50 protein-coding genes, 2 pseudogenes and 1 riboswitch (2 of these 53 only partly in view) are annotated in these 56,122 nt (G+C 70.2%); of the genes and pseudogenes, 30 read left to right on the top strand and 22 right to left on the bottom strand.

The window, feature by feature from the left end:
* Together AC6CHX_RS13340 and paaZ are read left to right on the top strand one after the other, a co-directional pair.
* Nucleotides 1-791, top strand: the 3' portion of a protein-coding gene (locus AC6CHX_RS13340; protein ID WP_498273197.1) for a 3-hydroxyacyl-CoA dehydrogenase family protein. It extends 79 nt beyond the left edge of the window; only the last 791 of its 870 coding nucleotides appear in the window; its start codon lies off the left edge, out of view; its stop codon occupies nt 789-791.
* Nucleotides 792-802: 11 nt separating this feature from the next.
* Entirely contained in the window at nt 803-2,893 is a 2,091-nt protein-coding gene (gene paaZ / locus AC6CHX_RS13335) for a phenylacetic acid degradation bifunctional protein PaaZ (RefSeq protein ID WP_498273196.1), read from the top strand.
* An 85-nt stretch (nt 2,894-2,978) separates the two neighbouring features.
* Here paaZ and AC6CHX_RS13330 read toward each other — a convergent pair whose 3' ends face one another.
* The 6 genes and pseudogenes from AC6CHX_RS13330 to dhaK form a co-directional block, all read right to left on the bottom strand.
* Nucleotides 2,979-3,593 (bottom strand): TetR/AcrR family transcriptional regulator, encoded by a 615-nt coding sequence (locus tag AC6CHX_RS13330; protein WP_498273195.1) that lies wholly within the window; start codon nt 3,591-3,593, stop codon nt 2,979-2,981.
* Nucleotides 3,594-3,645: 52 nt separating this feature from the next.
* Complete coding sequence (gene paaI / locus AC6CHX_RS13325; protein ID WP_498273194.1) at nt 3,646-4,074, bottom strand: hydroxyphenylacetyl-CoA thioesterase PaaI; 429 nt, start codon at nt 4,072-4,074, stop codon at nt 3,646-3,648.
* A gap of 164 nt (nt 4,075-4,238) precedes the next feature.
* On the bottom strand, nt 4,239-5,909 hold the full coding sequence (gene ptsP, locus AC6CHX_RS13320; protein ID WP_498273210.1) for a phosphoenolpyruvate--protein phosphotransferase: 1,671 nt from the start codon (nt 5,907-5,909) through the stop codon (nt 4,239-4,241).
* Between the two features lie 123 nt (nt 5,910-6,032).
* A pseudogene (locus tag AC6CHX_RS13315) lies at nt 6,033-6,734 on the bottom strand (HPr family phosphocarrier protein); the annotation flags it as partial.
* Nucleotides 6,731-7,375, bottom strand: coding sequence for a dihydroxyacetone kinase subunit DhaL (gene dhaL, locus AC6CHX_RS13310; protein ID WP_498273193.1), 645 nt, complete (start codon nt 7,373-7,375; stop codon nt 6,731-6,733). The pseudogene AC6CHX_RS13315 and the gene dhaL, both read right to left, overlap by 4 nt.
* Nucleotides 7,375-8,367: a dihydroxyacetone kinase subunit DhaK gene (gene dhaK, locus AC6CHX_RS13305; protein WP_498273192.1), complete on the bottom strand. Its 993-nt coding sequence runs from the start codon at nt 8,365-8,367 to the stop codon at nt 7,375-7,377. Before dhaK ends, dhaL begins: the two co-directional genes overlap by 1 nt.
* A gap of 158 nt (nt 8,368-8,525) precedes the next feature.
* Here dhaK and AC6CHX_RS13300 point away from each other — a divergent pair, with 158 nt between their 5' ends.
* Nucleotides 8,526-9,293, top strand: a complete 768-nt coding sequence (locus AC6CHX_RS13300; RefSeq protein WP_498273191.1) for an IclR family transcriptional regulator — start codon at nt 8,526-8,528, stop codon at nt 9,291-9,293.
* Nucleotides 9,294-9,317: 24 nt separating this feature from the next.
* Here the strand turns inward: AC6CHX_RS13300 and AC6CHX_RS13295 are convergent, their stop codons facing one another.
* Nucleotides 9,318-11,438, bottom strand: coding sequence for a RecQ family ATP-dependent DNA helicase (locus tag AC6CHX_RS13295; RefSeq protein ID WP_498273190.1), 2,121 nt, complete (start codon nt 11,436-11,438; stop codon nt 9,318-9,320).
* Nucleotides 11,439-11,530: 92 nt separating this feature from the next.
* On the opposite strand from AC6CHX_RS13295, the gene AC6CHX_RS13290 reads away from it, so the two are divergent.
* The 8 genes from AC6CHX_RS13290 to AC6CHX_RS13255 all read left to right on the top strand — a co-directional run bounded on the left by AC6CHX_RS13290 (nt 11,531) and on the right by AC6CHX_RS13255 (nt 18,329).
* Complete coding sequence (locus tag AC6CHX_RS13290; RefSeq protein WP_136042338.1) at nt 11,531-11,950, top strand: pilus assembly protein CpaE; 420 nt, start codon at nt 11,531-11,533, stop codon at nt 11,948-11,950.
* A gap of 96 nt (nt 11,951-12,046) precedes the next feature.
* Nucleotides 12,047-13,021 carry a 1,2-phenylacetyl-CoA epoxidase subunit PaaA gene (gene paaA, locus AC6CHX_RS13285; protein WP_452325924.1) on the top strand — a complete coding sequence of 325 codons (975 nt, stop codon included), beginning with the start codon at nt 12,047-12,049 and terminating at the stop codon, nt 13,019-13,021.
* On the top strand, nt 13,021-13,350 hold the full coding sequence (gene paaB, locus AC6CHX_RS13280; protein WP_136042342.1) for a 1,2-phenylacetyl-CoA epoxidase subunit PaaB: 330 nt from the start codon (nt 13,021-13,023) through the stop codon (nt 13,348-13,350). Before paaA ends, paaB begins: the two co-directional genes overlap by 1 nt.
* On the top strand, nt 13,347-14,210 hold the full coding sequence (gene paaC, locus AC6CHX_RS13275; protein ID WP_498273189.1) for a 1,2-phenylacetyl-CoA epoxidase subunit PaaC: 864 nt from the start codon (nt 13,347-13,349) through the stop codon (nt 14,208-14,210). Before paaB ends, paaC begins: the two co-directional genes overlap by 4 nt.
* Nucleotides 14,204-14,698, top strand: coding sequence for a 1,2-phenylacetyl-CoA epoxidase subunit PaaD (gene paaD / locus AC6CHX_RS13270; RefSeq protein ID WP_498273188.1), 495 nt, complete (start codon nt 14,204-14,206; stop codon nt 14,696-14,698). Before paaC ends, paaD begins: the two co-directional genes overlap by 7 nt.
* 1 nt (nt 14,699) lies before the next feature.
* A complete protein-coding gene (gene paaE, locus AC6CHX_RS13265; protein WP_498273187.1) occupies nt 14,700-15,863 on the top strand; it encodes a 1,2-phenylacetyl-CoA epoxidase subunit PaaE in 1,164 nt (387 codons plus the stop codon).
* Between the two features lie 12 nt (nt 15,864-15,875).
* Complete coding sequence (locus AC6CHX_RS13260) at nt 15,876-16,646, top strand: enoyl-CoA hydratase/isomerase family protein (RefSeq protein WP_498273186.1); 771 nt, start codon at nt 15,876-15,878, stop codon at nt 16,644-16,646.
* A gap of 159 nt (nt 16,647-16,805) precedes the next feature.
* Nucleotides 16,806-18,329 carry an ATP-dependent DNA ligase gene (locus tag AC6CHX_RS13255; protein ID WP_498273185.1) on the top strand — a complete coding sequence of 508 codons (1,524 nt, stop codon included), beginning with the start codon at nt 16,806-16,808 and terminating at the stop codon, nt 18,327-18,329.
* A 36-nt stretch (nt 18,330-18,365) separates the two neighbouring features.
* On the opposite strand, the pseudogene AC6CHX_RS13250 reads toward AC6CHX_RS13255, so the two are convergent.
* Nucleotides 18,366-18,857 (bottom strand): annotated as a pseudogene (locus tag AC6CHX_RS13250) (phosphoribosyltransferase); the annotation flags it as partial.
* A gap of 163 nt (nt 18,858-19,020) precedes the next feature.
* Between AC6CHX_RS13250 and AC6CHX_RS13245 the strand changes: the two are divergent.
* Complete coding sequence (locus tag AC6CHX_RS13245; protein WP_498273184.1) at nt 19,021-20,838, top strand: thiamine pyrophosphate-binding protein; 1,818 nt, start codon at nt 19,021-19,023, stop codon at nt 20,836-20,838.
* Between the two features lie 21 nt (nt 20,839-20,859).
* Nucleotides 20,860-21,279 carry a VOC family protein gene (locus tag AC6CHX_RS13240; protein ID WP_498273183.1) on the top strand — a complete coding sequence of 140 codons (420 nt, stop codon included), beginning with the start codon at nt 20,860-20,862 and terminating at the stop codon, nt 21,277-21,279.
* On the opposite strand, the gene AC6CHX_RS13235 is transcribed toward AC6CHX_RS13240, so the two are convergent.
* The 6 genes from AC6CHX_RS13235 to AC6CHX_RS13210 form a co-directional block, all read right to left on the bottom strand.
* A complete protein-coding gene (locus AC6CHX_RS13235) occupies nt 21,276-21,656 on the bottom strand; it encodes a VOC family protein (RefSeq protein WP_136042354.1) in 381 nt (126 codons plus the stop codon). The genes AC6CHX_RS13240 and AC6CHX_RS13235 overlap by 4 nt on opposite strands.
* A gap of 142 nt (nt 21,657-21,798) precedes the next feature.
* The gene (locus tag AC6CHX_RS13230) at nt 21,799-22,428 is read right to left on the bottom strand and encodes a response regulator (RefSeq protein ID WP_498273182.1); all 630 of its coding nucleotides are present in this window, start codon (nt 22,426-22,428) and stop codon (nt 21,799-21,801) included.
* On the bottom strand, nt 22,425-23,639 hold the full coding sequence (locus tag AC6CHX_RS13225; protein ID WP_498273181.1) for a sensor histidine kinase: 1,215 nt from the start codon (nt 23,637-23,639) through the stop codon (nt 22,425-22,427). The genes AC6CHX_RS13230 and AC6CHX_RS13225 overlap by 4 nt, the downstream gene beginning before the upstream one ends.
* Before the next feature lie 40 nt (nt 23,640-23,679).
* Nucleotides 23,680-24,435 carry an ABC transporter permease gene (locus AC6CHX_RS13220; protein WP_498273180.1) on the bottom strand — a complete coding sequence of 252 codons (756 nt, stop codon included), beginning with the start codon at nt 24,433-24,435 and terminating at the stop codon, nt 23,680-23,682.
* Nucleotide 24,436: 1 nt separating this feature from the next.
* Nucleotides 24,437-25,438: an ABC transporter ATP-binding protein gene (locus AC6CHX_RS13215; protein ID WP_498273179.1), complete on the bottom strand. Its 1,002-nt coding sequence runs from the start codon at nt 25,436-25,438 to the stop codon at nt 24,437-24,439.
* A gap of 83 nt (nt 25,439-25,521) precedes the next feature.
* Complete coding sequence (locus AC6CHX_RS13210; RefSeq protein WP_498273178.1) at nt 25,522-27,393, bottom strand: FAD-dependent monooxygenase; 1,872 nt, start codon at nt 27,391-27,393, stop codon at nt 25,522-25,524.
* 147 nt (nt 27,394-27,540) lie between these two features.
* Here AC6CHX_RS13210 and AC6CHX_RS13205 point away from each other — a divergent pair, with 147 nt between their 5' ends.
* Complete coding sequence (locus AC6CHX_RS13205) at nt 27,541-28,251, top strand: IclR family transcriptional regulator (RefSeq protein WP_498273177.1); 711 nt, start codon at nt 27,541-27,543, stop codon at nt 28,249-28,251.
* A gap of 126 nt (nt 28,252-28,377) precedes the next feature.
* On the opposite strand, the gene AC6CHX_RS13200 is transcribed toward AC6CHX_RS13205, so the two are convergent.
* A complete protein-coding gene (locus tag AC6CHX_RS13200; protein WP_136040509.1) occupies nt 28,378-29,757 on the bottom strand; it encodes an MFS transporter in 1,380 nt (459 codons plus the stop codon).
* 154 nt (nt 29,758-29,911) lie between these two features.
* Here AC6CHX_RS13200 and AC6CHX_RS13195 point away from each other — a divergent pair, with 154 nt between their 5' ends.
* The 8 genes from AC6CHX_RS13195 to AC6CHX_RS13160 all read left to right on the top strand — a co-directional run bounded on the left by AC6CHX_RS13195 (nt 29,912) and on the right by AC6CHX_RS13160 (nt 37,954).
* Nucleotides 29,912-31,432 carry a fumarylacetoacetate hydrolase family protein gene (locus tag AC6CHX_RS13195; RefSeq protein ID WP_498273176.1) on the top strand — a complete coding sequence of 507 codons (1,521 nt, stop codon included), beginning with the start codon at nt 29,912-29,914 and terminating at the stop codon, nt 31,430-31,432.
* Nucleotides 31,429-32,154, top strand: coding sequence for a GntR family transcriptional regulator (locus tag AC6CHX_RS13190; RefSeq protein ID WP_498273175.1), 726 nt, complete (start codon nt 31,429-31,431; stop codon nt 32,152-32,154). The genes AC6CHX_RS13195 and AC6CHX_RS13190 overlap by 4 nt, the downstream gene beginning before the upstream one ends.
* Nucleotides 32,151-33,647, top strand: coding sequence for a 5-carboxymethyl-2-hydroxymuconate semialdehyde dehydrogenase (gene hpaE, locus AC6CHX_RS13185; protein ID WP_136040512.1), 1,497 nt, complete (start codon nt 32,151-32,153; stop codon nt 33,645-33,647). Before AC6CHX_RS13190 ends, hpaE begins: the two co-directional genes overlap by 4 nt.
* A gap of 92 nt (nt 33,648-33,739) precedes the next feature.
* A complete protein-coding gene (gene hpaD, locus AC6CHX_RS13180) occupies nt 33,740-34,903 on the top strand; it encodes a 3,4-dihydroxyphenylacetate 2,3-dioxygenase (RefSeq protein WP_498273174.1) in 1,164 nt (387 codons plus the stop codon).
* 9 nt (nt 34,904-34,912) lie between these two features.
* On the top strand, nt 34,913-35,698 hold the full coding sequence (locus tag AC6CHX_RS13175) for a 2-keto-4-pentenoate hydratase (protein WP_136040514.1): 786 nt from the start codon (nt 34,913-34,915) through the stop codon (nt 35,696-35,698).
* On the top strand, nt 35,683-36,483 hold the full coding sequence (locus AC6CHX_RS13170; protein WP_498273173.1) for an HpcH/HpaI aldolase family protein: 801 nt from the start codon (nt 35,683-35,685) through the stop codon (nt 36,481-36,483). Before AC6CHX_RS13175 ends, AC6CHX_RS13170 begins: the two co-directional genes overlap by 16 nt.
* 121 nt (nt 36,484-36,604) lie before the next feature.
* Nucleotides 36,605-37,324: a DUF6882 domain-containing protein gene (locus AC6CHX_RS13165; protein ID WP_498273172.1), complete on the top strand. Its 720-nt coding sequence runs from the start codon at nt 36,605-36,607 to the stop codon at nt 37,322-37,324.
* A 60-nt stretch (nt 37,325-37,384) separates the two neighbouring features.
* Nucleotides 37,385-37,954, top strand: coding sequence for a hypothetical protein (locus AC6CHX_RS13160; RefSeq protein WP_498273171.1), 570 nt, complete (start codon nt 37,385-37,387; stop codon nt 37,952-37,954).
* A gap of 88 nt (nt 37,955-38,042) precedes the next feature.
* Here AC6CHX_RS13160 and AC6CHX_RS13155 read toward each other — a convergent pair whose 3' ends face one another.
* Both AC6CHX_RS13155 and glyA read right to left on the bottom strand, forming a co-directional pair.
* Nucleotides 38,043-38,921, bottom strand: coding sequence for a bifunctional methylenetetrahydrofolate dehydrogenase/methenyltetrahydrofolate cyclohydrolase (locus AC6CHX_RS13155; RefSeq protein WP_498273170.1), 879 nt, complete (start codon nt 38,919-38,921; stop codon nt 38,043-38,045).
* Nucleotides 38,918-40,192, bottom strand: a complete 1,275-nt coding sequence (gene glyA, locus AC6CHX_RS13150; protein WP_498273169.1) for a serine hydroxymethyltransferase — start codon at nt 40,190-40,192, stop codon at nt 38,918-38,920. The genes AC6CHX_RS13155 and glyA overlap by 4 nt, the downstream gene beginning before the upstream one ends.
* A 40-nt stretch (nt 40,193-40,232) precedes the next feature.
* Nucleotides 40,233-40,317, bottom strand: a riboswitch (ZMP/ZTP riboswitch).
* A gap of 109 nt (nt 40,318-40,426) precedes the next feature.
* On the opposite strand from glyA, the gene AC6CHX_RS13145 reads away from it, so the two are divergent.
* From AC6CHX_RS13145 to AC6CHX_RS13120, 6 genes are all read left to right on the top strand, one after another.
* The gene (locus AC6CHX_RS13145) at nt 40,427-41,938 is read left to right on the top strand and encodes a beta-N-acetylhexosaminidase (RefSeq protein WP_498273168.1); all 1,512 of its coding nucleotides are present in this window, start codon (nt 40,427-40,429) and stop codon (nt 41,936-41,938) included.
* A complete protein-coding gene (locus AC6CHX_RS13140; RefSeq protein ID WP_498273167.1) occupies nt 41,935-43,107 on the top strand; it encodes an N-acetylglucosamine-6-phosphate deacetylase in 1,173 nt (390 codons plus the stop codon). The genes AC6CHX_RS13145 and AC6CHX_RS13140 overlap by 4 nt, the downstream gene beginning before the upstream one ends.
* A 690-nt stretch (nt 43,108-43,797) precedes the next feature.
* Complete coding sequence (locus tag AC6CHX_RS13135) at nt 43,798-45,837, top strand: sigma-70 family RNA polymerase sigma factor (RefSeq protein WP_498273166.1); 2,040 nt, start codon at nt 43,798-43,800, stop codon at nt 45,835-45,837.
* Between the two features lie 9 nt (nt 45,838-45,846).
* Complete coding sequence (locus tag AC6CHX_RS13130; RefSeq protein WP_498273165.1) at nt 45,847-46,218, top strand: YrdB family protein; 372 nt, start codon at nt 45,847-45,849, stop codon at nt 46,216-46,218.
* A 24-nt stretch (nt 46,219-46,242) separates the two neighbouring features.
* A complete protein-coding gene (locus AC6CHX_RS13125) occupies nt 46,243-47,607 on the top strand; it encodes an FAD-binding oxidoreductase (protein ID WP_498273164.1) in 1,365 nt (454 codons plus the stop codon).
* Complete coding sequence (locus tag AC6CHX_RS13120) at nt 47,600-48,007, top strand: NUDIX hydrolase (RefSeq protein ID WP_376104041.1); 408 nt, start codon at nt 47,600-47,602, stop codon at nt 48,005-48,007. Before AC6CHX_RS13125 ends, AC6CHX_RS13120 begins: the two co-directional genes overlap by 8 nt.
* A gap of 16 nt (nt 48,008-48,023) precedes the next feature.
* On the opposite strand, the gene nagB is transcribed toward AC6CHX_RS13120, so the two are convergent.
* From nagB to AC6CHX_RS13095, 5 genes are all read right to left on the bottom strand, one after another.
* A complete protein-coding gene (gene nagB, locus AC6CHX_RS13115; RefSeq protein WP_498273163.1) occupies nt 48,024-48,803 on the bottom strand; it encodes a glucosamine-6-phosphate deaminase in 780 nt (259 codons plus the stop codon).
* The gene (locus AC6CHX_RS13110; RefSeq protein ID WP_498273162.1) at nt 48,796-49,761 is read right to left on the bottom strand and encodes an ROK family protein; all 966 of its coding nucleotides are present in this window, start codon (nt 49,759-49,761) and stop codon (nt 48,796-48,798) included. Before AC6CHX_RS13110 ends, nagB begins: the two co-directional genes overlap by 8 nt.
* A 43-nt stretch (nt 49,762-49,804) precedes the next feature.
* Nucleotides 49,805-50,992 carry an ROK family transcriptional regulator gene (locus AC6CHX_RS13105; RefSeq protein ID WP_136042692.1) on the bottom strand — a complete coding sequence of 396 codons (1,188 nt, stop codon included), beginning with the start codon at nt 50,990-50,992 and terminating at the stop codon, nt 49,805-49,807.
* 79 nt (nt 50,993-51,071) lie between these two features.
* On the bottom strand, nt 51,072-54,335 hold the full coding sequence (locus AC6CHX_RS13100; RefSeq protein ID WP_498273161.1) for a family 20 glycosylhydrolase: 3,264 nt from the start codon (nt 54,333-54,335) through the stop codon (nt 51,072-51,074).
* Entirely contained in the window at nt 54,326-55,543 is a 1,218-nt protein-coding gene (locus AC6CHX_RS13095; RefSeq protein ID WP_498273160.1) for a type III PLP-dependent enzyme domain-containing protein, read from the bottom strand. The genes AC6CHX_RS13100 and AC6CHX_RS13095 overlap by 10 nt, the downstream gene beginning before the upstream one ends.
* A 26-nt stretch (nt 55,544-55,569) precedes the next feature.
* On the opposite strand from AC6CHX_RS13095, the gene AC6CHX_RS13090 reads away from it, so the two are divergent.
* Together AC6CHX_RS13090 and AC6CHX_RS13085 are read left to right on the top strand one after the other, a co-directional pair.
* Nucleotides 55,570-55,974: a RidA family protein gene (locus AC6CHX_RS13090; RefSeq protein ID WP_136042695.1), complete on the top strand. Its 405-nt coding sequence runs from the start codon at nt 55,570-55,572 to the stop codon at nt 55,972-55,974.
* Between the two features lie 106 nt (nt 55,975-56,080).
* On the top strand, nt 56,081-56,122 hold the 5' end (the start) of the coding sequence (locus tag AC6CHX_RS13085) for a L,D-transpeptidase family protein (RefSeq protein ID WP_498273159.1). It continues 1,449 nt past the right edge of the window; 42 of the gene's 1,491 nt are visible here — the first part of the coding sequence; the start codon lies at nt 56,081-56,083; its stop codon lies beyond the right edge, outside the window.

Genomic DNA, 56,122 nt, shown 5'->3' with positions numbered 1-56,122 from the left:
CGTTCCTGCTGGCCGGCTCCCGGGTCACCGTGGTCGAACGCGATGCGGCCGCCGCCCAGGCCGCCGCACACCGCGTGCTCGAATCGGTCGACGCCTCGATCGCCCGAGGCACGGCAGCGGAACCGGGAGACGCCTATCGGACACGCTTCGGCACCGGCACGGACGTCGGGTCGTTCGCGCCGTGCGACCTCGTCGTGGAAGCGGTGCCGGAGGATCTGGCCCTGAAGGTCGACGCACTCACCCGCGTCGAAGCGCAGATCGGACCGGACGCGGCCCTCGCCTCGAACACCTCCTCGATCTCGATCGATGAGCTCGCAGCGGTGCTCGATCGGCCGTCGCGGTTCCTCGGAATGCACTTCTTCAACCCGGTGCCGGCATCGACCCTGGTCGAGATCGTGCGGGGCGCGGCCACCGCTCCCCCGCTCGTCGACGATGCGCGCGGCTGGGTGCAAGCCCTCGGCAAGACCCCGATCGTCGTGACCGACGCCCCCGGGTTCGCGTCGTCGAGACTCGGCGTCGCGATCGGCCTGGAGGCGATCCGGATGCTCGAGGAGGGCGTCGCCTCCGCCGAAGACATCGACACCGCCATGACACTGGGCTACAAGCATGCGGTCGGGCCGCTCCGCCTCACCGACATCGTCGGACTCGATGTGCGGCTCGGCATCTCCGAGTACCTCGCCGCGAACCTCGGCGAGCGCTTCGAACCACCGACTCTGCTGCGCCGTCTCGTCGCCGAGGGTCACCTCGGGCGCAAGAGCGGACGCGGCTTCTACGAATGGGACGCCTCATGAAGGGAACTGACATGACCGAGATCCTCCCCAGCTATCTGCAGGGATCCTGGTGGTCGCCGGATGCCGGCGCCGAGGCGACCGAGGTGCGCGACGCTTCGACGGGCGACCTCGTCGCCCGCGTGTCGACCGAGGGCATCGACCTCGCTGGGGCTCTCGCCCATGCGCGCTCCGCGGGGCAGGCCTCGCTCGGCCAGCTGACCTTCCACCAGCGCGCAGTGCGGCTCAAGCAGCTTGCGCTCGCGCTCACCGAGCGCAAGGCGGAGCTGTACGAGATCTCGAGCCGCACGGGCGCGACTTCACAGGATTCGTGGGTCGACATCGACGGCGGCATCGGCGTGCTGTTCGCGTACTCCAGCAAGGGCAGGCGCGAGCTGCCGAACGCGAAGGTCTTCGTCGACGGCGCGGTGGAGAACCTGTCCAGGGACGGCTCCTTCCTCGGGCGCCACATCTACACACGCCTCCCCGGGGTCGCCGTGCAGATCAACGCCTTCAACTTCCCGGTCTGGGGGTCGCTGGAGAAGTTCGCCCCGGCGTTCCTGGCCGGCGTGCCGACCGTCGTGAAGCCCGCGACGCCGACCGGGTACCTCGCCGAAGCGATGGTGCGGATCATGGTCGACTCCGGGCTGCTGCCCGAGGGCTCCCTGCAGCTCGTCTCGGGCAGTGTTCCCGGTCTCTTCGACGAGCTCCGCCTGGGGGATCTCGTGGCGTTCACCGGGTCGGCGTCCACCGCAGAACGGCTGCGGGCGCACGATGCGGTGCAGACGGGCGGGGTGCGCTTCACGAGCGAGACCGACTCCATCAACGCGTCGATCCTGGGGACCGACGCGGTCGCGGGCACCCCGGAGTTCGACGCCTACGTCAAGCAGCTCGTGGCGGAGATGACCAGCAAGGCCGGGCAGAAGTGCACGGCGATCCGACGCGCGATCGTGCCGACCGGTGTCGTCGACGACGTGATCGATGCCGTGCGGGCACGACTTTCCGAGCGCACCGTGCTGGGTGACCCGCGGGCGGAAGGCGTGACGATGGGGCCGCTGGCCTCCACCGCACAGCGCGATGAGGTGCTGCGCCAGGTGGCACGGCTGCAGGACGGCGGTGGTGACCTGGTCATCGGCTCGACCGATGCTCCGGACGTGCGGCACGGCGACGGAACAGAGGGACCCGCCCCGGATGGCGCCTTCCTCGCCCCGATGCTGCTGCGTTTCCCGGACCCGGAAAGCGCGGCCCTCAACGAGATCGAGGCGTTCGGTCCGGTCTCGAGCATCGTCGGCTATCGCACCCTCGACGAGGCGAGTGCCCTGGTCGCGCGCGGCGGAGGTTCGCTGGTCACGAGTGTCGCCACGCACGACCCCGAGGTCGCCGTGGCGCTCGCCACCGGCATGGCCGCCTACAACGGACGGGTGCTCTTCCTCGACCGCGACGACGCCCGCAGCTCGACGGGTCACGGCTCGCCGCTGCCGAACCTCGTGCACGGCGGCCCCGGCCGCGCGGGCGGCGGCGAGGAGCTCGGCGGCATCCGCGCCGTCCTGCACCACATGCAGCGCACCGCGGTGCAGGGCTCCCCCGCGATGCTGACCGCCCTCACCGGCGTGTGGCATCAGGGCACGGCGGCACGGCCGTACGAGGAGAGCGGTGGCGTGCACCCCTTCCGCAAGTCGCTGGCCGAGCTGCGCATCGGCGACCAGGTCGCGAGCGGCTCCCGCGCGGTGACGCTGGAAGACATCGAGACCTTCGCGACCTTCACCGGCGACACGTTCTACGCGCACATGGATGAGGCGTCCGCCGCCGCCAACCCGTTCTTCCCGGGTCGCGTCGCCCACGGGTACCTGCTGGTGTCGTGGGCTGCCGGCCTGTTCGTCGACCCCGCGCCCGGTCCCGTCCTCGCGAACTCGGGCCTGGAGAACCTGCGCTTCCTGACCCCGGTCTCCCCCGGCGACGAGATCCGCGTCGAGCTCACCGCCAAGCAGATCACGCCGCGTGAGACCGACGAGTACGGCGAGGTGCGCTGGGACGCGGTGCTGAAGAACCAGCGCGACGAGATCGTGGCCACGTACGACGTGCTCACCCTCGTCGCGAAGGAACTCGCCGCGGTGTGGCCCGGCTGAAACCCCGGGCTGTCGCCGAGACCCCGTCCTTCCGACTCGGATACGACGGGGTCTCGGCGGGAAGACGGGGTCTCGGCGGACGGCCTCAGCGACGGCGCAGGCCGTGGAGGGCGATGGCGACGACGTCGTCGGCGAGCCGGTCCGCGCCCTCGCGTCCGCCCGGGCGGTACCACTCCACGATCGAGTTGATCATTCCGAACGTCAGGCGGGCCACGACGCTGGCGTCGATGTCGGCGCGCAGCGTGCCCTCGGCCTGCGCCTCGGAGACGAGCGCCGTGACCCGGCGGTCGAACGCGCGGCGGCGGGTGAGCGCCCGGCGCTCGACATCGGTGTTGCCGCGCACCCGCAGCAGCAGCGTGACGGCGGGAAGCTGGTCGACGAGCACGTGCACGGCCCCGCGGAGGACGTGCTCGAGGCGGGCGACGGCGCGGGAACCCTCACGATCGACCGTGTCGGGAAGCGGGTCGTCCACCACCGCCTCGAGTCCGCTGAGCGCCGCATCGAGGGCGAGATCGAGCATCTCGTCCTTGGAGCCGAAGTGATGGTAGATCGCCGACTTCGACAGGCCGAGGCGCTCGGCCAGCTTCCCGATCGAGGTCGCGTCGTACCCGTGCTCGTTGAACGCGGCGACGGCGACGGCGAGGATGCCCTGCTGGTCGTAACCGGGGCGGCCTCGTCGCGTGCTCTGCATCTCGGACATCCCCACAGTCTCGCATCGGATCGCGCGGTCGGCCGGGAGCGGCCGCGCGAGGTCAGAAGGTTTGATCGGTGGTGCGCGAGCGGCCACGGAACTCCGCGACCGGATCGCCGAGTTCGTCGACGACCGTCACGTCGTAGATGCCGGAGCGTCCGCTGCGGGTGCGCCGCACGGCCGTCGCGGTCAACGTCTGTCCGGCGACGGTCGACTTCAGGAACGAGATGTCGGCGCCCGCGGCCACCGTGACCCGATCGTCCTCGTTGCACGCGATCGCGAACGCCGTGTCGGCCAGTGCGAAGACGAAGCCGCCATGGGTGATGTGGAACCCATTGGTCATGTCGTCGCGCACGCGCATCGAGACCACGGCGTGACCGGGATCATCGCGTTCGACGACGAGACCCAGCGAGGCGGAAGCGCGATCGCGCCCCATCATGGCCCGGTTCGGGCGCACCGCTTCCGCGGCCTCGGGTGTCGCGTCCGTCATCGTCGACCTCCTCGTCGCGCGGACGCCGCAGCGACAGCATCCGCGCGGCCCATACTAACTGACCGATCGATCGGTAAAGAAGGGTTGTCCGCGGTGGCCCGTCGCGTCGTGCCCGAGATCAGAATGAGATTCTGAACATGCCGGGGAACGCATATACGACGCGATCACCGGGCATCGGCACGCTGCAGAGCGGCGGCTCCCACGGCCCTGGCCTCCTCCGCCGTCGCGGCCCCGAGCACGGCATCAGCAGCGCGACGGCACTCCTCCTCGGTCACGTCACGGAGCGCGTCGGCCACTCGTCCGAGCGACCGCGGGGTCATCGAGAGCGAGGTCGCTCCGAGTCCCACGAGCACCGGGGCGAGGGCCGGGTCCCCGCCCGCCTCGCCGCAGACGCCCACCGGTTTTCCGGCCGCACGCCCCGCCGCACCGACCATCCCGATCAGGCGCAGCACCGCCGGCTGCCACGGATCGTTGAGATCACCCAGGTCGCTCAGCAGCCGGTCGGCGGCCAGCGTGTACTGCGCGAGGTCGTTGGTTCCGAGGCTCACGAAGTCGACCACCTCGAACAGCTCGGCGGCGAGCAGTGCTGCCGACGGCGTCTCGATCATGATGCCGACGCGGCCGATCCCCGCCGCGCGCGCGAGCTCGGCGAACTCCCCGGCCTCTTCGACGGTGGCCACCATCGGGGCCATCACCTCGACCTCGGCCGCCTCCTCCGCCGCGGCGAGCGCGAGTGCACGTAACTGATCGTCGAGCAGCTGCGGCCGACGGCGTGCGATCCGGAGCCCCCGCACCCCGAGCGCCGGGTTGTCCTCCTCGTCGGAGTTCGCGAACGGGAGGGGCTTGTCGCTCCCCGCATCGAGTGTGCGCACGACGACCTTGCGATCGGGGAATGCGGCGAGCACCCCGCGATACGCGGCGGTCTGCTCCGCGACCGTCGGCGCCTCGGCCCGGTCGAGGAAGCAGAACTCGGTGCGGAACAGGCCGATGCCCTCTGCTCGTGCCGCCGCGGCGTTCACCGCGTCCGGGGTGCCGCCCACATTCGCCAGCAGCGCCACGCGGTGCCCGTCGGCGAGGCGCCCTGACCCGTCGAACTCCACCACGGTCGCGGCCGCCTGGGCTTCGGAGACGAGTGATGCCGGCGGGTCCACCTCGACCGTGCCGCGCCCGCCATCGACGAGGAGGGTCGAGCCGACCGGGATGCCTACCGCCCCGGCGACACCGACGACCGCGGGAAGACCGAGCGATCGCGCGATGATCGCGGTGTGCGACGTCGGCCCGCCTTGCTCTGTGACGAGCGCGACGCAGTGCCCTCCGGCGAGGGCCGCGGTGTCGGCGGGCGCGAGGTCCGTCGCCACGAGCACGAACGGCACGTCGCGCTCGGGAACCCCGGGCATGTCGACCTGCAGGATCTCGGCGATGATCCGGTCGCGCACGTCGCGGATGTCGGCGACACGCTCCGCCATCCGGCCGCCCAGCGCGGCCACACCCTTCTCGTGCGCTGCTGCGGTCTCCCAGATCGCGCGCGCCGCGCTGCGGCCCTTCGACCGGACGAGCGCCGTCGCCTCCGACACCAGCTCGGGATCGGAGGCCAGCAGGCGCGACGCGTCGAGGATCGCCCTGGTCTCCCCCGTCGCCTGGGACGTCCGCGCACGCAGCTGATCCGCCACGGCCACGGCTGCCCACTCGATCGCCGAGACCTCGGCGTCACGGTCCTCCACAGCGACCACCGCACCCGCCTCCGGCTCGCCGACCGCCGGCGCGAGATGCACGAGCGGCGCGGCCACCCGGCCGGGACTGACGCCGCGTCCCCGCAGCACCGCCCCGGGCGCGATGACGGGCACCGGAGCGTCGGACACCGGGGCGTCGGACACCGGAGCCGCGGATCCCGCAGCCGGCGAAGTGGCCGTCGGCGTCGCTTCGTCCGTCCCCTCTCCGAATCCGTCGGCGAACAGCGCCGACAGCTTCTCCAGCACCGCGGCGGACTCCGGCCCGCGCGCGACCAGTTCCAGTTCGTCGCCCTGCCGAGCCCCGAGGATCAGCAGTCGCGAGAGGCTCGCGGCCGACGCGTCCGGACCGTCGGGAAGACGACGCAGCCGCACATCGGCCCCGGCCGAGGCTTCCGCGATCAGCGCGGCGGGGCGCGCATGGATACCCAGCGGATTCCGCACCCGCACCCGTCGGACGAGCTCCTCGCCGGCGGGCTCGTTATCCGCTTCCGGCGATGGCCCCGCATCGTCGGGACCTCCGAGCTGCCCGGTCTTCGCGCCGAGTGCCGCGGTCGCCTCCTCAGCGACCGCGTCCAGTCCTCCGCCCGCCGCGGCGGAGACGACGGCGGCGAGCAGTCCCTCCACGAACGGAGCGGGCGCGAGCCGCACCGGGACGTCGCTCGACCGCAGTTCGAGCGCGAGCTCAGCACTCAGCACGGCCGATCCGAGGTCCATGAGGACCAGGACGCCGTCGCAGTCCGCCGCGAGCTCGTCGATGGCGGCAGCCACCGCCACCGCATCCGTCCCGAGGATCGGTGCGCCGTCACCGTCCACTCCCGCGCCGGCGGCGACCTGCACGCGCACCCCGTCGCCCTGCACCATCTGCAGGGCAAGCTCCAGAGCCGCCTCCCCGAGCCGAGCGCTGTGGGAGACGGCGACGATGCCGATCATCCGGCGCCGTCCGCCACGGCTGCGGCGAGCGTGTCGAACAGGATCGCCGTCGATGTGGCCCCCGGGTCGAGGTGCCCGGCGCTGCGTTCGCCGAGGTAGCTGGCCCTGCCCTTGCGGGCGACGAGCGGGAGCGTGGCGTCGCGACCGTCGGCTGCCGCATCCGCTGCCGTCCTGACGGCATCGGCGACGGACGCACCTCCGGCGAGCGCGGCATCGAGCGCATCGACGGCCGGAGCCATCGCGTCGAACATCGTCTTGTCGCCCGCCTCGGCCTTCCCCCGCGCCACGATGCCGTCGAGGCCTGCGCGCAGGGCGGCGGCGAGCGCCGACCCGTCGAGCTCGGACACGGCACCGGCCGCCATCCCCATCCGCAGGAAGAACGTGCCGTAGAGCGGTCCGCTGGCCCCACCCACGGAGCTCACCAGCGTCATGCCCACGGTCTTCAGCAGCTCATCGACCGTGGCGGGAGCGCCCGCCGCGAGCTTCTCGCTCACGGCGTTCATCCCCCTGGCCATGTTCGCGCCGTGGTCGGCGTCGCCGATCGCCGAGTCGAGCTCGGTGAGCCAGTCGCGCTTCTCCGTGACAGCCGCACCGAAACGGGAGACCCAATCCGTGAGGACAGCGGTGTCGACAGCCGCCATCAGGCACCCCACCGCAGTCCGGGGGTGTTCACGGGGGCGTCCCAGAGCCGCAGCAGCTCGTCGTCGGCCTTGAGCACCGTGACCGAGCAGCCCGCCATGTCGAGCGAGGTGATGTAGTTGCCCACCAGATTCCGGGCGATCTGCACCCCGGACTTCTCGAGGATCGCCGCGACCTCGCCGTACATCAGGTACAGCTCGATCAGCGGCGTCGCCCCCATGCCGTTGAGCATCACGATCGCCGTGCCCGCCGCGTCGATGTCGCCGAGGATCGGCTCGACGAGCTGTCGGGCGATCTCGGATGCCGGCGCGAGCGGTTCACGATGACGACCGGGCTCCCCGTGGATGCCGATGCCGATCTCCATCTGGTCGTCCGGGAGGTCGAAGGTGGGCTTGCCCGCGGCGGGAACCGTGCAGCTGGTGAGCGCCATGCCCATCGAGCGGCCCTGGCCGTTGACCTTCTTTGCCAGCTCCACGACGGCGGCGAGGTCGCGGCCCTCTTCGGCTGCGGCTCCGACGATCTTCTCGAGCAGCACCGTCAGGCCCACTCCTCGGCGACCTGCCGTGTACAGCGAGTCCTGCACGGCGACGTCGTCGTCCACGGTGATGCTGCCCACCTCGATCCCCTCCATGGAGGCGAGCTCGGCGGCCATCTCGAAGTTCAGCACGTCGCCGGTGTAGTTCTTCACGATGTGGAGCACGCCGGCTCCGCGATCGACCGCCTTCGTAGCGACCTGGACGCGGTCGGGCGTCGGGGAGGTGAAGACCTCGCCGGCGACGGCGGCATCCAGCATCCCGATGCCGACGAAGCCTCCGTGCAGCGGCTCATGGCCGGACCCGCCGCCGGAGACGATTGCGACCTTGCCCTGCGCCTTGGGCGTCGCCCGCGTGATCACGTGGTTCTCCAGGTCGACGGAGAGTTCGGGATGAGCGAGAGCCACCCCCTTCAGGGATTCGACGAGAACGTCCTCGGGGGCGTTGATGAGCTTCTTCATCGTTCGATCTCCTTTGATCCTCGGGATTTCTTTCGCAGAATCCGAAAGCAATTCGTTAATGTCGAATATGCTCGGAGCCTGCCGGGTTGTCAAGATCATCCTGAAGACCGGCACGGCAGACGCACCGGCTCGACGACGCACCGGAAGGAGGCTCCCCCGTGATCCAGGCGATCGACCGCGCGGCGAAGATCCTCGAACTGCTCCAGGGAGCACGCCACCTCGGCATCACCGACCTCGCCGCAGCGCTCAGCCTGCCTCCGTCGACCGTGCACGGAATCGTCAAGTCGCTGCGCTCGCACGGCCTCGTCGCGAAGGAGCGCGGGGGGCAGCGTTACATGCTCGGGCCCACGCTGCTGCGCCTCAGCAACGTGTACCTCGACACCCTCGACGTGCGTGCGCGGGCGATGCGCTGGACGCAGGAGCTCGCTCGTCGCACCGACCTCTCGGTGCGACTGGGCGCCCCGCACTTCACCGACGTGCTCGTGATCCACCACAACCTGCGCCCCGATGACAGCCAGCAGATGCTGGAGACCGGTGTTGCCATCCCCGCGCACGCCTCCGCCATGGGCAAGGTGCTGCTCGCCTACGACCAGGGCTTCCAGCAGACCGTCTTCGAGCAGCCGTTGCGCAGCCTCACCGGCGACACGATCACCGACGTCGCCCGCCTGACCCTGGAACTGCCCGCGATCGCGGAGCGCGGCACCGCCGGCGAGTTCGACGAGGCCGTGCTGGGCGAATCCTCGCTGGCCGCCCCCGTCGCCGATGCCTCCAACGACATCGTCGCGGCGGTCGCGGTGGTCCTGCCGACCTCCCAGACGCCGGCCTCCGACGCGATCATGAACGCCCTGCGGGAGACGGCCAGGAACATCTCGCGGGAACTCGGCGCGACCTCGTGGCCGCCCCGCGTCGCGCCCGCCGACGACTGACTCCGATCGCCGGTCCGGACCTCCTCAGCCGCGCAGCGCCAGGGCGAAGGGCAGCACCTGAGTCGCACCGGCCTGCCGCAGTACCCGGGCGGCGACCGTCATCGTCCATCGACTGTCGACCAGGTCGTCCACGAGCAGCACCGGTCCCGCCGGAACGTCGAGGTGCTCGGCGCTGAACCGATCCCAGAGGCCGGCGAGACGGAACACGCTGTTGCCGCCGGGCTGCCCGGTGGGCCCACCGCCGACCGGCTCGAGCGCCCCGAGGTAGGGCAGTCGCCCGACATCGGCGAGGCCGCGCGCGAGCGAGTCGACCAGCAGGGGATGCGACCGCGAGGGCAGGGCGACCACGGCCACCGGGCGCTCCTCCCAGCCCCATCCGGCGAGCACGCGGATGCAGGCTTGGAGCAGCTGCGGCGTCACCGGCGCATCCGCTGCTCCCGCGGCGAAGAGTTCGCGCAGCGCACCGCCCCACCCGAGATCGGTGAGTCGAGCCAGCGCCCGCCCCTCTCCCGCCTGCTCGTCGGCGGGGATGCGGCCCTTGACCGGCACCTCCAACCGATCGGCACCCGTCGGCCAGGCGCGACGGGGTTCGATCGGAACACCGACCCGGTCGAGCGACTCCGCGGCCTGCGTGGTCGCGGACTCCCCGATCTCGCGCGGGAACCACCCGCCCGCGCAGTTGTCGCACCGCCCGCACGGCGCGGCCGTGTCGTCATCGAGCGAGCGCTGGAGGAACTCCATGCGGCATCCGTCGGTCTGCTCGTAGTCGATCATGTGCTGCTGCTCGGCGACGCGCTCGGCGGCGATGCGCTCGTAACGCTCCGCGTCGTAGGTCCACGGCTCGCCGGTCGCGACCCAGCCGCCCTGCACGCGTCGCACCGCGCCGTCGACGTCGAGCACCTTGAGCAGCAGCTCGAGCGGCGTCCGCCGGATGTCGACCATCGCCTCGAGCGCCGGCGTCGAGATCGGGGCGTCTCCGAGCGCACTGATCACGCGCTCCGCCCGCTCCCGGTCGGGCATCGACGCGGTGGCGAAGTAGTGCCAGATGTCGCGGTCTTCGACGCCGGGGAGCAGCAGCACGTCGGCGCTCTCGCTCGCACGACCAGCACGGCCGACCTGCTGGTAGTAGGCCACGGGCGACGACGGCGCACCGAGGTGCAGGACGAAGCCCAGATCGGGCTTGTCGAACCCCATGCCGAGCGCGCTGGTGGCGACCAGCGCCTTGACCTCGTTGCGCTTGAGCATCCCCTCAGACTCCGCGCGCTCGTCGGTGTCGGTCTGCCCGGTGTACGCGCGGACGTCGTGCCCGTGATCACGCAGCAGCCGGGCGGTGTCGACCGCAGCGGCGACGGTCAGCGTGTAGATGATGCCCGACCCCGGCAGGTCGTCGAGGTGGCTCAACAACCAGGCCAGGCGGCTCGCCGAGTCGCGCAGCCGCAGCACACCCAGCCGCAGCGAGGTGCGCGCGAGGGGTCCGCGGATCGTGAGCACGGGCGCCGCGTCGCCCTCGCCGGCATGAAGACTGCCGAGCTGCTCGGCGACATCGGCCACGACCCGGCTGTTCGCGGTCGCGGTGGTCGCGAGCACCGGCACGTCGGCGGGCATCTGCGCGATCAGGTCGCGCAGCCGCCGGTAGTCGGGGCGGAAGTCGTGGCCCCAGTCGCTGATGCAGTGCGCCTCGTCGACCACGAGCATGCCGATGCGACGGACGAGTGCCGGCAGCTGCTGCTCGCGGAAGGCCGGGTTGTTGAGCCGCTCCGGGGAGACCAGCAGCACATCGACCTCGTCACGATCGAGCTGCGCGAGCACGTCGGACCACTCGTGCGCATTGGTCGAGTTGATGGCGACCGCGCGCACACCCGCCCGCTCGGCCGCGGCGATCTGGTCGCGCATGAGGGCCAGCAGCGGCGAGACGAGCACGGTGGGCCCCGCGCCCTGGCGTCGCAGCAGCAGCGTCGCGACGAAGTAGACCGCGGACTTGCCCCATCCGGTGCGCTGCACCACGAGCGCACGCCGGCGCCCCTCGACCAGCGCCTCGATCGCCTCGTACTGCCCGTCGTGGAAGTCGGCGTCCGGGCGGCCGACGAGCTCGCGCAGGGCCGACAGTGCAGCATCGTGGGTGCCGGCAGGGGCTGGGGAGGTCATGCCTCCACTCTGCCTCACCCCGCCGACACGACCGGCCCCTCATCCCAGCCCGCTCGCATCCCGGGCGATCCTCCGTCGTCTAGCGTGAAGGGATGATCACTCGCGAGCTCGCCGTCACCCTTCGAGAGGCCGGACTCGTCTGGCACCCCGCGGAGGGCGATCGCTTCCAGCTCGATCTGCCCGACGAGGTCGAACTCGAGGCGGAGGCCGAGGTCTTCACGGTCAGCGAGATGACGATCGAGGCCAGGCAGACCCCGAGCGGAACCGACCTCGCCTTCAACGGCACGACCGAGTGGGCGCTGGACGCGGTGACGCTCGCCGACGCGGTCTGGCTGCCGCGCGAGGACCAGTTGCGCGAGCTGCTGCGCGGCACCTTCCGCTCACTGACGCGCGTCGAAGACGCCTTCCGCGTCGAGATCGAGATCGCGGACAGCTCCGAGATCTTCGAGCATCCGGACCCGTCCGAAGCGTACGGTCGCGCGCTGCTGGAGCTGATCTCCCGCTCGCACTGAGCCGCGCTACAGGGCCGTCTTGAAACGCGCCATCCTCTGTGTCAGAATTACCTAACGATCGGTCAGTAAAGATGACCGGATGCCGAGGAGTCGATGATGACCAGTCCCGCAGACCTGTCCCTCGTGGGCGAGATCTCCGATGAGGAGCGCCTGTTCGACGAGCTCATCGCGAACGAGCAGCGCATCGAGCCGCGCGACTGGATGCCCGACGCGTACCGCAAGACCCTGGTGCGCCAGATCTCCCAGCACGCGCACTCCGAGATCATCGGCATGCAGCCGGAGGGCAACTGGATCACGCGCGCCCCGAGCCTCAAGCGCAAGGCGATCCTGATGGCAAAGGTGCAGGACGAAGCGGGCCACGGCCTCTACCTCTACTCCGCCGCACAGACGCTCGGCACCACCCGCGACGAGATGATGGACCAGCTCATCAGCGGCAAGGCCAAGTACTCCTCGATCTTCAACTACCCCACGCCCACCTGGGCCGACATGGGTGCGATCGGCTGGCTCGTCGACGGCGCGGCGATCTGCAACCAGGTGCCGTTGTGCCGGGCGTCCTACGGCCCTTACGGACGCGCGATGGTGCGGGTCTGCAAGGAGGAGTCGTTCCACCAGCGGCAGGGCTTCGAGATCCTCCTCTCCCTCATGCGCGGCACCGACGAGCAGCGCGAGATGGCGCAGGATGCCGTGAACCGCTGGTACTGGCCGAGCCTGGCGATGTTCGGGCCGCCCGACGATCAGTCCCCGAACTCGGCGCAGTCGATGAAGTGGAAGATCAAGAGGTTCTCCAACGACGAGCTGCGTCAGCGCTTCGTCGGGATGCTCGTGCCGCAGGCCGAGATCCTCGGCGTGACGCTCCCCGACCCCGACCTGCGCTTCGACGAGGAGACGGGGCAGTACGTGATCGGCGAGATCGACTGGGACGAGTTCTTCGAGGTGCTCCGCGGCAACGGACCCTGCAACGCCGAGCGGCTCGAGCGCCGACGCACCGCGCACGAAGAGGGTGCCTGGGTGCGCGAGGCCGCGGCCGAGTACGCCCGCAAGCAGTCCCTGAAGACGAAGGCGGTGGCGTGATGGCGACTCCGGGAGCCGACCCTTCGACAGGCTCAGGGACCCATGGTGGGGAATTGTGGCCGCTGTGGGAGGTGTTCGTCCGCGCCAATCGCGGGCTGAGTCACGTCCACGTCGGATCGCTGCACGCGCCCGACGCCGAGATGGCGATCCGCAACGCCCGTGACCTCTACACGCGCCGCGGCGAGGGGGTCTCGATCTGGGTCGCGCCGGCCGAGGCGATCACGACGAGCGACCCGGATGCGAAGGGCGCCTACTTCGAGAGCCCCGCCGGCAAGAACTACCGCCACGCCGTCTACTACACCGCCTCCGAGGGGGTGCCGCACCTGTGAGCGCGCCACACCTGAACACCGCGCACGGAGACACCGACGTCCACGGCGATGTCCACGGCGACGTCTCGGTCGACGAGCTCCGCCTCTCGCAGGAACTCTCCGGCACCGGCGCGGTCGCGACATCGGCAGACATCGCGGAGTATGCGCTGAGGCTCGGCGACGACGCGCTCATCCTCTCCCAGCAGCTCGGCGAATGGATCTCCCGTGCCCCCGAGTTGGAGGAGGACGTCGCTCTGGGCAACATCGCCCTCGACCTGCTCGGGCACGCGCGCTCCTTCCTGCACTACGCCGGGTCGTACGACGGCCGCAGCGAAGACGACCTCGCCTTCTTCCGCGACGAGTCGGAATTCCGGTGCGCCTGGATCGTGCAGCAGCCCAACGGCGACTTCGCCCAGACCATCGCCCGCCAGTTCGTGGTGGCCACCTGCATGTTCGAGCTCTATTCGGCGCTCCGATCCAGCAGCGATGAGACGTTCGCGGCGATCGCGGAGAAGTCGCTCAAAGAGGTCGACTACCACCGGGATCACGCGGTGCAGTGGATGCTGCGCCTCGCGGGAGGCACCGAGGAGTCCCGCACCCGGATCATCCGGGCGATCGGAGACGTCTGGCCGTACGTCGATGAGCTGTTCCGCGACGACGACCTGATCGAGCGGCTCGGCGATGCGGCGGTGCGCCCGTCGAGCCTCCGCACCGGGTTCGACGGTGTGGTCGCCACGGTCTTCGCCGAGGCGGAGCTGTCGGTGCCCGCGGTCGCGGCTTCCTCCGCCGGCGGACGGCACGGCGCCCACGCGACGCCGCTCGGCCACATCCTCGCCGAGATGCAGGTGCTCGCGCGACGGCATCCGGGGGCGTCATGGTGACCCTCACCCCGACCCAGGCGGCCTGGCGCATCGCCGCCGGTGTGCCCGACCCCGAGGTCCCCGTGCTCACGATCGAGGACCTCGGCGTGCTCCGGGCGGTCGAGGCCGACGGCGATCGCGTCTGGGTCGACATCACCCCGACCTACAGCGGCTGCCCCGCGATGGACACGATCCGCGACGACGTGATCCTCGCGCTCACGGCCGCCGGGGTCGACCGGGTCGAGGTGCGCCTGGTCCTCTCCCCCGCCTGGACGACGGACTGGATGTCGGACGCCGGCAAGGCCAAGCTCGCCGCCTACGGAATCGCACCGCCGTCCGGCCGTGCCGCGGTGTCGACCGGTCCCATCCGGCTCGCGCTCAGCGTGCGCTGCCCCCGCTGCGGTTCGCTCGACACCCGTGAGGTCTCCCACTTCGGCTCCACCTCGTGCAAGGCGCTGTTCGAATGCCGCGCGTGCCTCGAGCCCTTCGACCATTTCAAGGTGCACTGACATGTCGCTCTTCACCTCCGCGCCCGCTGTCGTCCCCCGTGCGACGACGGCACGCGAGACCGCTCCCCGAAAGCGCGCCCGCTTCCACACCCTCACCGTCGAAGACGTGCGCCCCCTCACCGACGACGCGGTCGAGGTGACGTTCACGGTGCCCGCCGCCCTCGCCGACGAGTACGACCACCTTCCCGGCCAGTACGTGGCGCTGCGCACCACGCTCGACGGGGTCGAGGTGCGGCGCTCCTACTCGCTGTGCCGGGCGCCGGAGCACCGCGACGACGGGCAGGACACGCGTCTCAGCGTCGCCGTCAAGCGCGACGAGGGCGGGCTCTTCTCCACGTGGGCGCAGACGGGGCTGCACGCGGGATTCCAGATCGACGTGATGAGCCCGCAGGGCACGTTCACCTCGGGGCTCGACGACCTCGACCACCGGCATGTCGTCGGCATCGCAGCGGGCTCCGGCATCACGCCGCTGATGGCGCTCGCGCACACGGCGCTGACCCGCTCCGACTCGTCGCGGTTCACGCTGCTGTACACGAACCGCGCCACGCTCGACGTGATGTTCCTCGAAGATCTCGCCGACCTCAAGGACCGGTACCCGACCCGGCTCGTGCTGCACCACGTGCTCTCGCGGGAGCAGCGGGCGGCACCGGTGCTGTCCGGCCGGATCGATGAGGAGAAGCTGCGCACGATCCTCGGCACGCTGATCCCTCCCGCCACCGTCGACGAATGGTTCCTGTGCGGACCGCTCGCCCTCGTCGACCTCTGCCGCGAGGTGCTGGCCGACGTCGGCGTCGACCGCTCGCACATCCGCTTCGAGCTGTTCACGACCGGCGATGAGCCCGCGCGCGCCGCCCGACCCGTGCATGTGCGCGCCGGTGAGAAGACCGTGCGGATCGAGGTGACCCTCGACGGCGTCTCCTCCACCGTGGAGAGTCCGGTCGACGCGCACGAGTCCGTGCTGAACGCCGCCCTGCGCGTGCGCCCCGACGCCCCCTTCGCCTGTGCGGGCGGGGTCTGCGGCACCTGCCGAGCGCGGGTGCTCGAGGGCAGCGTCACCATGGCCGAGAACTACGCCCTGGAGCCCGATGAGCTCGAACGCGGGTTCGTGCTCACCTGCCAGTCCCACCCGACGAGCGACCGCGTGGTCGTCGACTACGACGTCTGACCAGGAGCCTCCATGATCGACCTCACCATCGCCGACGACGTCGCCACGATCGTGCTGAATGCACCGGCGAAGCTGAACGCGCTCGACGAGCACGCGCTCGGCGAGCTGGATGCCGCGTACGAGGCCGCGGAGACCGCGGGCGTGCGGGCACTGGTGGTGCGCGGCGAGGGTCGCGCCTTCTGCGCCGGGCGCGACATCTCGGCGGTCGACCCGCGCGACGACGATGTGCTCGGCTACCTCGGTGGGCTGGTCACCCCGTTGCTGCAGCGGATGGCACGGTTCCCCGCACCGACCTTCGCGGTCGCGCACGGCGCGTGCCTCGGGGTCGGTCTGGGCCTCCTGATCGCGACCGATGTCGTGTACGTCGCCGAGTCCGCGAAGATCGGCTCCCCGTTCGCCGCACTCGGTGCGACCCTCGACTCCGGCGGCCATGCGCTCTTCCTCGACCGGCTCGGGGCACACAAGACGCTCGACCTCATCTACACCGGGCGCCTGATGAGCGGGGCCGAGGCCGTGGCTTCGGGTCTCTTCTCGCGGGTCTTCCCCGACGACGAGGTCATGCAGGCGACGACGGACGCCGCCGCGACGGCCGCCCGCGGCGCCACGGCGGCCTTCCTCGCGAGCAAGGAGCTGATCGCGCGCATCCGCGACGAGAGGCTCGCGCTGTGGGATGCGGTCGGCATCGAGAACGCCGCGCAGGCCGCCCTGTGCGACACCGACGACTACCGCGAGGGTTTCGCCGCGTTCCAGGAGAAGCGGAAACCGGAGTTCCACGGGCGCTGAGACGTGACGACGGCCCGCACGCGCGCGCGCAGCAGGCCATCACGCCGCATCAGGCGGTTCGTCAGCGAATCGGCCTGATGCGGAGCCTTTGCCTGTCCACGACCTGCGCCCCGGTCTACGGAACCTGCTGATGTCGGAGGCCGGTGCGAGAATGCTCGGATGAAGCTCGCAGAGCTGGTCACCACGACCGACCGCGTCGGGGCCACGTCGTCCCGGCTCGCCAAGATCGATGCCCTCGCCGAGTTGCTGACGCGTGCCGACCCGTCCGAGCTCCCGATCGTCATGGGCCTCCTCCTCGCCTCACCGCGCCAGGGCAGATTGGGCGTCGGATGGCGCGGGCTCGCGGCCATCGACATCGCGCACGCCGACGAGTCCACACTGACGGTCGGCGATGTCGACGCTTCGCTCGATGCCCTCGCCTCGACGTCCGGTTCGGGCTCGGCGGCGGGCCGCACCGGCATCCTCGTCGATCTCGGCTCGCGGGCGACCGCAGCCGAGTGGGACTTCCTCGTGCGGGCGATGCTCGGCGAGCTGCGCACCGGTGCCCTGTCGGGCGTTCTCCTCGACGCGATCGCCCGGGCGTCCGACCGTCCGGCGGCCGTCGTCCGACGGGCCGCGATGCTGTCGGGCGACCTCGGCGAGACCGCGCGCATCGCCGTCACCGGAGCGCCCGGTGACCTCGAGGCGGTCGGGCTCCAGGTGGGGCGTCCGGTGCTGCCGATGCTGGCATCGACCGCGGCGACGGCGTCGGAGGCCCTGCAGGTCACCGGCGAGGCATCCGTGGAATACAAGCTCGACGGCGCCCGCATCCAGGTGCACCGCCACGGTGACGAGGTCGGCGTCTACACGCGGAGCCTCGCCGACATCACGCACCGGGTGCCCGAGATCGTCGAGATCGTGCGGTCGCTGCCGGTGCACGACATCATCCTCGACGGCGAGACGCTGTCGCTCGACGAAGACGGCGGCCCGAGACCGTTCCAGGAGACCATGTCGCGGTTCGGGGCCGAGGTCTCGCGGGAGCTCGTGCTGCGACCGTGGTTCTTCGACGTGCTGCACGTGGATGGGCGCGATCTGCTCGACGAACCGCTCTCGACCCGGCTGACCGAGCTGGAACGGGTGGCCGGTGCATGGCGGATGCCGGGCATCGTCACGACCGACGCGGATGTCGCCGAGCAGCTGTCGCGCGAAGCCCTCGCCGCCGGGCACGAGGGTGTCGTGGTCAAGGCGATCGACGCGCCCTACGCCGCAGGGCGCCGCGGGAAGTCATGGGTCAAGGTCAAACCGGTGCTGACCTTCGACCTGGTGGTCCTCGGCGCGGAGTGGGGCTCAGGGCGTCGTCGCGGGTGGCTCTCGAACCTGCACCTGGGAGCGCGCGATCCCGACGGCGAGTTCGGCGACCCCGGCGGGTTCGTGATGGTGGGCAAGACCTTCAAGGGGCTCACCGACGAGCTGCTGCGGTGGCAGACCACCGAGTTCCCCGAGCACGAGTCGCACCGCACGGCCTCCACCGTTTTCCTGCGCCCCGACATCGTCGTCGAGATCGCGATCGACGGCGTGCAGCGTTCCCCGCGGTATCCGGGTGGCGTCGCGCTCCGCTTCGCCCGGGTGAAGGGCTACCGTCCGGACAAGACCGCGGCAGAAGCCGACACGATCCAGACGCTGCGGTCGCTGCTGCGGGGGTGACTCGCCGGGCGAGGGCGGTTCAGGCCGACGGCGCGAGCCCAGGTCCTCTTCGCGCACCGTGCCCTGGAACGACCACGGGAAGTTGATCCAGAGGTCGGTGTCCTTCCAGGCGAAGTCCGGCTGGATGATCGTCGAGGGCTTGGTGTAGATCGTGACCGAGCGCACGTCGGCGCCCTTCTCCTGCAGCAGCTGCACGGCCAGCGCGAGCGTCCGCCCGGAGTCGGCCACATCATCGACGAGCAGCACCCGGCGGCCGTCGAGGTACGCCATGTCGAGTTCCGGGGGAAGCACCTCGGGCGCATCCAGCACCGTGCCGATCCCGGTGTAGAACTCGACGTTGATCGCGCCGCAGTTCTTCGCCCCGAGACCGTACGCGATGGCACCGGCCGGGAGCAGCCCGCCGCGGGCGATCGCCACGACCACCTCCGGCTCGAAGCCCGTGGCGAGGATGTTCCGCGCCAGCTCTCGTGTCGCCGCTCCGAAGCCGTCCCAGGTCAGTGTCTCGCGCTCGAGCGCCGCATCCGTCATCTCTGCATTCTCCCGCATCCCGGTATGCACTCTCGCCGCTAGACTGAGCGGGTCCGGCCCGGCCGGTGCCTGAAAAAGAGGCACGAAGCACTTCGCGAAGACGCGGAGGCGAGACACATACGGATCCCGCAGTTCCTCCGTCCCTGTCTCGAAAGGCTTTCGCATGCCCACCGTCTCCGCACACGTCGCTCTCACCCTCGCCCAGCACATCGACTCGGTCTTCGGCGTGATGGGCAACGGCAACGCCTACTTCCTCGACGCGATCGAGACGCAGACGGACGCGTCCTTCACCGCCGTCCGCCACGAGCAGGGCGCCGTGGTCGCCGCTGACGCCCACTTCCGCGCGTCCGGGCGCATCGCCGCCGGCACCTCGACGTACGGCGCCGGATTCACCAACACGCTGACCGCTCTGGCCGAGGCCGTGCAGGCGCACGTGCCGCTCGTGCTCGTGGTCGGCGACGAGCCCACGTCCGGCCCGCGCCCGTGGGACGTCGACCAGATCGCGCTCGCCTCTGCCGTCGGTGCGCGCACCTATACGGTCGGCCGAGCGGATGCCGCCGCCACGACGGTCATCGCCATCGAACACGCGCTGACCAATCGCGTCCCCGTAGTCCTCGCCATCCCCTACGACGTCGCGGCTCTCGAAGCCGGCGACGTTCCTGCAGCTCCGTCGCCGCGGGTGCCCGCTCCGCTCGCGCCGCGTGGCGAGTTCGCTGAGGGGATGCTCGACGAGATCGCGGATGCTCTGCGCACGGCGCAGCGGCCGTTCCTCCTGGCGGGCCGCGGGGCGTGGCTCTCCGGAGCAAGCGCGGCGCTGGGCGAGCTCGCCGCTGCGACCGGTGCATTGACAGCATCGTCGGCTCTCGGGCGGGGCGTCTTCCCCGACACGCGGTACGACCTCGGCGTCACGGGCGGCTTCGGTGCCGATGGCGCGATGGAACTCATCCGCACAGCCGACGTGGCCGTGGTGTTCGGGGCCTCGCTGAACCAGTTCACGATGCGCTTCGGCGAGCTCTTCGCGCCGGGGACGAAGGTGTTCCAGGTCGACATCGCCCCCGCGGCCACCCACGCCCACGTCGGCGGGTTCGTGCGCGCCGACGCACGTCTGGCCGCCGAGTCCCTCGTGTCCCGGCTCGCCACTCCCTCCGCCGCTTCCACATCCGCGCCCGCTTCCGCATCCACTCCCGCTTCCACCTCCACTCCCGCTTCCGCATCCACTCCCGCTTCCAGCCCGCACAACTTCGGAGATGCCGGCCGCCACGCCGAGTCCGCGGCCGCACCTGCCCGCGTGTCGCCCTCGATGTCCGAAGCTGTGTCGTCGAGCCCGTGGCGGGAGACCGTCGACGTCGCGGCGGCCCGGGCGTATGAGGCCGGTGACGACCTCGCCGCCGACGGACGCCTCGACCCGCGGTCGGCCGCGCGTCGCATCGCGGAGCTTCTTCCCGAAGACCGCATCGTCGTGTCCGACGGCGGCCACTTCATCGGCTGGGCGAACATGTACTGGCCGGTCGCCGCGCCCGATCGGATGATGATGATCGGCACGGCCTTCCAGTCGATCGGGCAGGGCTGGCCGAGCGTCGTCGGGGCCGCCCTGGCTCGGCGCGAATCGACCGTGGTGCTCACCTCGGGCGACGGCGGCGGACTGATGGCGATCGCCGATCTCGAATCCGCTGTCCGCGCGGCCGGCGGCCGGGGCATGGCCGTCGTCTGGAACGACGCGGCGTATGGAGCCGAGGTCAACCTCTACGGCCTCAAGGGACTGGCAGAGGGACCGATGCGCATCCCCGAGGTGGACTTCGCCGCGTTCGGTGCAGCCGTCGGAGCGGAGGGCGTCGTCGTGCGCACGCTCGCCGACCTCGACCGCCTCGAGAGCTGGACCGCTGAGGATGCCGCGTCCCGCCGCTTCCTCCTCCTCGACCTGCGCATCTCCGGGGATGTCATCGCGCCGTATCAGCAGGAGATCATCCGCGTGAACTCCTGACGCGACTGGCAGACTCGGAAGATGCCAGGTCTCCATCACGTCGAACTGTGGGTCGCCGACCTCGATGCCGTGCGCACGGAATGGCGCTGGATCCTGGAGCGCCTGGGCTTCACGCTCGACAGCGAATGGGGCGGCGGGGAGTCCTGGGCTGCGGGCGGCACCTACCTCACCTTCACGACCTCACCGAATCTGTCGGATGCCGCGCACGACCGTCGCCGCGCCGGCCTCAACCATCTGGCGTTCCACGGTGGCACCCCCGCTGCCGTGGATGCGCTCATGGCCGAGGCTCCTGCGCACGGCTGGCACCCGCTCTACGCCGAGCGCTACCCGCACGCGGGCGGCGAGCAGCACTATGCGGGGTGGCTCGAGAACGCCGCAGGCTTCAAGGTCGAGGTGGTCGCCGACACCGCGTCGATGTCGGCGACCACCACTGCCGTCTAGCTCTGAGCGCCGTAGTCCGGGAGCTCCTGCAGCGTCCAGCTGTTGCCGTCCGGGTCGTCGAAGGACACGAACCGCCCCCAATCCATGTTCTCCACGCCTCGGGCTTCGACGCCGAGCCCCTGCAGATGCGCCAGCGCCTCATCGGCGTCGGGAACCACGACCTGGATCGTGTTCTGCTGTCCCGGCTCGAGATCGATGCCGAGACCGGTGCCGAACGCGATCGAGCAGGCCGACCCCGGCGGAGTCATCTGCACGAACCGCAGACCCTCGACGGGCGTCTGGTCCCAGTCGGCGTTGAAGCCGATCTTCTCGTAGAAGGCCTTCGACCGGTCGACGTCCGAGACCGGGACGAAGATGAGTTCGATCTTCCAATCCATCACGCACTCCTCCTGTCGGGCGCCGTCGCCCGTCGGCGTCCACGGTACGCGCGGCCACCGACGTCGCACCAGAGCTCCGACGGACCAGATCCGGACGGATCACCCGACCTCAGCCCACCCGACCCCGTCGGACGACTGAAGGTCAGATCCAGCCCTTGTCGACCGCGATCCGCACGGCCTGGGCCCGGTTCGTCGCCCCCGTCTTACCGATCGCCGCAGAGAGATGGTTCCGCACGGTTCCGGCGGAAAGGAACACGTCCGCCGCGATGTCCGCGGCCGAGCGGCCGTCCGCGGCGAGGCGCAGCACCTGGCGCTCCCGGTCGCTCAGCGGGTTCGCCCCTTCGAACAGGCTGTCGGCTGCGAGCACCGGGTCCAGCACGCGCAATCCGGAATGCACGCGACGAACGGCCTCCGCGAGCTGCTCGGCAGGAGTGTCCTTCACGATGAAACCGCTGGCTCCGGCATCCAGGGCCGAACGCAGGTAGCCCGGGCGCGCGAAGGTGGTCACGACGAGGATCCGCGTCTGCGGGCTCGCCTCGCGGATGCGTCGCGTCGCCTCCACCCCGTCCATGCCCGGCATCTGGATGTCCATCAGGCACACATCGGGCCGCAGCTCCTCGGCCAGCCGCAGCGCCTCCGCACCGTCGGAGGCCATGCCGATCACGGCGAGATCGGGCTCCAACTCGAGCAATGCCCCGAGGGCACCGCGCACCAGGGCCTGGTCGTCGGCGATCAGCAGGCGGATGCCGCCGCCCTCACCTGCGGCCGTCACCAGGTCACCTCCACGCGGGTTCCCGAACCATCGGCTTCTCGCGCCGCGGCGATTACGAAACCCGCTCCCGCCGCCGCCGCACGCTCGCGCATGCCACGGATGCCGTTCCCCGCCTCGTCACCCGCACCGTCGGCGATGCCGACCCCGTCGTCTTCGACCACCAGCCGCCCGGGCGCCAGCAGCACCCGCACCGCGCGCGCCCCGGAATGACGCAGCACATTGGTCGTCGCCTCGCGCAGGATCCACCCCGCCGTGATGGCCTGGACCGGCGACAGGGCATCGGCTTCCCCCTCGACCTGCAGGGCGATCTCGGCCGCGCGGAGCGAGTCCCGCGACGACGCGAGCTGCTCGACCAGCGTCGTCGCCCGCGCACCCGCCACCGACGACCGCACCCCGGCGATCGCCTCCGCGGTCAGTCGCTCGATGTCGGCCAGCTCGGTCTTGGCGCGCTCCGGGTCCGAGTCCATGAGACGACGAACGAGCTGGGCCTTGAGTCCGACGACCGTCAGCGAGTGGCCGATCAGGTCGTGCACGTCGCGGGCGACGGCTTCGCGCCCCTCGCTGGTCGCCAACTCGAGACCGAGCTGCTCCGCCTCGCCGGAACGGATGATGAGCCAGGTGGACACCGTGTTGACCACGCCGAGCAGTCCGACGATCGCCAGGACGGACAAGTAGTTCAGTCCGCCGGGCAGCAGGAAGACGCAGAGGGCCGTGACGGCGAAGGCGCCGACCGTCGCGATCCAGTGCCACACGCGCGTGAGCCCGTACGAAGCGAACGACATGACGAACGGGAGGAAGCTGAGCGCCGATCCTCCCTCCGCCGGCACCGAGACCAGGGCGCACAGGATGAGGGCGGCGAACGTGACCCACTGCCTCGTCGACGGTGGCCTGCCCAGCCCCCCGCCACCGCGCATGCCATGGATGAAGCCACTGACGTACAGCACGACGAACGTGACCAGCGCGATCCAGCCCACGACGATCCACGCGAGGGGTGCCTCGGAGCGCAGCAGCGCGATCACCGGGTAGACGAGGAAGACCAGCCAGATCACGGCCATCAACCAGCCGAACCGCGCCCACGGGTCCTTTCCGACCGCTCCGCGCGAGGACCTCGCTCCCGGAGCCGACCATGCGGCCGGCGGCGCTCCCAGGGCGGCGAACCGCCCGGCCTCTCCGGATGGTTCCGAGGAGGCCCGCTTCGAGTGCTGCGTCATCCGTCCAACCTACTGTCGTCCCGCGATGCTGCCGGCGCGGCTACTGCCGCGCCCGCGAACGCTTCATGCCCATGGTGACCAGCAGCACGAACAGCGCGAGCCACACGGCGACGTTGAGGAACAGCATCCACAGCTCATCCGTCTGCCCCGTGGTGAGGGTGCCGTCGGTCAGGGGCCAGCGACTCAGAGCGACGAAGCCGTAGAGAGGTGTGAACCGGGCGATGTCGAGCATGACTCCGTCGAGGGGCATGAAGACGTTGCCGAAGAACGCGAAGAAGGTCATCGAGATCGACGCGAGCGCGGCCGCCGAGTCGGAGCTGAAGAACAGACCGACGCCGAGGCCGAACAGTCCGTACATCAGACCGATGCCGAGGATGATGCCCGCGGTCGCGACCCAGCGCCAGCCGTCCTCGGCCTCCGCGCCGGTCATCATCCCCGCGGCGAAGACCGCCACCAGTGCCAGCGCCGCGAAAGCGACCGCCGTGAGCAGCTTCGTCAGCGCGTAGCCCGCTGTCGTCAGCGGCGTCATGGCGAGCTGACGACCCCAGCCCTGCTTCGCCTCGGTCGCCGCGAGCGAGGTCAGAGAGCTCATCGCGACCGCCGTGCCGTATGCGGCCATCGAGGTCATCACGTAGAACGAGACGTTGCCGTGCCCGGCCGAGAGCGAGCCGTAGCCCATCCCGGCGCCGAACAGCAGGTACATCGCGACCGGCATCGCCAGGGTGAACGCGAGCGTGTAGGGGTTGCGCAGCTGGCGGACGCCTTCGATGCGCAGCATGGTGGGTGAGACGAGCATGTCAGTTCTCCGTCAGAGCCGTGAAGGCGGTTTCGAGGGTGGGTGCGGCGATCTCCAGGTCGTGAGCGCCGCCGTCGAGCAGGATGCGGGCGGCCGCGTCGGAATCCGCGGCGCGCAGGCTCAGGCGGTCGCCGTCCAGCCGCACGTCGACGACGCCGTCCGTCGCGCTCAGCGTCGCGACGAGCGCGGCAGCGGCCGCACCGGTCGCACCGGTCGCACCGGTCGCACCGACCGTCGCGGACACGGTCCGCTCCCCCAGGCTCGCTCGCAGCAGGGCCGTCGGCGCATCCGCGACCACCGCGCCGCGGTGCATCACCACGGTGCGCCGCGCGAACTGCTCCGCCTCCTCCAGGTAGTGGGTGGCGAAGATGATCGTGCGCCCGGCATCCGCATCGGCCCGCATCACGTCCCAGAAGTGCCGCCGGGCCGTGACGTCCATGCCGGCCGTCGGCTCGTCGAGCACGAGGATGTCGGGGTCGGACACCATCGCGAGCGCGAACTTCACCCGCTGCTGCTCGCCCCCCGAACACTTGGACACGCGGCGGCGGGCGAGGTGCACCAGGTCGGCGCGGGCCATGACCTCCGGCACCCGCGCGGCTGCTTCCGCTCCGTACAGCGAAGCGATGAGGCGCACGGTCTCGCCCACGGTCAAGTCGCCCAGCAGGCCGCCGGTCTGCAGCACCGCGCCGATCGCCCCACTCGAGGTCGCCTGCTCGGGAGCCACCCCGAGCACCCGGACGCTGCCGCTGCTGGGCTCGGTGAGTCCCAGGAGCATGTCGAGCGTCGTCGTCTTGCCCGCGCCGTTCGGGCCGAGCAGCGCGACGACCTCGCCACGACGGATCGAGAGGTCGACCCCGCCGACGGCCTGCACACGGCGGTCGCCCGAGCCGAAGTGGCGTGTGACGCCGTGCAGCTCGAGCACGACCGGATCATGGTTCGGGGCTTCGGATGCCGGACGCGCGGTGACCTGCGTCGCCGACCCGTCCACGGAGGTGTTGTTCATGCCTCCAGCCTCGCGGGAGGAGCTTCCCCGCGCCGGAGGGAGGTGTCATCTCCTCGGCATGACACGTGTCATGCCGAGGAGACTCAGCGTGCCGGCAGCAGCGCCCCGTCGAGGAAGCCCGCGAGCTCGTCCACCGCGTCGAGCGGCAGGATCGCCGCCACGTACTGGTCGGGTCGCACGACGACCACCACGCCGTCGCGCGAGAGCTCGCGCGCGGCGAAGATGTCGGTCTCGGTCCACTTGCTGGGGCCCGCCGCATAGACCTTCTCCCAGTCGGTGAGCCCGAGCGGACCGGTCTTCGGCTGGAACAGCTCAGGCGCCGACGTGACCTCGACCTCCTCGAACGGCTGCTGGTACACGGCCTTCACATCGAACACGGCGTCGACGTCGGCATCCGACGGTGTGAAGCGCGCGAACAGGGGCTCGGCTTCGGCGGCCCAGACCGCGAGCGCCTCCCCGGTGCGGTCGCCGAAGGCGTACACGCGCCAGCGGCCGTCCGCCTTCGCATGGTGTCCCAGGTGGGTGACGTTGCCGTCGCCCACGCGCATGACCTCGGCCGACTTGAAGCGCTTGCCGAGAGGGTAGCCGGCCGCGAGAGCCTGGTGCGCGTCGCTGCCGGTGATCATCGACGAGGTGTACTGCGTCATGAAGCCCGACGGGAACTCGGCGGTGGCGAGGTAGTAGGTCGCGAGGTCGCCGGGGTCGGAGATCTCCTCGGGCTTGCGTGCCATGAGGCTCGACCACTCGCGGTCGAAGTCGATGAGCTGCTGCGCCACCGGACGCCGCTCGGCACCGTACGTCGCGAGGAGCGCCTCGGGAGCACGGCCGGTGAGCACCGAGCCGAGCTTCCAGCCGAGGTTGAAGCCGTCCTGCATCGAGACGTTCATGCCCTGGCCCGCCTTGGCGCTGTGGGTGTGGCAGGCGTCGCCGGTGAGGAACACGCGCGGTGTGCGCCCCGACTCGTCGATCACGTCGTCGAACCCGTCGGTGACGCGGTGACCGACCTCGTAGACGCTGTGCCAGGCGACCTCGCGCACATCGAGCGTGTACGGGTGGAGGATCTCGTTGGCACGACGGATGATCTCCTCGATCGGCGTCTGCCGCACGCGGTGGTCGTCATCGGCGGCGACCTCGCCGAGGTCGATGTACATGCGGGAGAGGTAGCCGCCCTCGCGCGGGATGTGCAGGATGTTGCCCGCCTCGGAGTTGATGGCGCACTTGGTCCGCCAGTCCGGGAAGTCGGTGTTGACGAGCACGTCCATCACGCCCCACGCGTGTGCGGCGGAGGCGCCGACGTGGGTGCGCCCGATCGCCTGTCGCACGCCGCTGCGAGCGCCGTCGCAGCCGGCGACGAACTTGGTGCGGATCGTCCGCTCCTCCCCCGCGCGCTCACCCGCGACGTAGCGGACGCGCACCTCGACCGGGAACTGGCCGTCGTCGTGAACGGTGAGGCCCACGAACTCGACCCCGTAGTCGGGGGCGATCCGCCCCGGCCCGTTCGCCGCCGCCTCGGCGAAGTAGTCCAGCACGCGCGCCTGGTTGACGATCAGGTGCGGGAACTCGCAGATGTCGTACGCGTAGTCGGCGGTGCGCGAGGTGCGGATGATCTCGTCGCGCTTGTCGGGGTTCGGGCCCCAGAAGTTCATCCAGCCGATGTTGTAGGCCTCGGCGATGATCCGCTCGGCGAACCCGAACGCCTGGAAGGTCTCGACACTGCGCGGCTGGATCCCGTCGGCCTGTCCCAGCGGAAGACGGCCGTCGCGCTTCTCGATGATGCGGGTGGAGATGCCGGGGTACTGGGACATCTGGGCGGCGAGGAGCATCCCGGCGGGCCCGGAGCCGACGATCAGCACGTCGATCTCATCGGGGAGGTCGGTCGGTCGGTCGAGCCCGACGCCGGCGGCGTCCTGCACGCGCGGGTCAGCGGAGACGTAGCCGTGGTGGTGGAACTGCATCGTCGTCGATTCCTTCCGGACTTCTTCGTCGGTCCTGTGCTTCGGGTATTGCGCGCAGCGGATACGTGTTCTATATTCGAACACACTGTTCTACTATTGAACACAGCGTAAACCGCCACGCTGACGATCGCAAGGAGGAGCGCACGCATGCCCGAGACCCCGAGCGTCTCTCCCGCCTCGCAGACGCTGAGTCGCGGCATCCGCATCCTCGAAGTCCTCGCCGACGCGCGCGGCGCCCTCACGATCGACGCGATCGCGGCTCGTCTCGGCGTGCACCGCTCGATCGCCTATCGCCTGCTGCGCACGCTCGAGGACCACGGGCTCGTCACGCGGGACGCGGCGGGGGCGGTGAGCCTCGGCGCTCGAATGGCGGCCCTCGCGGCCGGCGTCGCGCACGACCTGCAGGCCGAGGCTCTCCCCGAGCTCACCGCGATCGCCAACGAGCTCGGGATGACGTGTTTCCTCGCCGTGCTCGACGGCGCCGAGTGCATCACACTGGCCAGCGTCGAACCGCGGCACGCGGTCGCGAGCGTCGCCCAGCGTCCCGGCGCGCGGCACGCGGTCACGGTCGGTGCGCCCGGCAAGGCGATCCTCGCCCAGCTGCCCGTGGGCGAGTGGCCCGCCGACGCGCCCGCGACACTGTCCGCCGATGTCGAAGCGACCAGGGTCCGCGGTTACGCCACCAGCCACGACGAGGTCATCCCCACCGTGCAGTCAGTCGCCGTGCCTCTCGTCCTGCGCAATCAGCGCCTGGCCGCGATCGCCGTGGTGCATGTCGCGACGGATCTCGACGACGCCCAGATCGCCGCGCGCCTGCACCGCTCGGCGGCCGTCATCCGCGAGGCCCTCGACGGCTGAGCCCTCTGCCGTCCCGGCCTTTGCCTCCCCCCGCACTGCAGAACGCTCCCGTCGCACTCTCCGTCGGTCCCCGCAACGGAGAGCGACAGGAAGTGCGACGGGAGCGAGGTCAGCGCGCGGAAGGAATCAGACCTTCGCGAGGCCACGGATCGGGCTGACCGACTGCTCTTCCTCGTGGTCCGGACCGAGCGGGATGCCCGAGCGGTCGCGCAGCAGGAGCGTGGCGATCAGGCCGAGCACCGTCATCCCGGCGAGATACCAGGTGACCGCGTCGGTCGAGCCCGTGGCACTCACGATGGCCGTGGCGATCGTCGGCGCGAAGGCCCCACCCGCGATGGCACCGATCGCATACGAGATCGAGACTCCCGAGAACCGGATGCTCGCGGGAAACAGCTCGGCGTAGAGCGCCGCCTGCGGGCCGTAGGTGAAGCCGAGGCCGATGGTCAGGATCGCAAGCCCGGCGAACAGCAGGCCGATCTCGCCCGTGTTCACGAGAGGGAACAGCGTGAACACTCCGACGAGCTGCATGACCCAGCCGATGATGTAGGTCGTGCGGCGACCGATCCGGTCCGAGATCCAGCCGGCGAGCAGCGTCGTGAGCAGCCAGGTGACCGCGGAACCGGCGACCGCCCAGAGCACCGGACCGCGCTCGAGGCCGATCGGCCCCTCGGGGTTGGTGGCATAGCCCTGGATGTATCCGCCGGTTGTCATGTACCCGACCGCGTTGTTGCCGGCGAAGACGAACGCGGCGACGATCACGAGCAGCAGGTGCTTCCGGAAGAGCTGCGCGATCGGCATCCGCGCCTTCTCCTTGCGCTCGGCGAGCTCGGTGAAGACCGGGCTCTCCTCCACCTTGCGTCGCACGTAGTAGCCGATGAGGATCAGCACCACGCTGAGGAGGAACGGCACACGCCAGCCCCAGGCGGCGAACTGCTCGCCGGGAGCCACCACGGTCATCAGCGCCATCACCCCGGACGCGAGCAGCAGTCCGAGGGGCACACCGATCTGCGGCGAGGCGCCGAAGATGCCGCGCTTCTTGCGCGGAGCGTGCTCGACGGCCATCAGCACGGCACCGCCCCACTCGCCACCGGCCGAGATGCCCTGGACGATGCGCAGGAGCACCAGCAGGATCGGGGCCATGATGCCGATCGTCTCGTACGTGGGCAGCAGGCCGATCAGTGCGGTCGCCGCTCCCATCAGGATCAGCGTCCACATCAGCACGGCCTTGCGTCCGAGCTTGTCGCCGTAGTGACCGGCGAGGAAAGCGCCGAGCGGCCGGAACAGGAAGCTCACGCCGACCGTGGCGAAGCCGACGAGCGCGCTGTTCGCACCGAGCGGCTCGAAGAACAGCTGGCCGAACACCAGCCCGACCGCCGTGGCGTAGATGAAGAAGTCGTACCACTCGACCGTGGTGCCGACGACGGTGGCGAAGACGACGCGGCGCCGATCGGCCGCTGTCGCGATGGTTCCGGTGGGCGTGAACCCACCCTGTGACTGCCCACTCATGGGGTGTCTCCTTTGGTTGTGACCGCATTGTCACGGCGTGCAGCGGATGCGGATCCGGAGTGCTTGCCGAGGGGTGAACCGATAATATATGATTTCGAATACGACGCACAAGGCGTCCTGCACGACAACGCAGACGAGCGCGAGGAGGCGCCCCGTGACGGATACCATCGACCGCCCCGGCAAGATCATCGCGATTCATCTGAGCTATGCGTCCCGCGCCGACCAGCGCGGCAGGCGCCCCGCTTCCCCCTCCTACTTCTTCAAGCCGGCCAGTTCCGTCGGCTTCTCCGGCGGCACGGTCGAGCGACCGGCCGGCACCGAACTGCTCGCCTTCGAAGGCGAGATCGCGCTCGTGATCGGCACCGCCGCCCGCCGCGTCTCGCTCGACGAGGCCTGGGCTCATGTGGGGTGGGTCACCGCCTCGAACGACCTCGGACTGTACGACCTGCGCGCGAACGACAAGGGCTCCAACGTCCGATCCAAGGGCGGCGACGGTTACACGCCTCTCGGCCCCGACCTGATCGATGCCCGCACGGTCGACCCGGCGGCCCTTCGCGTCCGCGCCTGGGTCAACGGCGAGCTCCGCCAGGACGACACCACGGCCGGGCTCATCTTCCCACTTGCGCAGCTCGTCGCCGACCTGTCCCAGCACTTCACGCTCGAACCGGGCGATGTCATCCTCACGGGCACCCCCGCCGGCTCCTCGGTCATCGTCCCCGGCGATGTCGTCGAGGTCGAGGTGGACGCCCCCGATGCCCCCGGTGCCCCGACGTCCGGCCGCCTCGTAACCACCGTGACTCAGGGCGATGTCCCGTTCGACGGCGACCTCGGTTCGCTCCCCGCGGTCGACGACCTGCAGCGCACCGAGGCCTGGGGCTCGGCCGAGGCCGCCGGGCTCGCGCCCCCCACCGGTGAGGGGTCGCAGAATGACGCGCGCACCCCTGCCGACGCGGCGATTCCTGACCCCTCACGCCTCTCGCCCGAGCTGCGCGCCCAGCTGCTCGAGGCTCCGACGGCCGGACTCTCCGCACAGCTCCGCAAGCGCGGACACCTCTCCTGCTTCATCGACGGGGTGTCGGTGAACATCCCCGGCCGCAAGATCGTCGGCACCGCGAAGACGCTGCGGTTCGTGCCGTTCCGCGAAGACCTCTTCGCCACGCACGGGGGCGGCTACAACGCCCAGAAGCGCGCATTCGACGCGGTGGAAGACGGCGAGATCATCGTCATCGAAGCCCGAGGGGACGCCACGACCGGAACCCTCGGCGACATCCTCGCCCTCCGCGCGAAAACCCGTGGTGCTGCCGGCGTCGTGACCGACGGCGGGGTCCGCGACTTCGACGCGGTCGCCGAGATCGGACTCCCCGTGTTCTCGCAGGGCGCCCACCCCTCGGTGCTCGGCCGCAAGCACGTGCCGTGGGACGTGGATGTCACGATCTCCTGCGGCGGCGCGACCGTGCAGCCCGGCGACATCATCGTCGGCGACAGCGACGGCGTGATCGTGATCCCCCCTGCCCTGGCCGCCGAGGTCGCGGCGAGCGCCGTCGCGCAGGAGATCGAAGACGCCTGGATCGCCGAGCAGGTCGCCGCCGGCCACCCCGTCGACGGCCTGTTCCCGCTCAACGCCGAGTGGCGAGCCCGCTACGAGGAGGCCACAGCCCGCCGGAGCGAACGATGACGGCGACGACCACGACGACGGCGGCCAGCAAGTCCGAGGTCGCGTACGAGTGGATCCGCTCGCGCATCACGGGACACATGTTCAGTCCCGGCTACCGCCTGGTGCTGGGCTCGATCGCCGAAGACCTCAAGATGAGCGTCGTCCCCGTGCGCGAGGCGATCCGCCGCCTCGAGGCCGAGGGCCTCGTGACGTTCGAGCGCAATGTCGGCGCGCGGGTGACACTCGTCGACGAGAGCGAGTACGCGCACACGATGCAGACACTCGGCCTGGTCGAGGGCTGCGCCACCGCGCTCTCCGCTCCCCTGCTCGATGAGGCCGCCCTCAACGAAGCCGCCCGCATCAACGAGCGGATGGCGCAGATGCTCGACCACCTCGACGCGCGTGCCTTCACCGAACTCAACCGCCAGTTCCACTCGGTGCTGTTCGAGCCGTGCCCCAACCCGCACCTGCTCGACCTCGTGCACCGCGGCTGGTCGCGGCTCTCCGGCATCCGGGACACCACGTTCGCGTCGATCCCCGGACGCGCACAGCACTCGGTCGAAGAGCACACCGAGATCCTGGACCTCATCCGAGCCGGCGCCGACCCGCTCGAGATCGAACTCGCCGCCCGCAACCACCGCTGGCGCACGATGGACGCGTTCCTCGACGCGCTGCACACCCGTTCCGCACCGACGACTTCCGCACCGACGACTTCCGCCCAGACGACCGGAGAAGACTCATGACCGATTCGCGCATCCCCGCCGACCTCCCCGACCACATCCAGCACTACATCGACGGCGCGTTCGTCGATTCCGTCGACGGCGACACGTTCGACGTGCTCGACCCGGTCACCAACCAGACCTACACGACGGCCGCCGCCGGTAAGAAGGCCGACATCGAGCTCGCCGTCGCCGCCGCCACGCGCGCGTTCAAAGAAGGCCCCTGGCCTCGGATGCTCCCTCGCGAGCGCTCTCGCGTGCTGCACCGCATCGCCGACATCGTCGAGTCCCGCGACGCCCGCCTCGCCGAGCTCGAGTCCTACGACTCGGGGCTCCCGATCACGCAGGCGCTGGGTCAGGCCCGCCGCGCCGCCGAGAACTTCCGCTTCTTCGCCGACCTGATCGTCGCGCAGTCCGATGATGCCTTCAAGGTGCCGGGCCGCCAGATGAACTACGTCAACCGCAAGCCGATCGGTGTCGCCGGCCTCATCACGCCGTGGAACACGCCGTTCATGCTCGAGTCCTGGAAGCTCGGTCCCGCGCTCGCGACCGGCAACACGGTCGTGCTCAAGCCCGCCGAGTTCACGCCGCTCTCGGCATCCCTCTGGGCCGGAATCTTCGAAGAGGCAGGGCTCCCCCAGGGCGTCTTCAACCTCGTGAACGGCCTCGGCGAAGACGCCGGCGACGCGCTCGTGAAGCACCCCGACGTGCCGCTGATCTCGTTCACGGGCGAGAGCTCGACCGGACAGCTGATCTTCGGCAACGCCGCTCCGTTCCTCAAGGGCCTGTCGATGGAACTCGGTGGCAAGTCGCCCGCGGTCGTCTTCGCCGACGCCGACCTCGAGGCCGCGGTGGACGCCACGATCTTCGGCGTCTTCTCCCTCAACGGCGAGCGCTGCACCGCCGGCTCCCGCATCCTCGTCGAGCGTTCGATCTACGAGGAGTTCGTCGAGCGCTACGCCGCGCAGGCGAAGCGCGTCAAGGTCGGGTACCCGCACGACCCGGCCACCGAGGTCGGCGCGCTCGTGCACCCCGAGCACTACGACAAGGTGATGAGCTACGTCGAGATCGGCAAGACCGAGGGGCGCCTGGTCGCCGGCGGCGGTCGTCCGGAGGGCTTCGAGGAGGGCAACTTCGTCGCCCCGACCGTGTTCGCCGACGTCTCCCCCGATGCCCGGATCTTCCAGGAGGAGATCTTCGGCCCGGTCGTCGCGATCACGCCGTTCGACTCCGACGAGGAGGCGCTGTCGCTGGCGAACAACACGAAGTACGGGCTCGCCGCGTACATCTGGACGAACGACCTCAAGCGCGCGCACAACTTCGCGCAGTCGGTCGAAGCGGGCATGGTGTGGCTGAACAGCAACAACGTGCGCGACCTGCGCACTCCGTTCGGCGGGGTGAAGGCCTCGGGTCTCGGTCATGAGGGCGGCTACCGCTCGATCGACTTCTACACCGACCAGCAGAGCGTGCACATCACGCTCGGCCCCGCCCACAACCCGACCTTCGGCAAGAACTGACCACACTGTCTCGTTCCGGTCGCACTTCCTGTCGCCTCGCCGGCGCGAATGCGACACAAAGTGCGACCGGAACCTCACGCAAGGACGCTGACATGACACACCGCGAAGACATGACCCTGACCTCCTCCGGCTTCTACGTCTCCCAGGAGGCGCCGATCCGCTCCGAGAACCCCGTGGCGACGCCGAAGAGCACGCCGCCGGACATCCTCCGCTGCGCATACATGGAGCTCGTGGTCACCGACCTCGCGGCGTCGCGTCAGTTCTACGTCGACATCCTGGGTCTGTACGTGACCGAGGAGGACGACGAGGCGATCTACCTGCGCTCGACGGAGGAGTTCATCCACCACAACCTGGTGCTGCGCAAGGGATCCCTCGCCGCGGTCGCCGCGTTCTCGTACCGGGTACGCACGCCCGAAGACCTCGACCGCGCCGTCGAGTTCTACACGGAGCTCAGCTGCGACGTGCGCCGGAACGAGAACGGGTTCGTCAAGGGCATCGGCGACTCCGTCCGCGTGGTCGATCCGCTCGGCTTCCCGTACGAGTACTTCTACGCCACCGAGCACGTCGAGCGGATGTCGTGGCGCTACGACCTGCACATCCCCGGCGAGCTGGTGCGCCTCGACCACTTCAACCAGGTCACCCCCGACGTGCCGCGCGCCGTGGGGTTCATGCAGGACCTCGGTTTCCGCGTCACGGAAGACATCCAGGACGAGGAGGGCACGGTCTACGCCGCCTGGATGCGCCGCAAGCCCACCGTGCACGACACCGCCATGACCGGCGGCGACGGCCCCCGCATGCACCACGTGTGCTTCGCCACGCACGAGAAGCACAACATCCTCGCGATCTGCGACAAGCTCGGCGCCCTCCGCCGCTCCGACTCGATCGAGCGGGGTCCCGGCCGACACGGCGTCTCGAACGCGTTCTACCTGTACCTGCGCGACCCCGACGGCCACCGTGTCGAGGTGTACACGCAGGACTATTACACCGGCGACCCGGACAACCCGGTCGTCACGTGGGACGTGCACGACAACCAGCGCCGCGACTGGTGGGGGAACCCCGTCGTCCCCTCCTGGTACACGGATGCCTCGCTCGTGCTCGACCTCGACGGCAACCCGCAGCCCGTCGTCGCGCGCACCGACTCGAGCGAGATGGCCGTCACCATCGGCGCCGACGGTTTCTCATACACCCGTGCCGATGACGACAAGGACATGCCTGAGTACAAGCAGGGCGAGTACAAGCTCGGCCACCAGCTCTAGGAGGCACGGATGCTGTCAGACGAGACCATCACGCGGATCGCGGCCGAGCTCGCCGAAGCCGACCGCACGCACAGCGTGATCCCGCGCATCACCGCCCGGTACCCGGAGGCGACCGTCGAGGACTCCTACGCGATCCAGGGGGTCTGGCGCGACCAGAACCTCGCCGCGGGTCGCCGGCTCGTCGGGCGCAAGATCGGCCTGACGTCCAAGGCGATGCAGCAGGCCACGGGCATCACCGAACCGGACTACGGCGTGATGTTCGACGACACCGTCTACGAGTCCGGCGCCGAGATCCCGGTCGACCACTTCTCGAACGTGCGCATCGAGGTCGAGCTGGCGTTCGTCCTGAAGCACCCGCTCGAGGGGCCGGACTGCACGCTGGACGACGCACTCGCGGCGATCGACTACGCGGTCCCTGCCCTCGAGGTGCTCAACTCCCACATCGAGCTCGAGGGGCGGACGATCGTCGACACGATCAGCGACAACGCCGCGTACGGAGCGATGGTGCTCGGCACAGAACATCGTCGGCCGGACGAGATCGATCTGCGCTGGGTGCCGGGCGTCCTGTCCCGCAACGGCGAGATCGAGGAGACCGGGGTCGCCGCCGGAGTCCTCGGCCACCCTGCCACCGGCGTCGCGTGGTTGGCGAACAAGTTCCATCAGCACGGCGCGCGTCTCGAAGCCGGGGAGATCATCCTGGCAGGATCGTTCACGCGCCCGATGTGGGTGTCGCGTGGCGATGAAGTGCTGTGCGATTACGGACCGATGGGAACAATCGCATGCCGCTTCGTCTAGACCCCTCCTTCCGCGAGCAGCTCGCGGACTCCGATCACCCGTTCGTGGGCATGTGGGTCTGCTCCGGCAGCCCGCTTCTCGCGGAGGTCGCCGCAGGGTCCGGGCTGGACTGGCTGCTGATCGACATGGAGCACTCGGCGAACACGCTCGAGTCCGTCCTGCAGCAGCTGCAGGCCGTCGCCGCCTATCCGATCGCGCCGCTCGTGCGCGTGCCGTCGAATGACACGGTCGCGATCAAGCAGATCCTCGATCTCGGGGCACAGAACCTGATCGTGCCGATGGTCTCCTCCGCCGACGAGGCCCGCGCCGCCGTCGCCGCCACCCGCTACCCGCCGGAGGGCGTGCGCGGAGTGGGAAGCGCCCTCGCCCGGAGCGCCCGGTGGAACCGCGTCGACCGGTACCTGCAGGAGTCCGCGCAGCATGTCTCGCTGACGGTGCAGATCGAGACGGCCGCAGGGGTCGAGGCCGCAGCCGACATCGCCGCGGTCGACGGCGTGGATGCCGTCTTCGTCGGACCGTCCGACCTCTCCGCATCGATGGGGCTCCTGGGTCAGCAGACCCATCCCGACGTGACGGCGGCCGTCGAGAAGGTGTTCGCGGCTGTCAAGGCTGCCGGCAAGGCCGTCGGCGTGAACGCGTTCGACCCTGTCGCCGCCGATGCCTACCTCACCGCGGGCGCGGACTTCGTCGCGGTGGGAGCCGACGTCGCCCTGCTCGCCCGAGCATCCGAGGCACTGGCCGCCCGCTTCATCGCCGCGGACGGGGCGGCGCGCGCGAGCTACTGAACCGTTCGAATCGCGCGAACGGTTCGATACGGGTCTCCTCACCGACCATTCGCGCGATTCGAACACCCGGCGCATCCCCGTGAGCTAGCGGATTCATAGCGTTTCCGGCGAGACTGTCGGCATGACCTTCGCCGCTCTCCAGCCCCTCGCCGACCGTGCCGCCCTCTTCGTCGCACTCCGACAGGACGCCCTCGCCGCCGCCGCCGATGCTCTCGGCGAGCACCGCTGGGACGCGGACATGGCTGCGGGGACGCTCACCTTCACGGCGAACGACGACCCCTCGCGGCAGCTCGTCACCCGCGCACACCTGATCGCGACGATCGCGCCGGGACCCCGTTCGCTGCTGTGGGCCTGGGCGCACCCCAGCGGCGACCCGCAGGGCGTCGCCGCTCAGCTGCACGCATACGGCACCGAGCACGGGATCGCGGAGTTGACGACCTCGGAGGTGCCGTTCCCCGAGGGAGCAGGTGACGACGAGTGGATCGCGCAGGCAGCTCATACGGTCGGCGGGGTGGCCGTCGAGCTGACCGGACGCTCGCCGTACTACTCAGCCCCCGTCGGCAACGGCACCCGCGCGGTGTTCCTGCTCGATGCGCCGCTCGCACCGCTCACCGTCGCCGACGCGGTCGTCGCCCTCCCCCGGGTGCTCGCCGGCGCGGACCTGCCCGACGCGCGCACCGCAGTCTGGGATCTCGCGAGGCTCGCCGGCTGGACGCTCACCTGGACGGATGAGGCCTTCTCGGGCGCCTCCGTCTCGGACTCCTCCGGTACTGCCACGTTCCGGTTCGATGAGCAGGCCCGCATCAGCGGCATCGAGAGCACGCTGCACGCGCAGAACTGACCGCTCGCGAGGGCCGCTCGACGTGGCCGCGCGAACGTGATCTGTGGGATTCTTGGTCGCATGAAGAACGGAATCGTCCGGTTCGTCGCGCTCTACGTGTTCAACGTCGCAGTGCTGCTCCTGATCGGCCTACTGCTGCCCGGCGTCTCCGTGGGATGGAACGCGCTGTGGGCCTCGGTGATCCTGACCCTCGCCGCCCTGTTCGTGAAGCCGTTGCTCGCCGGAGCCTTCCGCAGGTCCGCGGCGAAATCGGCCGCCGAGCGCACCAAGACCGGCGAGAAGATCGTCCAGTACGTCCTCGTCTATCTGGTCGAGCTCATCATCTGGGTGCTCACGGTGTGGTTCAGCGGTGTGCGCGCCTCGGGCTTGTGGGCATTCGTGCTGCCTCCGCTGGCCCTGCTGTTCGGCTGGATGATCTACGACCAGATCGACGACCGGATGCAGGCCAAGACCGCGGAGATCTACGACTCCGTGCAGGCGCGTGTGAAGGGCGGGCGCTCGAAGTCCGCACCCGCGACGACCTCCACGACCACCACCGCACCGGAGTCCCCTGAGACACGCGCTGCCCGCGCTGAGCTGAGTGACGGTCTCACGCCCGAGCAGCGCCGGATGCTCGACGAACTCGGCTGACCGGCCTCACGCCGCAGTCAGACGACGACGTCGCAGGAATCTCACCGATTCCTGCGACGTCGTGCGTATCTGCGGTGCCCCGAGGGGGCTAGCCGAGGCGCTCCGCCGCCTCGACGACGTTCGTCATGAGCAGGGCGACGGTCATCGGACCGACACCTCCGGGGTTCGGTGAGATGTAGCCCGCGACATCCGCGACTCCGGGCGCGACGTCGCCGAACACCAGGCTCTTGCCGGTCTCCGGATCGCTCTCGCGGGTGACGCCCACATCGAGCACAGCGGCACCGGGCTTGACGTCCTCGGCGCGGATCAGGTGCTTCACACCGGCGGCGGCGACGATCACGTCGGCCTCCCGCAGGTACCGCGGCATGTCGACGGTGCCGGTGTGCGTGAGCGTGACCGTGGCGTTGAGGTCGCGGCGGGTGAGCAGCAGCCCGATGGAGCGGCCGATGGTCACTCCGCGGCCGACGACCACCACGTGCTTGCCCTTGAGGTCGTAGTCGTTGCGCAGCAGCAGCTCGATCACACCACGAGGCGTGCAGGGCAGCGGCGTGTGGATCGGACCGTTGACGTTCAGCACGAGCCGGCCGAGGTTGGTCGGGTGCAGGCCGTCGGCATCCTTGGCAGGGTCGATCCGCTCGAGGATGGCATCGGTGTCGAGGTGCTTCGGCAGCGGCAGCTGCACGATGTAGCCGTGGCACGCGGGGTCGGCGTTGAGCTCGTCGATCAGTGCTTCGACCTCGGCCTGGGTGGCATCCGCCGGCAGCTCGCGCTGGATCGAGTTCATCCCGATCGCCTCGGACTGCCGGTGCTTCATGCCCACGTACAGCTGCGATGCCGGGTCTGCGCCCACGAGCACCGTCGCGATGCCGGGCGTGATGCCCCGCTCCTTCAGCGCGGCGACGCGCTCGGTGAGTTCGGCACGGATCGCGGCGGAGGCCGCCTTCCCGTCCAGGATCTTCGCCGTCACTGCTGCAGGTCCGGGTAGAGCGGGAACGCGGCAGCGAGAGCGTCGACGCGGGCGCGCAGCGCCACGACATCGGCACCGGGGAGCAGCGCGAGGGCGATGATGTCGGCGACCTCGGTGAACTCGGCGTCGCCGAAGCCGCGGGTCGCGAGCGCCGGGGTGCCGACACGCAGACCCGAGGTGACCATCGGCGGACGCGGGTCGTTCGGGACGGCGTTGCGGTTCACGGTGATGTGGATGTCGTGCAGGAGGTCTTCCGCCTGCTTGCCGTCGATCTCGGCATCGCGCAGGTCCACGAGCACCAGGTGCACGTCGGTGCCGCCGGAGCGCACCGCGATGCCGGCATCCTTCACGTCCTGCTGCGACAGGCGCTCGGCGATGAGCTTCGCACCGCGCAGCACGCGCTCCTGACGCTCCTTGAACTCCGGGGTGCCGGCGAGCTTGAACGCGGTCGCCTTGGCGGCGATCACGTGCATGAGCGGGCCGCCCTGCTGCCCGGGGAAGACCGCGGTGTTGATCTTCTTGGCGAGCTCGGCGTCGTTCGTGAGGATGAAGCCGGAGCGCGGGCCGCCGATCGTCTTGTGCACGGTCGAGGAGACGACGTGCGCGTGAGGAACCGGGTTCGGGTGCAGACCCGCCGCGACCAGACCGGCGAAGTGCGCCATGTCGACCCAGAGGAGTGCGCCGACCTCATCGGCGATCTCGCGGAAGGCCGCGAAGTCCATGGTGCGCGGGTAGGCCGACCAGCCGGCGATGATGACCTTGGGCTTGTGCTCGAGCGCGAGGCGACGGACCTCGGCCATATCGATGGTCGAGGTCTCGGGGTCGACGCCGTACGCGACGATGTCGTAGAGCCGGCCGGAGAAGTTGATCTTCATGCCGTGCGTGAGGTGGCCGCCCTGGTCGAGCGAGAGACCGAGCAGAGTGTCGCCGGGGCGCGCGATCGCGTGCAGGACAGCGGCGTTCGCCGATGCACCGGAGTGCGGCTGCACGTTCGCGAACTCGGCGCCGAACAGGCTCTTCGCCCGCTCGATCGCGAGGGACTCCGCCACGTCGACCTCTTCGCAGCCACCGTAGTAGCGGCGACCCGGGTAGCCCTCGGCGTACTTGTTCGTGAGCACGGAGCCCTGCGACTGCAGCACCGAGACGGGAACGAAGTTCTCCGAGGCGATCATCTCGAGGAAGGTCTGCTGACGCTTCAGCTCGCGATCGAGGACCTCGGCGATCTCCGGGTCGACCTCGGCGAGCGGGGCGTTGAAGTAACGGTCGGTCATGGTGACATGCTCCTTTGACGACGGATTCGAAAGGGGTGTTCCAATCGGCCCAGGCGCGCGGTCGAATTCCGTGGTCAGTCGCTCCCCGGTGGTAGTCCACCCAGACGCCAGTCGCGACGGTTACGAGCATAGCCGATGCCGGAGGCGGCGGACACGGACGTTTCGACCCCCCGCTGCAGAATCGATTCGACTTCTCCCATTCCACTCGACCGCGCTGACCGGTACGTTTTGTTCATGGTCCTTCCTCATCCTCTTCCGCTCGTGCCCGCGCCCGTGTCCGCCATCGCACGAGAAGGGCGGATGCCGGTCACCGCGACGACGCGCGTGCTCGGCTCCTCCCCCGCCGCCGCCCAGCTGATCGACGCGGTCGAGCGCCGCACCGGCATCCGTCTTTCCGTCGCCGACGAGGCCCCCGCCGAGATCGAGCTGTTCGTCGACCCGAACTCGTCGGCGCCGGAGGGTTACACGCTCGAGATCGGCGATCGTGCGGTCATCGTCGGCGCAGATGAGGCCGGACTGTTCTACGGCGTGCAGACCCTGCTGCAGCTGCTCCGTCAGGACGACTCCGGCTGGGCGCTCCTGGGAGCCGATGTCGCGGACTCTCCGCGCTTCGCCCGACGGGGAGTGATGCTCGACGTGGCACGGCACTTCTTCGGCGTCGACGACGTCAAGAAGTTCATCGACGGCACGAGCGCGCTCAAGCTCAACCACCTGCACCTGCACCTCAGCGACGACCAGGGGTGGCGCGTGCACATCGATTCCTGGCCAAAGCTCACCGAGCTGTCCGCCGCCACGTCGGCGAACGGCGACCCCGGCGGCTTCTACACGAAGGACGACTACCGCGAGATCGTCGAGTACGCCGCCTCGCGCCACATGATCGTGATCCCCGAGATCGACCTCCCCGGTCACACGCACGCGATCGGCGTCGCCTACCCGGAGCTCGTCGAGGAGCCCGTCATGAACGACAACCTCATCGCGGATTCGGAACGCCTCGACCAGGCGCTGCCGGTCGCCGGCGAGAGCTACCTGGGCTGGGGGGTCGGACACTCCAGCGTGCGCATCCACGAGGAGCGCACGTACGACTTCGTGCGCGACGTCGTGCGCGAGCTGGCGGAGATGACCCCGGGTCCGTACATCCACGTCGGTGGCGACGAGTCGCTCGGCACCCCGCAGGCCGATTTCGACCTGTTCGCCGAGCGTGCCACCGCGATCGTCGTCGAGGCCGGCAAGACCCCGGTCGCGTGGCACGAGATGGGATCCGCGGCGAACATCGCCGAGGGAACGGTCGGGCAGTACTGGGGCAAGACGACCCCGGAGGGCACCCATGCCGAAGAGGCCGCGCACTTCGTCGAGCGCGGTGGCGCACTGATCATGTCCGCAGCGGACGTCACCTACCTCGACATGAAGTACACCGAGGACTTCCCCCTCGGACTGACGTGGGCTGCGATCATCGATGTCCGGTCAGCCTACGAGTGGGAGCCGACCGCCGTCCTCGACGTGCCGGATGCCGCGATCCTCGGCGTCGAGGCGCCGCTGTGGTCCGAGACCACGCGCACGTTCGGCGATGTCGAGCAGCTGGTCTTCCCCCGCGCAGCCGCCCAGGCAGAGGTGGCATGGTCGCCGCAGCACGGTCCCGAGCGGGTCTGGGAGTCCTTCCGCGTGCGGGTCGGAGCGCTCGCGCCGCTGTGGAAGGCTGAGGGGGTCGACTTCCACCCCGCAGACGAGATCCCCTGGAGCGAACGTTGAGCACCCACTCCTCCGCGACCGGTTCGCTGGTCATCCATTCGGCCAGGATCATCGATCGCGGCGAGGTCACCGAAGACGGCTGGATCCGCATCGAGGACGGCATCGTCACCGCTCGCGGCACCGGCACCGACTGGTCGCCCGCCGATGCGGTCGTCGATGCGGCGGCGGAAGCCGGCCCCGGCGCCCTGCTCACCCCGGGTTTCATCGACATCCACGGACACGGCGGTGCGGGTGCATCGTTCGACGACGGGGTGGACGCGATTCGCACCGGGCGCGATCTGCACCGCGCGCACGGCACCACCCGAGCGGTCGTGTCGCTCGTGACGGCATCGATCGACGCGCTCGCGCGCAGCGTCGCGACGATCGCGGACCTGACCGAGACCGACGCGGACATCCTCGGTTCGCACCTCGAAGGGCCTTTCCTCGACCCCGGTCACCACGGCGCGCACGAGCCTACGCTCCTGCGCCACCCGGTCGCGGCCGACGTCGCACGGGTGCTCGATGCCGGCCGTGGCACGGTCCGCCAGGTGACGATCGCCCCCGAACTCCCCGGTGGACTGGATGCGATCCGGCAGATCGTTGCCGCCGGATCCGCGGCAGCCGTCGGTCACACCGATGCCGACGCGGCGATGGCCGTGGCCGCGTTCGAGGCCGGCGCGTCGATCCTCACCCATGCGTTCAACGCCATGCCCGGCATCCACCATCGCGCTCCCGGACCGGTGCTCGCCGCCGCCGCCGATCATCGGGTGGTGCTGGAGGCGATCGCCGACGACGTGCACCTGGACCCGCACGTCGTCAAGCTGGTCTTCGACTCCGCCCCCGGCCGAGTGGCTCTCATCACGGACGCCATGGCCGCGGCCGGAAGCGCCGACGGCCACTACGACCTCGGAGCGGTCGGTGTCACGGTCGAGAACGGCGTGGCCCGAGCGGATGACACCGGCTCGATCGCCGGTTCGACCCTCACTCAGGATGTGGCGCTGCGACGCGCGGTGGCCGCGGGCGTGGAGCTCACAGAGGCGGTGCGGGCTCTCACCGCGACGCCGGCGCGGGCGATCGGCCGCTCGGCCGAACTCGGCGGGCTCGCCGTCGGCATGCTCGGAGATGCCGTGCTGCTGGATGCCGAGCTGCGCGTCGCACGAGTGTGGTCGGGACCACGGCTGCTTGCCTAGAGGCGGCAGAGCATCGCGCGACGCGCAACCCTGCGCTCTCCGGTCGTTCCTGTTCAGGGTGGGGGGCCGCCGTTCCCCAGATCGGCGGCCCCGTTTCCCCTCTCAGAGCCGGTGGCCGGGCTCTCCTCCCCCGAGGATCCCGACCGACCGCTGCCTGAATCCCGCCCCCCGGAGGGATTCGTACGGCTGTCTCTATGGGATGAGACGGCATCCCCACCGATTCATTACGCGACTCGTCGAAAATCTTCGAGAAGTTCTTCGGTCCGAAGACCGACCCACGCGGGGAGACCGCCGGTCCCCAGATCGGCGGTCTCATTCCTCGTGTGCAGAGATGGGGGGTCGGGCTCTCCTCCCCCGAGGATCCCGACCCGCCCGACCGGTGCACATCCTTCGCACCAGCACCTGAACTCCGCCCCCCGGAGGAGTTCGTACGGCTGTCTCTATGGGATGAGACGGCGACCCCACGGGTTCATTACGCGACTTCCAGAAAAACTTCGAGAGACCGGGGATGCCCGAGCCGAGCCGGTGCGACCCGCGCCTGTCCAGAACCCCCATATCGGTTCAGAATTCGCAGAGAAGGGTGGCTTACCTGGGAGATTCGCGAGAGAATGGTGAAGTCGCGTGATGAGCGGCGCCCTCACGCATCTCACCTTGTAGAGACGTACCTGCGCCCGCGACAGATGGATGATTGTGCACGAAGAGAACACGACTCACGACGAACCGATCGGTGACGCCGACCTGATCCTGCGCGCCCGCTCGGGCGACACAGGCGCGTTCGGCGAACTCTGGCGCCGCCACTACCCGTCCGGCATCGCGGTCGCACGCTCGGTCACCTCGTCGATCGACCCGGACGACCTGGTGCAGGAGGCGTACACCCGCATCTACCAGGCCATCCTCAAGGGCGGGGGCCCCAACGGCTCGTTCCGCGCCTACCTCTTCACCAGCATCCGCAACACTGCCGCAGGGTGGGGCCGTGCCCGCCGCGAGACCGCGATCGACGAGCTCGACACGGTCGCCGACCCCGACACCACCGACCAGGCCGCGAACGAGGCCCTCGATCGGAGCCTCACCGCGCAGGCCTTCCGCAGCCTTCCCTCCCGCTGGCAGGAGGTGCTCTGGTACACCGAGATCGAGCAGATGAAGCCGCAGGAAGTCGGACACCTGCTGGGCATGAAGTCCGGCGCGGTGTCGCAGCTGGCCTTCCGCGCTCGTGAGGGACTCCGCGAGGCCTGGATCCAGGCGCATCTGCGCAGCGCCGAAGACGGCTCCGAGTGCCAGTGGACCATCGAGCACCTGGGCGCCTACTCGCGCGGCAACCTCAGCACTCGCGACCACAAGCGCCTCGAGCTGCACCTCGACGAGTGCGCTCGCTGCATGATCGTCGCCGCCGAGGCCAAAGACGTCTCCAAGCGCCTCGCCCTCGTCCTGCTCCCCCTCGTGCTGGGCGTCACCGGCGCGGCGGGATACCTTGCGACGTTGCAGGGTGCCGGCACTCCCATCGTGGCTCTGGCGGCCATGCCCTCCAGCATCCCGGGCGCCGTGTTCGCCGGAGACCCGACGGGCCTTGCGGCGACGGGCATCGCCTCCTCGAGTGGCGGCACCGGGTCGGGCGGTGCAGCCGGTGGCACCGGCGGCGCTGCCGGAGCATCGTCGACCGGCGGAGCCTTCACGGGGATCGGGGCGCTCGTCGGTGCGGGTTCCGCAGCTTTGGTCGTCGCAGGCGTCGTGGCCGCGGCCGCCATCATCCCCGGGCTCTCCGGTGCCGAGCCGGCCACCTCGCAGCCGAGCGCCGGAGACGCCGACCCGTCGTCGATCACGTCGCAGGTCGGGCCTGACGCCTCCTTGAACCTCGAAGAGCCGATCGTCATCGATGAGCCGGAGACCGTGCCGGACGAGGCGCCTGTGCTCCCGCCTGTCGAAGAGTCCTCGGTGGAGCAGCCGCAGGAAGACGCAGGTCCCGTCGTCGCTCCGCCGATTCCTCCCGCTGCCCCCGTCGATCCGGTCGACCCGGTCGATCCCGTCGACCCGGTTGATCCTGTCGACCCGGTTGATCCCGTGGACCCGGTCGACCCCGTCGACCCTGTCGATCCCGTGGACCCCGTCGACCCGACGGAAGCGCCCACCTGGTCCGGTGCGACCATCTGGTTCAGCGGCTTCACCATCCACTACAGCGTGCCGGTCACCGGTGCACCGGGGACGACGGTCGAAGCGCTCCTCGACGGCAGCAGCGGCGGTGGCGACACCATCGTCCTCGACGACGCGGGCACCGGCACGATCGACCTTCGTCCGGACTTCTGGCAGGTCCTGTACGCCGACACGACCGTCGTCACGTTCCGCTACGTCCTGGCGGACAAGGTCGGTCCGTCCGCCGACACGACTCTGCTGTCACTCGAGTCCGGTGCCGCTGTCGAGGCCGTCCTGCAGGAAGCGGAACAGGCTCTCGAGGGCGAATACCCCGCGACCGCCGACGCAGCAGCGGAGACCGAGCCGGCACCGGCCGCACCGGCCGCACCCGTCGCACCGGCACCGGCACCCGCACCCGCACCCGCACCCGTCGAGCCCGCCGCACCGGTACCGGCTCCTGCCGCACCGGCTCCTCCCGCACCAGCACCGGCTCCTCCCGCTCCTGCTCCCCAGGAGGCGCCCGCCGAGCCCGCACCTGCTGCGGCCGCTCCCGCCACCGACACCGCCGCCATCGCCCCGGCCGAGGACGCTCCGGCCGCCGAATAGACTGGTTGCATGTCCTCGGATCCCGCACCCGTTCCCGGCGTCGAGCGCCCGAACATCTCCGTCCTCGATGTCGTCCGCACCGTCATCCTGGTCGCTGCCGTCGCCTCTCTCGCGCTGTGGGGATTCGCCAACTGGGATCTCCCGTGGAACGTGATCCTCGGCATCGGCGCACCCGTGATCGTGATCCTCATCTGGGCACTCTTCCTGTCGCCGCGCCCGGTGCTGCGCGTGCATCCTTTCCTCCGCGCCGCCGTCGAGCTGCTCATCTACGTCGGCGTGACGATCGCCTGGTGGTCGATGGGTCAGGCGCTGATCGGCACCGCCTTCGCCCTGGTGGCCGTCGTCGCGGGCGTCCTCAGCGGTCGGCGCGCCCTGTCGTGAGCCTCCCGTCGTGAGCGCGCAGCCATGAGCGTCCTGACACAGCTGAAGGAGTCGCTCGGCGCGCCCGTCGACACCGACGAGGCTGTTCTCGAGCAGGCCAGAGCCGATCGCTCCGGTCATGCCGCAGCCGGACGCCCGATCGCCGTCGTCCACGCCGAACGGGTCGAGGACGTGCAGCAGACGATGCGCATCGCGTCGGCCGCGCGCACACCGGTCGTCATCCGCGGAGCCGGCACCGGACTCGCCGGTGGGGCGAACGCCGGCAGCGGCGAGATCGTGTTGTCCCTGCGGCGGATGACCGCGATCCGGGAGGTGCGGCCAGACGATCTGCTCGCGGTCGTCGAACCCGGCATCCTGAATGCCGACCTCAACGCAGAGCTCGCGCGACACGGGCTGTGGTGGGCACCCGACCCTGCCAGCCGCGACATCTCCACCGTGGGTGGCAACATCGCCACCGGCGCCGGCGGGCTGCTCTGCGCCAAATACGGTGTGGTCCGCGATGCCGTGCTCGGCGTCGATCTGGTCCTCGCCGACGGGCGGCTGCTGCACCTCGGGCACCGCAGCGTCAAGGGCGTCACCGGCCTCGACCTCACGGCGCTGGTCGTCGGCTCCGAAGGCACGCTCGGTGTCGTGGTGGGAGCGACCCTCAAGCTGCGCAGGCTCGTGCCAGGAGAGACGTGCACGGTGGTCGCCACCTTCCCCGGCGTGCGTGCCGCCGCCTCCGCCTCCGCTGCGGTGACCGCCGCGGGCGTGCAACCGGCGATCATGGAGCTGATGGACGCCGCGAGCCTCACCGCGGTGCACGCGCTCCTCGGCCTTCCCGCACCGACACCGGGAGCGGCCCAGCTCACCATCCAGACCGACGGCCCTGCCGCTCGCGCCGAAGCCGATACCATCGCGGAGATCCTTCGCGCTCACCGTGGGGTGACGGTCGTCTCGCACGACCGCGCGGAGGGCGAGCAGCTGCTGGCGATCCGCCGATCCATGCACGCGGCCATGGCGTCGCTGGGTACGACGCTCATCGAAGACGTCTCCGTGCCCCGCAGCGCGATGCCCGCCATGTTCGACGAGATCGCGCGTATCGAACGCGAGTACCGACTCACGATCCCGACGGTGGCGCACGCGGGCGACGGCAATCTGCACCCCAACTTCCTCTTCGAGGGTCCCGACGTCCCGCCTGAGGTGTGGGCCGCGGCCGACGAGTTGTTCCGCGCGGCGATCGCCCTCGGCGGGACGCTGACCGGAGAGCACGGCATCGGCGTTCTGAAGCGCCGCTGGCTCGCCGACGAGCTCGGAGAAGACCAGTGGCAGCTGCAGCGACAGATCGCCGCGGTGTTCGATCCCCTCGGCATCCTCAACCCGGGAAAGGTGTTCAGCCCCGATGCCTGACATCCACGTGAGCGCTGCCGTGATCGTCGACGCCGAAGGGCGGGTGCTGGTCGTCCGCAAACAGGGCACCACTCGGTTCATGCAGCCGGGAGGCAAGCCCGAGCCCGGTGAGTCCGCCGTGCAGACCCTGATCCGCGAGCTCCACGAGGAGTTGGGGCTGACGCTCGACGAGAGTGAGCTTCAGCCGCTCGGGACCTTCATCTCCGCGGCCGCGAACGAACCGGGGCACCGAGTCGTCGCCGCGGCCTTCGCGGCATCCGTCGACCCCGGAGCCGTCACGGTCCAGGCGGAACTCGCCGAGCTGCGGTGGATCACTCCCGCGGATATCGCGACGCTCCCCCTGGCGCCCCTGAGCGTCGAGCACCTGCTGCCGATCGCCTGGCCCGCGCTGGCGGGCTGAGGGCGCCGGGCAGGCGTCAGATGCCCTGCCAGGCCGGCTTGTTCGCGAACGTGTAGCGGTAGTAATCGGCGAGCGCGAGACGCGAGGCTGCGGCCTCGTCGACGACGATCGTCGCATGCGGGTGCAGCTGGATGGCGGAACCCGGCAGGAGCGCCGTGAGCGGCCCCTCGACCGCGCCGGCAACCGCCTCTGCCTTGCCTTCGCCGAACGCGAGCAGCACCAGGTGCCGCGCCTTCAGGATGGTGCCGAGGCCCTGCGTGATGCAGTGCATCGGCACGTCGTCGATCGAGTCGAAGAAGCGTGCGTTGTCCTCGCGGGTCTGCTCCGTGAGGGTCTTCACGCGAGTGCGCGAGGCGAACGACGACCCCGGCTCGTTGAAGCCGATGTGTCCATCGGTGCCGATCCCGAGAATCTGCAGGTCGACCCCACCGGCGGCCTCGATGGCTGCCTCGTAGTCGTCGCCGGCGTGCTGGATCGTCGCGAGAGCGCCGTTCGGGACGTGGATGCGCTCCGGGTCGAGCCCGAGCGGTTCCACGACCTCGCGCGTGATGACGGATCGGTAGCTCTCCGGATGAGCCGGGTCGATGCCGACGTATTCGTCCAGGGCGAAACCGCGCACCTGCGAGACGTCGCGACCGGCGAGCTGCGTGCGCAGCGCCTGGTAGACGGGGAGCGGAGTGGATCCGGTCGCAAGCCCGAGCACTGCATCCGCGCGACGTTCGATCAGCTCGACGATCTCGGTGGCGACCAGGGCGCCTGCGGCCTCGGCATTCTCGACGATGACGACCTCAGCCATGCGGGACGATCTCCTTCTCGGTGATGGATGCGCCGACCAGTGCGGCGCCGAAAGCGGCAGCGGGAGACCCGGCCGGAAGCAGTTCGATTCTCTCATCCAGGCGGAGGGACCGCATGAACGGCGATGCCTCGGCGCCCGCGTGCAACGCTGCGCGGATGCCGCCGTCCAGTCGGTCGCCGAGAGCCGTGAGCCCTCCCCCGATCACGACCGTCTCGACGTCGGCGGAGAGCACGAGAACCCGCACCGCGGCGGCGGCGCCGTGGAAGAGGTCGGTGCGGAGCTCGAGGGCGAGCGGGTCTCCGGCGTCCGCGGCATCGAAGATGTCTCTGATCGGCAGTGCACCCGGTCGCCCCCACGCCTTGGCGAGCGCTCCGCCCCCGCAGAACGTCTCGACGCAGCCGTGCTGGCCGCATCCGCACAGACGGCCGTTCGGGTCGACCGAGAGGTGCCCCACCTCCCCCGCGGTGCCACGGGAACCGCGCCAGATGCGACCGTCGATCACGATGCCTGCCGCGACGCCGGTGCCGAGGTTGAGATACGCCATCGACCCGGTGACCCCGCTCAGGGCCGCCGCTCCGAGCGCTGCGGCCTTCACGTCGTTCTCCACTCGGAACGGGATGCCGAGCGCCTGCTCCGCGCGGTCGGCGAGCTCCAGCGACTCCACGCCGAGGTTGACCGCATGATCGACGCGCCCGGCGTCGGCATCGACCAGCCCGGGGATGCCGATCCCTACGGAGCCGATGTCGGACGACGGCAAGCCGACCTCATCGGCGAGAGCGCTGACAGCCGCCACGATGCTCTCGACGACGGCGTCGTCTCCCCAGCCGGTCACCCGGCGGAGTCGCCCGACGATCTCCCCGGAGGGGTCGACGGCCACCGCATCGATCTTCGTACCACCGACGTCCAGGCCCACTCGAATCGGCCGACCGGTGGGGTCGGCAACACTCGCACCGTTCATCGGATGCCGCTCCCGGCGGTCTCGGCAGCGGTGCAGAGGAGCGTCACGACACGCCCAGCTGACCGGAGAGCACCATCACCGCGGCACCGCGCAGGACGATGTCCTCCTGATGTGTCCGGCGCACGACGACGTCCTCGAAGACGCCCTCGAGCGTGCGGGCGTGCAGCGTCTCGATCGCGGCGTCGATCAGGATGCCGTCGAGCAGATCTGCGGGTCCGGAGAGCACGACCTCGGAGAGATCGAGGGCCGCGACGATCGGAGCGATGGCGATCGCCATGCGGGTTCCGGCGTCGCGCAGGATCTCGTCGCGGGCGTCGGGGTCGGACTCCAATGCCGCGCGCAGGCGGCTGACGCTCAGCCAGGCTTCGAGGCAGCCGTCCTTGCCGCAGGCGCACCGGGGACCGCCGTCGGTGCCGACGACGACGTGCCCGATCTCCCCCGCCGCGAAGCGGCTGCCCAGCAACGGCTGGCTGCCGGTGATGAGCCCGGCGCCCACGCCCTTGCCGATCTTGATCAGCATGAAGTCGGCCTTCGCGTCCCCGAAGGTGTATTCGGCGAGCACCGCCGCGTTGGCGTCGTTCCTGGCGAGGACGGGCAGATCGAGGTCGATGCCCAGCTTCGCCTCGAGGGGGAAGTTCGTCCAGCCGAGGTTCGGCGAGCTGAGCACGAGTCCATCGGGCCGCACGACCCCGGGGGTGCCGATGCCGACGCCCAACAAGGGCTGCGTGGAGGCGGCGACCAGGGTCTTCGCGAGTTCGTGCAGGGCGGCGTACGCCGCCTCGCCGTCGGGCGATTCCGGCCGCGGGACTTCACGCCGCTCGAGCACGTCGCCGTCCAGGCTCAGCACGGCCCCGGTGAAAGCACTGGGACCCGAGAGATCGAGGCCGAGGATCTGATGGCCCACGCGGTCGATGTCGATCAGGATCGGAGGCTTGCCGGGCCCGACGGCCTCGCGAACGCCCATTTCGACGACGATGCCGTCGGCGATGAACTCCGCGACGAGATCGGAGATCGTGACCCTGGTCAGGCCCGTCTCGCGCGAGAGGTCGGCACGACTCATCGCCCCGGCGTGATACAGCGTCTGCAGGACCAGTGCACGGTTATGACCGCGGGCGTGCTCGGGGAGCACTTTCGCGCGCGAGCGCAGGTGGCGCCCAGGACCGAAGGCATGCGTGTTCGCGCCGAGGTACTCCACCTGCGGCGCGGGACGCTGTTCATCCGAAACGGACATGTTTGTTAGTAGACCTTACGAACAAAATTTGTGCAACCTCTCCTCGGAGACGCGCGGGGAGGGTTACCGAAACGTTACATTAATTTCGATACTCGGCGGAGGCGTTGTGCGATCGCTCGAGAAGGCGTGCCACCAGACCGGCGACGATGTGCTCGCGCGCCTCGATCGTCAGGGGCTTGCCCGGCACGCCGGGACGCCGCTGATCGGGCGCAGGTCCGTCCAGTGGACGATACCGCACCCCCGCCGCACGGAGGCGGCACAGGTGCGTCGACAGACGTCGTCCGAAGTCCGCGTAGGGTGGCGGCTCGCCACCCTCCCAGAGCCGTTCGGCGATCGCCGCCAGCCGCGGGAACATCGCGAAGTCGACCCGATCACGGGTGGGCAGATGCTCGCTCCAGACGTTGGCCTGCCCGCCGACGGCCCCGTCCTCGACACGCAGCGTGTAGGCGCGTTCGATCGTCAGCGGAGGGCCGACCCTGATGGGCTCCTCCGCGGACTCGGACTGCGGGTAGTCGAGGTACACCTCGAGGTCGGGGCAGGCCACGACCTCGATGCCGCGCGCGAGAGCCGCACGCATCGCGACCGGGCCGCGCCAGGCGAGGATCCGGACCCCGTCGGGGACATCCCCCTCGAGCACCTCGTCCCACGCCAGCGCCGTGCGACCTCTCGCGCGGACATGTGCGACGAAGTGGGCCGTGAACCAGGGCTGCACGTCGTGCGCGGAGGCGAGTCCGAGCTCCTGCATCCGGGTGGCGGCTGCAGCGCTCTGCTCCCATTCGGTCACGGGCACCTCGTCCCCGCCGATGCCGATCCACTCCGAGTCGAACACGTCGCACAGGGCGTCGATGGCTGCACGGCCGAATGCCAGCGAAGCCTCGGTCGGAGCGAGCGTGCGCGGGTTCACACCGAACCGCTCCCACGGCGAGTCGACCGGATCTCCGACATCGGTGTTCCCGAACTCGGGATACGCGGCGAGCGCGGCCTGGACATGACCGGGCAGCTCGACCTCCGGGACCAGCGTGACGAAGCGATCGGCGGCGTACCTCACCAGATCCCGCAGCTCGGCCGTCGTGTAGAAGCCCTCGTGGATGCCCGGCTCGACGGTCGCGAGCGGACCGTGACCGCGCTGCGTCGCCGCTCGACGGGCACCGACCTCGGTGAGCCGGGGGAAGCCCGGCACCTCGAACCGCCACCCCTGATCGTCCGTGAGATGCAAGTGCAGGACGTTGAGGTGATGGTCGGCCAGAAGGTCGATGAGCCGACGCACCTCCTCTACGGTCCGGAAGTGGCGTGCGACGTCGAGCATCGCGCCCCGCCACGCATAGGCGGGTGCTCCCTCCCACACGCCGGCCGGGATCGGCGTCGCGGCTCCCTCCGGGTCGCGCAGCTGCCGCAGCACCGTTGCGCCGCGGTACACGCCGGCGGGAGTCGCGCCACGGACCTCGATGCCCGATTCGCTCACGCTCACGCGGAACGCCTCGCCTCCGATGCGCCCGACCGCTGCGGCATCGTCGCCGAGCGTCTCGTCGACCACGAGGCGGATGCACTGCCCTCCGTCGTCATCACCGATAGCGCCCAGCGTGGCCGCAGCGGTCGCGAGCTCCGCGGGGGCAACCACGGGCGTCTTGTCCGACCAGGCGAACCCGGGCGCCATCGGGTCGATGCGCGGGTCGATGCGGGGCACCGTGGCCCGATGGGGCGCCGGCGGCATCCGCAGCGCCCGGCCCGGCGTCGCGCCGGTGGGCTCGCCGTCGAAGACGACGGGCACTCCCCCGACCAGCACCTCGACGATGCCGAGCGGTGCGGCGAACGGCTCGTCGAAGGTCGCCCCGGCCGCGATGGTCTCGGGGTCGAACAGCACGAGGTCGGCGGTCGCACCGGAGCGGATCACACCGCGCGGAGCATCGTCGCGGTCGAGGCCCAGCCGCCTGGCGGGCGTCCCCGTCAGATGCTGCACCGCCTCCTCCAGCGTGAGCACGCCCAGTTCGCGCACGTAGTGTCCGAGATACCGCGGGAACGTGCCCCTCCCGCGGGGATGCGGCCGCGCGCCGATCAGGATCCCGTCGCTTCCCCCCGTGTGCCGCGGATGGCGCATGATCGCGCGGACGTTCTCCTCATCGCCGATGTGCATCAGGATGCCCGTGGCACCGGCATCGGCGACGATCGTGTCGAGCACGATGTCGACCGCTCGGCGCCCCGTCTTCTCGGCGATCTCGGCCACCGTCCGACCGACCAGGTCTGCGAGAGCAGGATGGGCCGTGCCCGAGATCTGGATCTGCGTCCAGTCGGCCCTCTCGCCGTGGAAGCCGTCGCACCCGATCTCCTCGAGTTCCACGCGAACGGCCTCGCGGCCGGCCGCGTCGAGCTCGGAGACGGCCCGCAACAGGTCACCCGTCGCGGCGAGCCTGCTCGGCAGCAACGCGGCGAGCGTCGTTGCTCCCGGCAGATAGGGATAGGTGTCCAGGGTCACGTCGACGCCATCCGCGATGGCCTCGTCGATCAGGGCCAGGAGCTCCGCTGCCCGCCCCCGGTTCGGGGCGAAGTTCATCGTGGCGTGGGTGAGGTGGATGGGGCATCCGGTGCGGCGACCGATGTCGAGCACTTCCCGGTAGGCGTCGAGTGCTCCCCCGCCGTAGCTGCGGGTGTGCGGCGCCCAGTAGCCGCCACGCTCCGCGACCACGCGGCACAGCGCTTCGAGTTCTGCCGTGTCGGCATACATTCCCGGCGTGTAGGTGAGGCCGCTCGACATCCCGAAGGCGCCGGCGTCCAGCGCTGCACCGAGCAGGTCCGCCATCGCAGTGATCTCGACCGCTGTCGCCGGGCGGTTCTCGTGCCCGACGACCATCAGCCTGAGGTTCCCCTGCGGCACGAGCACCGCGGCGTTGGCCACGGCTGCCGCATCGATCGCAGCGAGCAGGTCGCCCATCGTCCGCCACGGCACCTCGGCCGGCATGCCGTTCCATCCGGCGATCTGCCCGGGGATGATGGCGGCCGCGTCGTCATCGAGCGGGGCATAGCCGAGGCCGTCCTGACCGAGCACCTCGGTGGTGACGCCCTGCCGGATCTTCGCCTCGTGCGCGGCCCCGCTCAGCACGGCGAGGTCGCTGTGCGCGTGCATGTCGATGAATCCCGGCGCCAGCACGAGACCGGCCGCGTCGATCTCCACCGCACCCTCCGGAAGCTCGAGGACCCCGGCGCTCCCGAGTGGCAGAACCGCCGCCACCCTCGCGCCCTCGACGGCGACGTCGGCCACGTAGCGCGCCGACCCCGCCCCATCGACGACCGTCGCTCCGCGGTACACCCGCACCAGGCCGGCAGCGGCCTTCTCCGCACTCAGAAGCATGTCGCGACCGCTCCGATCACGCGCGGATCCTCGGCATCGGGATCATCGATCACCGCGACCACGCGCCACTTGTCGAACGCCGTGCAGGGGTGCGAGAGCCCCAGACGCACCACGTCGCCGACCGCCGCCGACGCGCCGTCCGCCAACCGCAGGAACGCATGCTGATCGTTGAGCGCCGTGATCTCGCCGTCGACCGACTGCGGGACCGGCAGATCGAGATCGAACGGCACATCGCGTCGGCCCGCATCCAACAGGGCGAGGCCTTCCTCCGGCTGAGAGACGACGCGCGACCAGGTGTGCATCGCGGAACTGAGCCGAGCGGTTCCGGTCAACGGACCGAACGGCGACATGCGGGAGTAGAAGCCGTCGTCGTGGATCTGGAAGGCACCCGAGCGCAGCACGACATCGGCATCGGCGCCCTCGGGCGCGAGGACCGCCCCGGCGCGATCGGGGAAAGAGCTGCCGCCCGCGCTGAGCACGGGACGGACACCCTCGGGGTACACCAGCCGCGTGTGGAGCTCGACGATCGTCCGGAGATACGCGTCGACGGCCGCGACGGAGGGAGCGCTGCGATCCGGCCCGAACGGACCTTCGTATCCGGCGACGCCGGCGAGTCGCAGCCCGGAAGACTCCGAGATCGCCTGCGCGATCCGCTCTCCCTCGTCCACGCTGCGCGCGCCGGTCCGGCCCTGCGCCCCACCGAGTTCGACCAGCACGTCGAGCGGCCGCGCGGCACCGCGCATCCCGTCCGCCAGGATCGCGACGCCGTCGAGGGAGTCCGCCCAGCACAGCACCCGCAGCCCCTCATCGGCGGCGAGCAGCGCACTCAGTCGCCGCACCGCGGCCACGTCCGTGACGGCGTTGGCGATCAGCACCGTCGGGACACCGGCGTCGACGGCGACCTCGGCCTGCCACGGTGTCGCGACCGAGATACCCCACGCACCGGCATCGAGCAGCCGCTGCCAGAGGGCGGGCGCCATCGTGGTCTTGCCGTGCGGCGCGAGCAGCACCCTCTGCTCCCGCGCCCACGCGAAGACGGTCCTCTCGTTGTGGTCGAGCGCCCCCTCGTGCACCGTGAGCACCGGCGTGACCAGGTCGGAAAGGTGCAGATCGGCGCCGGCGACCTCCGAGAGTCGGAGTCCCGCAGCATGCGCCGGGAAGCCCTTCGTCCAGGCGCCGAGAACGGGATCCGGAATTTGTAGAGGCATCTAACAAGGCTACTAGGCTGGATGACATGACTGCGAAGATCCGAGTTTCCACCGATGCCGCCCCCGCTCCCGCGCACACCTTCTCTCAGGGGATCCGCAAGGGGGCGTTCGTCCAGGTGTCCGGCCAGGGCCCGGTCGACCCGCAGACGAACGAGTACCTCTTCCCGGGCGATGTCGCCGCGCAGACCACGCGCACACTCGAGAACGTCAAGGCCATCGTCGAGGCATCCGGCGCGACTTTCGACGACGTCGTGATGCTGCGCGTGTACCTCACCAAGCGTGAGGACTTCCCGATCATGAACGATGCCTACGGCGCCTTCGTGACGGCGAACACCCCCAGCGGGATCCTCCCGTCGCGCACGACCGTCTTCACCGGTCTGCCCCGCGAGGAGATGCTCGTCGAGATCGACGGCATCGCCATCGTCGACTGACCGCCGGCGCGGGGAGGGACGATATCACGGACCGTTGCCTCCCCGTTACCTCCCATCCCGTACCATTGGACGTCTAGGACACGTTTGAGAGCCGGGGGGTGAGTTCGTGACCGATCTGATTTCCGCGCCGGGCGCAGCAGCAGAGGCG

It is taken from the genome of Microbacterium sp. GQ128, assembly GCF_059758615.1.
Note: the sequence above shows the minus strand (reverse complement) of the source record. Positions and strands in the feature narration are given on the sequence as shown.

Coding starts and splice junctions, on each gene's coding strand:
- paaZ (WP_498273196.1), top strand. CDS start 803: ATGACCGAGATCCTCCCCAGCTATCTGCAGGGATCCTGGTGGTCGCCG.
- AC6CHX_RS13330 (WP_498273195.1), bottom strand. CDS start 3,593: ATGTCCGAGATGCAGAGCACGCGACGAGGCCGCCCCGGTTACGACCAG.
- paaI (WP_498273194.1), bottom strand. CDS start 4,074: ATGACGGACGCGACACCCGAGGCCGCGGAAGCGGTGCGCCCGAACCGG.
- dhaL (WP_498273193.1), bottom strand. CDS start 7,375: ATGGCGGCTGTCGACACCGCTGTCCTCACGGATTGGGTCTCCCGTTTC.
- dhaK (WP_498273192.1), bottom strand. CDS start 8,367: ATGAAGAAGCTCATCAACGCCCCCGAGGACGTTCTCGTCGAATCCCTG.
- AC6CHX_RS13295 (WP_498273190.1), bottom strand. CDS start 11,438: ATGACCTCCCCAGCCCCTGCCGGCACCCACGATGCTGCACTGTCGGCC.
- AC6CHX_RS13290 (WP_136042338.1), top strand. CDS start 11,531: ATGATCACTCGCGAGCTCGCCGTCACCCTTCGAGAGGCCGGACTCGTC.
- paaA (WP_452325924.1), top strand. CDS start 12,047: ATGACCAGTCCCGCAGACCTGTCCCTCGTGGGCGAGATCTCCGATGAG.
- paaB (WP_136042342.1), top strand. CDS start 13,021: ATGGCGACTCCGGGAGCCGACCCTTCGACAGGCTCAGGGACCCATGGT.
- paaD (WP_498273188.1), top strand. CDS start 14,204: ATGGTGACCCTCACCCCGACCCAGGCGGCCTGGCGCATCGCCGCCGGT.
- paaE (WP_498273187.1), top strand. CDS start 14,700: ATGTCGCTCTTCACCTCCGCGCCCGCTGTCGTCCCCCGTGCGACGACG.
- AC6CHX_RS13260 (WP_498273186.1), top strand. CDS start 15,876: ATGATCGACCTCACCATCGCCGACGACGTCGCCACGATCGTGCTGAAT.
- AC6CHX_RS13255 (WP_498273185.1), top strand. CDS start 16,806: ATGAAGCTCGCAGAGCTGGTCACCACGACCGACCGCGTCGGGGCCACG.
- AC6CHX_RS13245 (WP_498273184.1), top strand. CDS start 19,021: ATGCCCACCGTCTCCGCACACGTCGCTCTCACCCTCGCCCAGCACATC.
- AC6CHX_RS13240 (WP_498273183.1), top strand. CDS start 20,860: ATGCCAGGTCTCCATCACGTCGAACTGTGGGTCGCCGACCTCGATGCC.
- AC6CHX_RS13235 (WP_136042354.1), bottom strand. CDS start 21,656: ATGGATTGGAAGATCGAACTCATCTTCGTCCCGGTCTCGGACGTCGAC.
- AC6CHX_RS13225 (WP_498273181.1), bottom strand. CDS start 23,639: ATGACGCAGCACTCGAAGCGGGCCTCCTCGGAACCATCCGGAGAGGCC.
- AC6CHX_RS13220 (WP_498273180.1), bottom strand. CDS start 24,435: ATGCTCGTCTCACCCACCATGCTGCGCATCGAAGGCGTCCGCCAGCTG.
- AC6CHX_RS13215 (WP_498273179.1), bottom strand. CDS start 25,438: ATGAACAACACCTCCGTGGACGGGTCGGCGACGCAGGTCACCGCGCGT.
- AC6CHX_RS13210 (WP_498273178.1), bottom strand. CDS start 27,393: ATGCAGTTCCACCACCACGGCTACGTCTCCGCTGACCCGCGCGTGCAG.
- AC6CHX_RS13205 (WP_498273177.1), top strand. CDS start 27,541: ATGCCCGAGACCCCGAGCGTCTCTCCCGCCTCGCAGACGCTGAGTCGC.
- AC6CHX_RS13200 (WP_136040509.1), bottom strand. CDS start 29,757: ATGAGTGGGCAGTCACAGGGTGGGTTCACGCCCACCGGAACCATCGCG.
- AC6CHX_RS13190 (WP_498273175.1), top strand. CDS start 31,429: ATGACGGCGACGACCACGACGACGGCGGCCAGCAAGTCCGAGGTCGCG.
- hpaE (WP_136040512.1), top strand. CDS start 32,151: ATGACCGATTCGCGCATCCCCGCCGACCTCCCCGACCACATCCAGCAC.
- hpaD (WP_498273174.1), top strand. CDS start 33,740: ATGACACACCGCGAAGACATGACCCTGACCTCCTCCGGCTTCTACGTC.
- AC6CHX_RS13175 (WP_136040514.1), top strand. CDS start 34,913: ATGCTGTCAGACGAGACCATCACGCGGATCGCGGCCGAGCTCGCCGAA.
- AC6CHX_RS13170 (WP_498273173.1), top strand. CDS start 35,683: ATGCCGCTTCGTCTAGACCCCTCCTTCCGCGAGCAGCTCGCGGACTCC.
- AC6CHX_RS13165 (WP_498273172.1), top strand. CDS start 36,605: ATGACCTTCGCCGCTCTCCAGCCCCTCGCCGACCGTGCCGCCCTCTTC.
- AC6CHX_RS13160 (WP_498273171.1), top strand. CDS start 37,385: ATGAAGAACGGAATCGTCCGGTTCGTCGCGCTCTACGTGTTCAACGTC.
- glyA (WP_498273169.1), bottom strand. CDS start 40,192: ATGACCGACCGTTACTTCAACGCCCCGCTCGCCGAGGTCGACCCGGAG.
- AC6CHX_RS13145 (WP_498273168.1), top strand. CDS start 40,427: ATGGTCCTTCCTCATCCTCTTCCGCTCGTGCCCGCGCCCGTGTCCGCC.
- AC6CHX_RS13130 (WP_498273165.1), top strand. CDS start 45,847: ATGTCCTCGGATCCCGCACCCGTTCCCGGCGTCGAGCGCCCGAACATC.
- AC6CHX_RS13125 (WP_498273164.1), top strand. CDS start 46,243: ATGAGCGTCCTGACACAGCTGAAGGAGTCGCTCGGCGCGCCCGTCGAC.
- AC6CHX_RS13120 (WP_376104041.1), top strand. CDS start 47,600: ATGCCTGACATCCACGTGAGCGCTGCCGTGATCGTCGACGCCGAAGGG.
- nagB (WP_498273163.1), bottom strand. CDS start 48,803: ATGGCTGAGGTCGTCATCGTCGAGAATGCCGAGGCCGCAGGCGCCCTG.
- AC6CHX_RS13110 (WP_498273162.1), bottom strand. CDS start 49,761: ATGAACGGTGCGAGTGTTGCCGACCCCACCGGTCGGCCGATTCGAGTG.
- AC6CHX_RS13105 (WP_136042692.1), bottom strand. CDS start 50,992: ATGTCCGTTTCGGATGAACAGCGTCCCGCGCCGCAGGTGGAGTACCTC.
- AC6CHX_RS13100 (WP_498273161.1), bottom strand. CDS start 54,335: ATGCTTCTGAGTGCGGAGAAGGCCGCTGCCGGCCTGGTGCGGGTGTAC.
- AC6CHX_RS13095 (WP_498273160.1), bottom strand. CDS start 55,543: ATGCCTCTACAAATTCCGGATCCCGTTCTCGGCGCCTGGACGAAGGGC.
- AC6CHX_RS13090 (WP_136042695.1), top strand. CDS start 55,570: ATGACTGCGAAGATCCGAGTTTCCACCGATGCCGCCCCCGCTCCCGCG.